At 64.9% G+C, this 52,568-nt stretch carries 46 protein-coding genes and 1 pseudogene; 31 read left to right on the top strand and 16 right to left on the bottom strand.

All coding sequences use genetic code 11. The features are described 5' to 3' along the window. The 11 genes and pseudogenes from GM676_RS31615 to GM676_RS25765 form a co-directional block, all read left to right on the top strand. Positions 1-324: pseudogene (locus GM676_RS31615) on the top strand (hypothetical protein); the annotation flags it as partial. Continuing rightward, the gene (locus tag GM676_RS25810; protein WP_155467069.1) at positions 321-1,940 is read left to right on the top strand and encodes a GMC family oxidoreductase; all 1,620 of its coding nucleotides are present in this window, start codon (positions 321-323) and stop codon (positions 1,938-1,940) included. The pseudogene GM676_RS31615 and the gene GM676_RS25810, both read left to right, overlap by 4 nt. An 18-nt stretch (positions 1,941-1,958) precedes the next feature. After that, on the top strand, positions 1,959-2,906 hold the full coding sequence (locus tag GM676_RS25805; protein ID WP_155467068.1) for an esterase/lipase family protein: 948 nt from the start codon (positions 1,959-1,961) through the stop codon (positions 2,904-2,906). Between the two features lie 60 nt (positions 2,907-2,966). Then, complete coding sequence (locus tag GM676_RS25800; protein ID WP_155467067.1) at positions 2,967-4,451, top strand: PAS domain-containing sensor histidine kinase; 1,485 nt, start codon at positions 2,967-2,969, stop codon at positions 4,449-4,451. A 23-nt stretch (positions 4,452-4,474) separates the two neighbouring features. After that, positions 4,475-8,125 carry an EAL domain-containing protein gene (locus GM676_RS25795; protein WP_371866375.1) on the top strand — a complete coding sequence of 1,217 codons (3,651 nt, stop codon included), beginning with the start codon at positions 4,475-4,477 and terminating at the stop codon, positions 8,123-8,125. A 147-nt stretch (positions 8,126-8,272) separates the two neighbouring features. Next, positions 8,273-10,105, top strand: a complete 1,833-nt coding sequence (locus tag GM676_RS25790; RefSeq protein WP_229262867.1) for an alpha/beta hydrolase family protein — start codon at positions 8,273-8,275, stop codon at positions 10,103-10,105. Positions 10,106-10,128: 23 nt separating this feature from the next. After that, entirely contained in the window at positions 10,129-10,890 is a 762-nt protein-coding gene (locus tag GM676_RS25785) for a substrate-binding periplasmic protein (RefSeq protein WP_229262866.1), read from the top strand. Between the two features lie 64 nt (positions 10,891-10,954). After that, the gene (locus GM676_RS25780; protein ID WP_155467065.1) at positions 10,955-11,308 is read left to right on the top strand and encodes a phasin family protein; all 354 of its coding nucleotides are present in this window, start codon (positions 10,955-10,957) and stop codon (positions 11,306-11,308) included. Between the two features lie 102 nt (positions 11,309-11,410). Next, entirely contained in the window at positions 11,411-12,076 is a 666-nt protein-coding gene (locus tag GM676_RS25775; RefSeq protein ID WP_008446927.1) for a TetR/AcrR family transcriptional regulator, read from the top strand. Positions 12,077-12,089: 13 nt separating this feature from the next. Further along, a complete protein-coding gene (locus GM676_RS25770; protein ID WP_155467064.1) occupies positions 12,090-12,878 on the top strand; it encodes a tetratricopeptide repeat protein in 789 nt (262 codons plus the stop codon). Further along, positions 12,871-13,407 carry an LOG family protein gene (locus GM676_RS25765; RefSeq protein ID WP_371866374.1) on the top strand — a complete coding sequence of 179 codons (537 nt, stop codon included), beginning with the start codon at positions 12,871-12,873 and terminating at the stop codon, positions 13,405-13,407. Before GM676_RS25770 ends, GM676_RS25765 begins: the two co-directional genes overlap by 8 nt. On the opposite strand, the gene GM676_RS25760 is transcribed toward GM676_RS25765, so the two are convergent. Further along, positions 13,404-14,546 (bottom strand): glycoside hydrolase family 88 protein, encoded by a 1,143-nt coding sequence (locus tag GM676_RS25760; RefSeq protein ID WP_155467063.1) that lies wholly within the window; start codon positions 14,544-14,546, stop codon positions 13,404-13,406. The two genes, GM676_RS25765 and GM676_RS25760, sit on opposite strands and share 4 nt — an antisense overlap. 149 nt (positions 14,547-14,695) lie before the next feature. Between GM676_RS25760 and GM676_RS25755 the strand changes: the two genes are divergently transcribed. The 5 genes from GM676_RS25755 to GM676_RS25735 all read left to right on the top strand — a co-directional run bounded on the left by GM676_RS25755 (position 14,696) and on the right by GM676_RS25735 (position 23,453). After that, entirely contained in the window at positions 14,696-16,036 is a 1,341-nt protein-coding gene (locus GM676_RS25755) for a glycoside hydrolase family 88/105 protein (RefSeq protein ID WP_170304362.1), read from the top strand. 12 nt (positions 16,037-16,048) lie between these two features. Beyond that, a complete protein-coding gene (locus GM676_RS25750) occupies positions 16,049-18,478 on the top strand; it encodes a polysaccharide lyase 8 family protein (RefSeq protein ID WP_155467061.1) in 2,430 nt (809 codons plus the stop codon). 39 nt (positions 18,479-18,517) lie between these two features. After that, the gene (locus tag GM676_RS25745) at positions 18,518-19,564 is read left to right on the top strand and encodes a LacI family DNA-binding transcriptional regulator (RefSeq protein ID WP_155467060.1); all 1,047 of its coding nucleotides are present in this window, start codon (positions 18,518-18,520) and stop codon (positions 19,562-19,564) included. A 207-nt stretch (positions 19,565-19,771) separates the two neighbouring features. Next, positions 19,772-22,180: a TonB-dependent receptor gene (locus GM676_RS25740; protein ID WP_155467059.1), complete on the top strand. Its 2,409-nt coding sequence runs from the start codon at positions 19,772-19,774 to the stop codon at positions 22,178-22,180. A 127-nt stretch (positions 22,181-22,307) separates the two neighbouring features. After that, positions 22,308-23,453 carry an MFS transporter gene (locus GM676_RS25735; protein WP_155467058.1) on the top strand — a complete coding sequence of 382 codons (1,146 nt, stop codon included), beginning with the start codon at positions 22,308-22,310 and terminating at the stop codon, positions 23,451-23,453. Here GM676_RS25735 and agaR read toward each other — a convergent pair. Next, complete coding sequence (agaR, locus tag GM676_RS25730) at positions 23,437-24,249, bottom strand: transcriptional repressor AgaR (RefSeq protein ID WP_155467057.1); 813 nt, start codon at positions 24,247-24,249, stop codon at positions 23,437-23,439. The two genes, GM676_RS25735 and agaR, sit on opposite strands and share 17 nt — an antisense overlap. 200 nt (positions 24,250-24,449) lie before the next feature. Between agaR and GM676_RS32410 the strand changes: the two genes are divergently transcribed. Beyond that, complete coding sequence (locus tag GM676_RS32410; protein WP_229262865.1) at positions 24,450-25,097, top strand: PEPxxWA-CTERM sorting domain-containing protein; 648 nt, start codon at positions 24,450-24,452, stop codon at positions 25,095-25,097. Between the two features lies 1 nt (position 25,098). Here GM676_RS32410 and GM676_RS25720 read toward each other — a convergent pair whose 3' ends face one another. After that, positions 25,099-25,608, bottom strand: a complete 510-nt coding sequence (locus GM676_RS25720) for a YgjP-like metallopeptidase domain-containing protein (protein ID WP_155467056.1) — start codon at positions 25,606-25,608, stop codon at positions 25,099-25,101. A gap of 83 nt (positions 25,609-25,691) precedes the next feature. Between GM676_RS25720 and modA the strand changes: the two genes are divergently transcribed. Genes modA through GM676_RS25700 form a run of 4 tightly spaced genes read left to right on the top strand, consistent with a single transcriptional unit; the run spans position 25,692 to position 28,590 of the window. Further along, positions 25,692-26,435 (top strand): molybdate ABC transporter substrate-binding protein, encoded by a 744-nt coding sequence (modA, locus tag GM676_RS25715; RefSeq protein WP_155467055.1) that lies wholly within the window; start codon positions 25,692-25,694, stop codon positions 26,433-26,435. Continuing rightward, positions 26,436-27,116 carry a molybdate ABC transporter permease subunit gene (modB, locus tag GM676_RS25710; RefSeq protein ID WP_371866373.1) on the top strand — a complete coding sequence of 227 codons (681 nt, stop codon included), beginning with the start codon at positions 26,436-26,438 and terminating at the stop codon, positions 27,114-27,116. A 2-nt stretch (positions 27,117-27,118) separates the two neighbouring features. Beyond that, on the top strand, positions 27,119-27,796 hold the full coding sequence (locus tag GM676_RS25705; RefSeq protein WP_155467054.1) for an ABC transporter ATP-binding protein: 678 nt from the start codon (positions 27,119-27,121) through the stop codon (positions 27,794-27,796). Positions 27,797-27,798: 2 nt separating this feature from the next. Further along, complete coding sequence (locus tag GM676_RS25700; protein WP_155467072.1) at positions 27,799-28,590, top strand: TOBE domain-containing protein; 792 nt, start codon at positions 27,799-27,801, stop codon at positions 28,588-28,590. Positions 28,591-28,594: 4 nt separating this feature from the next. On the opposite strand, the gene GM676_RS25695 is transcribed toward GM676_RS25700, so the two are convergent. From GM676_RS25695 to GM676_RS25685, 3 genes are all read right to left on the bottom strand, one after another. After that, on the bottom strand, positions 28,595-28,921 hold the full coding sequence (locus tag GM676_RS25695) for a KGG domain-containing protein (protein WP_155467053.1): 327 nt from the start codon (positions 28,919-28,921) through the stop codon (positions 28,595-28,597). 87 nt (positions 28,922-29,008) lie between these two features. Then, on the bottom strand, positions 29,009-29,266 hold the full coding sequence (locus tag GM676_RS25690) for a phasin family protein (RefSeq protein WP_155467052.1): 258 nt from the start codon (positions 29,264-29,266) through the stop codon (positions 29,009-29,011). Between the two features lie 69 nt (positions 29,267-29,335). Then, a complete protein-coding gene (locus GM676_RS25685) occupies positions 29,336-30,355 on the bottom strand; it encodes an NADP-dependent oxidoreductase (protein ID WP_155467051.1) in 1,020 nt (339 codons plus the stop codon). A gap of 121 nt (positions 30,356-30,476) precedes the next feature. Between GM676_RS25685 and purU the strand changes: the two genes are divergently transcribed. The 3 genes from purU to GM676_RS25670 are packed head-to-tail and all read left to right on the top strand — an operon-like array spanning position 30,477 to position 32,383. Beyond that, positions 30,477-31,346, top strand: coding sequence for a formyltetrahydrofolate deformylase (gene purU / locus GM676_RS25680; RefSeq protein WP_155467050.1), 870 nt, complete (start codon positions 30,477-30,479; stop codon positions 31,344-31,346). Positions 31,347-31,357: 11 nt separating this feature from the next. Beyond that, a complete protein-coding gene (locus GM676_RS25675; protein ID WP_155467049.1) occupies positions 31,358-31,900 on the top strand; it encodes a YaeQ family protein in 543 nt (180 codons plus the stop codon). 15 nt (positions 31,901-31,915) lie between these two features. After that, the gene (locus tag GM676_RS25670) at positions 31,916-32,383 is read left to right on the top strand and encodes a YcnI family copper-binding membrane protein (protein WP_155467048.1); all 468 of its coding nucleotides are present in this window, start codon (positions 31,916-31,918) and stop codon (positions 32,381-32,383) included. A gap of 13 nt (positions 32,384-32,396) precedes the next feature. Here GM676_RS25670 and GM676_RS25665 read toward each other — a convergent pair whose 3' ends face one another. Beyond that, positions 32,397-33,659: a Xaa-Pro dipeptidase gene (locus GM676_RS25665; protein WP_229262864.1), complete on the bottom strand. Its 1,263-nt coding sequence runs from the start codon at positions 33,657-33,659 to the stop codon at positions 32,397-32,399. A gap of 92 nt (positions 33,660-33,751) precedes the next feature. Between GM676_RS25665 and GM676_RS25660 the strand changes: the two genes are divergently transcribed. Continuing rightward, the gene (locus GM676_RS25660; protein ID WP_155467047.1) at positions 33,752-34,777 is read left to right on the top strand and encodes an Rpn family recombination-promoting nuclease/putative transposase; all 1,026 of its coding nucleotides are present in this window, start codon (positions 33,752-33,754) and stop codon (positions 34,775-34,777) included. 7 nt (positions 34,778-34,784) lie between these two features. On the opposite strand, the gene GM676_RS25655 is transcribed toward GM676_RS25660, so the two are convergent. Both GM676_RS25655 and GM676_RS25650 read right to left on the bottom strand, forming a co-directional pair. Beyond that, on the bottom strand, positions 34,785-36,230 hold the full coding sequence (locus GM676_RS25655; RefSeq protein ID WP_155467046.1) for an NAD-dependent succinate-semialdehyde dehydrogenase: 1,446 nt from the start codon (positions 36,228-36,230) through the stop codon (positions 34,785-34,787). A gap of 65 nt (positions 36,231-36,295) precedes the next feature. Then, positions 36,296-37,072, bottom strand: coding sequence for a head GIN domain-containing protein (locus GM676_RS25650; protein ID WP_229262863.1), 777 nt, complete (start codon positions 37,070-37,072; stop codon positions 36,296-36,298). 138 nt (positions 37,073-37,210) lie between these two features. Here GM676_RS25650 and GM676_RS25645 point away from each other — a divergent pair, with 138 nt between their 5' ends. Continuing rightward, a complete protein-coding gene (locus GM676_RS25645) occupies positions 37,211-37,855 on the top strand; it encodes a class I SAM-dependent rRNA methyltransferase (RefSeq protein WP_155467044.1) in 645 nt (214 codons plus the stop codon). Positions 37,856-37,920: 65 nt separating this feature from the next. Further along, entirely contained in the window at positions 37,921-39,039 is a 1,119-nt protein-coding gene (locus tag GM676_RS25640) for a type IV pilus twitching motility protein PilT (RefSeq protein WP_155467043.1), read from the top strand. On the opposite strand, the gene GM676_RS25635 is transcribed toward GM676_RS25640, so the two are convergent. The 4 genes from GM676_RS25635 to GM676_RS25620 all read right to left on the bottom strand — a co-directional run bounded on the left by GM676_RS25635 (position 39,040) and on the right by GM676_RS25620 (position 42,209). After that, a complete protein-coding gene (locus GM676_RS25635; protein ID WP_155467042.1) occupies positions 39,040-40,314 on the bottom strand; it encodes a cytochrome c in 1,275 nt (424 codons plus the stop codon). After that, complete coding sequence (locus tag GM676_RS25630; RefSeq protein ID WP_155467041.1) at positions 40,311-41,021, bottom strand: c-type cytochrome; 711 nt, start codon at positions 41,019-41,021, stop codon at positions 40,311-40,313. Before GM676_RS25630 ends, GM676_RS25635 begins: the two co-directional genes overlap by 4 nt. 38 nt (positions 41,022-41,059) lie before the next feature. Next, complete coding sequence (locus tag GM676_RS25625) at positions 41,060-41,644, bottom strand: 3'-5' exonuclease (protein WP_155467070.1); 585 nt, start codon at positions 41,642-41,644, stop codon at positions 41,060-41,062. Positions 41,645-41,726: 82 nt separating this feature from the next. Next, a complete protein-coding gene (locus GM676_RS25620) occupies positions 41,727-42,209 on the bottom strand; it encodes a ProQ/FINO family protein (protein ID WP_155467040.1) in 483 nt (160 codons plus the stop codon). 333 nt (positions 42,210-42,542) lie between these two features. Between GM676_RS25620 and rpoD the strand changes: the two genes are divergently transcribed. Both rpoD and GM676_RS25610 read left to right on the top strand, forming a co-directional pair. Then, positions 42,543-44,987, top strand: coding sequence for an RNA polymerase sigma factor RpoD (gene rpoD, locus GM676_RS25615; protein ID WP_155467039.1), 2,445 nt, complete (start codon positions 42,543-42,545; stop codon positions 44,985-44,987). 131 nt (positions 44,988-45,118) lie between these two features. Then, positions 45,119-46,312, top strand: a complete 1,194-nt coding sequence (locus GM676_RS25610; protein ID WP_371866377.1) for a family 8 glycosyl hydrolase — start codon at positions 45,119-45,121, stop codon at positions 46,310-46,312. Here the strand turns inward: GM676_RS25610 and GM676_RS25605 are convergent. Further along, positions 46,306-46,998: a DUF899 family protein gene (locus tag GM676_RS25605; RefSeq protein WP_155467037.1), complete on the bottom strand. Its 693-nt coding sequence runs from the start codon at positions 46,996-46,998 to the stop codon at positions 46,306-46,308. The genes GM676_RS25610 and GM676_RS25605 overlap by 7 nt on opposite strands. 85 nt (positions 46,999-47,083) lie before the next feature. Between GM676_RS25605 and GM676_RS25600 the strand changes: the two genes are divergently transcribed. Next, entirely contained in the window at positions 47,084-47,464 is a 381-nt protein-coding gene (locus GM676_RS25600) for a GFA family protein (RefSeq protein WP_170304359.1), read from the top strand. Here the strand turns inward: GM676_RS25600 and GM676_RS25595 are convergent. Continuing rightward, positions 47,448-48,455, bottom strand: a complete 1,008-nt coding sequence (locus tag GM676_RS25595; protein WP_170304358.1) for a PAS domain-containing sensor histidine kinase — start codon at positions 48,453-48,455, stop codon at positions 47,448-47,450. The two genes, GM676_RS25600 and GM676_RS25595, sit on opposite strands and share 17 nt — an antisense overlap. A gap of 90 nt (positions 48,456-48,545) precedes the next feature. Beyond that, positions 48,546-51,356, bottom strand: a complete 2,811-nt coding sequence (ppc, locus tag GM676_RS25590) for a phosphoenolpyruvate carboxylase (protein WP_155467034.1) — start codon at positions 51,354-51,356, stop codon at positions 48,546-48,548. Between the two features lie 162 nt (positions 51,357-51,518). Between ppc and hemC the strand changes: the two genes are divergently transcribed. Then, positions 51,519-52,568 (top strand): hydroxymethylbilane synthase (gene hemC, locus GM676_RS25585; RefSeq protein ID WP_371866376.1); only part of this gene is annotated, 1,050 nt, incomplete at its 3' end.

The raw sequence follows: 52,568 nt of genomic DNA, 5'->3' as shown, positions 1-52,568 counted from the left end.
GCCGCCCTGGCCGCCGCCGGCGAGCGGGTGCGGGCCGCCGTGCGGGCGCTGCCGCTGGCCACGCAACAGCAGGTGCAGGATCTGTTCGGGCTGCTGTCGCTGGGCCCGGCGCGGCGCCTGCTGACCGGTGTCGGCGGCGGCTGGGAGCAGGCCGATCCACGCCAGGTGGCGGCCTTCCTGCAAAGCTGGCGCACGCATAGCCTCCAGACCCTGCAAGTCGCCTACCACGGCTTGCACGGCCTGATCCTGGGCGCCTGGTACGCCGATCCATCCAGCTGGGAGGCAATCGGCTATCCGGGCCCGCTCGGGGAGCTGGCGGCATGAGCGCGGTTGCCGATCCGATCCGGGCCGGGCTGGCGGCCGGCTGGCAAGTCACCGACGGCGCGCTGCTGCCAGCCGACCGGACGCTGGAGGCGGACGTGGTGATTGTCGGCAGCGGCGCCGGCGGCGGCGTCACGGCCGAGATCCTGGCGCTGTCCGGCCTCAAGGTCATCATCGTGGAGGAAGGCCCGCTCAAGTCGTCCAGCGACTTCAGGATGCGCGAGGCCGAGGCCTACCCGTCGCTGTACCAGGAGTCGGCCGCGCGCAAGACCCGGGACCAGGGCGTGACCATCCTGCAAGGCCGCGCGGTGGGCGGCGGCACCACCGTCAACTGGACCAGCAGCTTCCGCACGCCGGACAGCACGCTGCATTACTGGAACCGGCATTTCGGCCTCGGGGAGTACACGCCGGAAGCGCTGGCGCCGTGGTTCGGCCTGATGGAGGAGCGTCTCAACATCATCGACTGGCCGGTGCCGCCCAACCAGAACAACGATGTGCTGCGCCTCGGCGCCAGCAAGCTCCATATCGAGACCGGGCTGATACGGCGCAATGTCAACGGCTGCTGGAATCTCGGCTACTGCGGCATGGGTTGCCCGACCAACGCCAAGCAGTCGATGCTGGTCACCACCATCCCCTCGGCCTTGCGGCACGGCGCCACCCTGCTGACGCGGGTGCGGGCGGAGCGGTTGGTGCTGCGCGGCGAGCGCGTCACCGGGCTGGACTGCGTGGCCCTGGCCGCGGACGGCCTCAGCCCGACCGGCCGCCGCCTGACGCTGCGCGCCAGCCACTTCGTGTTGTCGGGCGGCGCCATCAACACGCCCGGCTTGCTGCTGCGCTCGATGGCGCCCGATCCGCATGGCTTGCTGGGCAAGCGTACTTTCCTGCATCCGTCGCTGGTGTCGGCGGCGGTGTTCGCGCAGCGCGTCGAGGGCTACGCCGGCGCGCCGCAGACCGTGTACTCGGACCACTTCCTGCACACCGAGCGCATCGACGGCCCGATCGGCTACAAGCTGGAGGCGCCGCCGCTGCATCCGCTGCTGGCGGCGGTCACCCTGGCCGGCTTTGGCGCCGAGCACGCGGCGCTGATGCGGCAGTTCCCGCATGTGCAGGTGCTGCTGGCGTTGCTGCGCGACGGCTTCCACCCGGACGCGCCGGGCGGCAGCGTCGGCCTGGTGGATGGCGCGCCGGTGCTGGACTACCCGTTCAGCGATTTCCTCTGGGATGGCGCGCGGCGCGCGCTGCTGAGCATGGCCGAGATCCAGTTTGCCGCCGGCGCCCGGACCGTCACGCCCACGCATGAACGGGCGCGCGCCTACCGCAGCTGGGCCGAGGCCCGGGCCGCCATCCAGGCGCTGCCGTTCAAGCTGCTGCAAACGCGGGTGGTGTCGGCCCATGTGATGGGCGGCTGCGGCATGGCGGACGACGCGCGGCTGGGGGTGACCGGCGCCAACGGCCGCTATCACGGCCTGGCCAATCTCTCGGTGCACGACGGCTCGCTGTTCCCGACCGCGATCGGCGCCAATCCGCAACTGTCGATCTACGCCATGGTGGCGCGCCTGGCCAGCGCGCTGGCGCAGGAGTTGACGGGGCGGCCGGCGGCCCGGCCCACGCCGGCATAAACGCGGTATCATGCGGTCATGATCAAGCGACTGCTGATACTGCTGCTGGTGCTGCAGGCCGTGCTCGTCGGCCTGCTGGCGACCGGACTTTATTACTGGTGGCGGCCGGCGTGGGAAGCCACGCTCAGCCCGCCGGCCACGGCGGCGTTTTATGCCGCTTGCGGGCTGCTGGCGCTGTTGCTGGTGCGCCTGCTGATCTCGGCCAACAACTTCTACCTGAGCTGGCGCGCCGGCAGCATCACGCCGCCCGCTCACGCGCTCAATCCGCTCAGCGCGGCCGGCCTGTTCTGGCACGAGTTCCATTCCTCGATGCTGACCTCGTCCTACTACATGCTGCGCCCGGTCGGCATGCAACTGGTGCCCGGCGCGCAAGGCATGCCGGTGCTGCTGATCCACGGCTACGCCTGCAACAGCGGCTACTGGCTACCGATGAGCAAGCTGCTGAAACAGGCGCGCATCAGCCATTACGGCATCGATCTCGAACCGCCGGGCGCCCCGATCGACGACTTTGTGCCGCAGGTGCGGGCGGCGGTGGAGCGCCTGCGGCGCGAGACCGGCAGCGCCCAAGTCATCCTCCTGGCGCACAGCATGGGCGGGCTGGTGGCGCGTGCCTATCTGCGCCGGCACGGCGATGCCGACATCGCGCGCGTGATCACGCTCGGCACGCCGCATCACGGCACCGCGCTGGCGCACCTGGGGCCGGGCAGCAACGCCGCGCAGATGCGGCGCGACAGCGCGTGGCTGGCCTCGCTGGCGGCATCTGAGGCAAATACGCAACGCACCCTGATCAGCTCCATCTACTCTGTCCATGACAACATCATTGCGCCGCAAGATTCCAGCGACCTGCCCGGCGCCCGCAATCTGGTGTTCGGCGCCATAGGCCACGTGGCGCTGGGCAGGCATCCGGAGGTCATGCGTTGCACCCTGCGCGAGATCGCAGCGGCGGCGCAGTGTGATTTTGTGTGAGGATTCGCGTGCCGCCTTGCTGTATGGTTAGTCCTGTGCGCGTAGCAAAAAGGCGAGGCGATGACCAGCGATTTCGGCACCCTGATCCTGAATGAGAGCCCGGATGCCGTGGTGTTGACCACCACGGATGGTGTCGTCGTCTGCTGGACCAATGGCGCGCAGGCGGTGTTTGGCTACGCCAGCGAGGAGGCCGTGGGCCGCCGCCTGGATGAATTGATCGCGCCGCCGACCGCGGGCGGCGATGGCGCCGGCGTCCTGCGGCGCACCATGGACGAGGGCGTGGCCAGCTACGAATCGATGCGCCGCGCCAAGGATGGCACGCTGGTCTACATCGACAGTTCCAGCAAGCTGGTGCGCGGCCGGGACGGCCAGCCCGACTACATCCTGTGGAGCAAAAAAGACGTCACCGCGCTCAAGGTGCTGCGCGACGCCAAGCTGGTGGAGGCGCGTTACAACGGCATCCTGGAATCCATGCCGGACGCCATCATCCTGGCCAACGCCGCCGGCCGCATCGTGCTGGCCAATTGTCAGGCCGAGCGCTTGTTCGGCTATGCCCGCGGCAGCCTGCGCGGGGTGGCGCTGGAACTGCTGATGCCGCCGCGCTTGCGCGGCGCGCACCTGGCGCACCGCGCCGGTTATGCCGCGCAGCCGCAGGTGCGGCCCATGGGCGGCGGCCGCGATCTGTACGGCCTGCGCAGCGATGGCACGGAATTTCCGGTCGAGATCAGCCTGAGCCCGATCGCGACGGAGGAGGGCACGCTGGTGATGAGCGCCATCCGCGATATCAGCGAGCGCAAGCAGTTTGAACTGACGCTACAGGAGAAAAATGTCGAGCTGGCCAAGGCGGTCGCCGCCAAGGACCGCTTCCTGGCCGGCATGTCGCATGAATTACGCACGCCGTTGAACGCGATCATCGGTTTTACAGGTACTATGTTGATGAAGTTGCCTGGACCCATTAATGACGAGCAGAATAAACAGTTGCGCATGGTCCAGAGCAGCGCGCGCCATCTGCTGTCGCTGATCAACGATTTGCTGGATTTGACCAGCATCGAATCCGGCAAGCTGGAACTGGAGATGGCGCCGCTGACCTGCCGCGCGGTGATCGATGAAGTGCTGACCTCGTTCAAGCCGCAGGCGCGCAGCAAGGGCCTGGCGCTGGAGTTCGAACCGGTGGCGCCCGACCTGACGGTGTCGAGCGACCGCCGCGCGGTGCAGCAGATCCTGATGAACCTGGTCCATAACGCGATCAAGTTCACCAACCACGGCACCGTGCTGGTGCGGCTGGCGCGGGCGGTGGTGGGGGCGCGGCCGTGCGCCACCATCAGCGTCAGCGATACCGGCATCGGCATCGGCGCCGAGCAGCGCGACGGCCTGTTCCAGGCCTTTTCGCAGCTGGACGCGACGGCGCTGCGGCAATTCGAGGGCACCGGCCTGGGCCTGCACCTGAGCCGCAAGCTGGCGTCGCTGCTGCACGGCGAGATTTTATTTGATAGCGAGTACGGCGTGGGCAGCGTGTTCACGCTGGCTCTGCCTCTGGAAGAATAACGATAAAGAAAGGGAGGGCACGCGTGTCGGCACGGATCCTGATTATCGAAGACAACGCCACCAACATGGAATTGATGGTGTACCTGCTGCGCGCGTTCGGCTACTCGCCGCTGTCGGCCAGCGATGGCGAGGCCGGCGTGGCGGCCGCCCAACGCGAGCTGCCGGACCTGATCATCTGCGATGTGCACCTGCCCAAGCTGGACGGCTATGGTGTGGTGGCCGCGCTCAAGGCCGATCCCGCCGTGCGCCACATCCCGGCGCTGGCGGTGACGGCGCTGGCCATGGTGGGCGACCGCGAGAAACTGCTGGAGGCCGGGTTCGACGGCTATATCGGCAAGCCCATCGAGCCCGACACCTTTGTCACCCAAATCGAGTCTTTTTTACAGGGGGCAGTGTCGTCCCCGGGTAAGAACGACATGGCCACGATCCTGATCGTGGACGATCACGTGCTGAACCGTGAATTCCTGATGACGCTGCTGAGCTACGGCGGCCATCGCCTGCTGGAAGCGTCCAACGGCGCCGAGGGCTTGAAAATGGTGCTGGCGGAAAAACCCGATCTGGTGATTTCCGACATCCTGATGCCGAATATGGACGGCTACGAATTCGTCACCCGCATGCACGAGCATGAGGAGACGGCCGACGTGCCGGTGATCTTCTACACCGCCACCTACCGCGAGCGCGAGGCCATGGCGGTGGCGCAGTCGTGCGGCGTGCGCTGGGTGCTGCCCAAGCCGTCCGATCCGGAGGTGATCCTGGCCACGGTGCAGGAGGCGCTGGGCCTGGCCGAGAGTCCGCCGCTGGCCGAGGGCTTGCCGGCCTTCGCGCCGGAACCGCCGCAGGAGGGGCGCTTCCATGACATCGACCACCAGGTGGCCGAGTATCTCGACGAGCTGGAGTCGAGCAGCCAGCTGATCACCCAGCTGGCCGGCGACACCGAGGAGGCGCAGTCGGAAAACCTGTCGCGCATGACGCAGCGGCTGTCGCATTCGCTGTCGAGCTTGCAGGCGGTGAGCCTGCGCCTGACCGCGCTGATCGAGCTGGGCATCGAACTGGGCGCCGAGCGCGACCCGGCCGCGCTGGTGGAGATCGGCTGCCGCGTGGCGCAGAATATCTGCGTCTCCAAGTACGCCTGCATCGGCGTGCTGGAACCGGGCGCGACCGAGCTGAGCTACTTCGCCAGCTGCGGCGCCGGCATGCCGGTGCGGCAGATCGCGCAAACCCCGCGCGCCGGCGTGCTGCGCGGCCTGCTGGACCAGCGCCTGCCGTGCCGCATCAACGACCTGAATGGCGACCCGGCCGGCATCGGCCTGCCGCCGACCCATCCGCCGGTGCATTCCTTCCTTGGCGTGCCCATCATCTCGCGCGAGCGCACCCATGGCTGGCTGTATCTGGTCGACAAGCTGGGCGCGGACGGCTTCTCCGAGGTGGACGAGCGCGTGGCCGGCACGGTGGCGGCGCAAGTGGCGGTGGCGTTTGAAAACCTGCTGCTGTACGAGGAAATCAAGCGCCACCACGCCCAGCTGACGCTGGACATGAACGCCCGCATCCGCCTGGACGAAGACCTGCGCCGCTTCCGCCTGGCGATGGACGCCACCGCCGACGCCATCTTCCTGGTCGACCGCGCCGGCATGTGCTTTGTCGACGTCAACGTCACCGCCTGCCGCATGCTGGGCTTCGAGCGCGACGACTTCCTCAAGGTCGGCCCCAACCGCTCGCTGGAGGGCGACCTGCACAAGCTGGAGGAACTGTACGACAAGCTGCTGGCCGGCGACCAGAGCGGCGCCATGGCCGAGTTGCTGCTGCAATGCAAGGATGGCTCGGCGCTGGCGGTGGAGGTGCAGCGCCGCACCCTGCGCTCCGGCGCCAGCTGGATCCTGGTGGCGGTGGCGCGCGACATCACCGAGCGCAAGGAGGCCGAGCAGCGCCTGCTCAAGCTGGCCCACTTCGATACCCTGACCGGGCTGCCCAACCGCAGCCAGTTCTACGATTCGCTGGCGCACTCGCTGCGCCAGGCGGAGGAACACAAGTGGTCGCTGGCGGTGCTGTTCCTCGACGTCGACCGCTTCAAGAACGTCAACGACACGCTGGGCCACACCATCGGCGACGAGCTGCTGCGCCAGTTCTCCTCGCGCCTGGTCGATTGCCTGCGCGTGCGCGACACCATCGGGCGCTTTGGCGGCGACGAGTTTGCCGCCATCCTGATGCTGCCGGACGGCGCCCAGAACGCGATCGCGGTGGTCGATAAAATCCGCGACGCGCTGCGCCGGCCGTTCGACCTGAAGGGCCACGAGGTGACGGTGACGGCCAGCATCGGCATCGCCGTCTATCCGGACGACGGCGCCGAGCCCGACACCCTGATCCAGTACGCCGACACCGCCATGTACCGCGCCAAGGAGGCCGGGCGCGACGCCTTCCGCTTCTTCACCGCCGAGATGAACGCGCAATCGTTGGCGCGGCTGGACCTGGAAAACGCCCTGCGGCGCGCCATCGAGAACGAGGAATTCGTGCTGCACTTCCAGCCCAAGGTGCACATCGACAGCGGCCGCATCAGCGGCGCCGAGGCGCTGATCCGCTGGCAGCGGCCGGGGCACGGCATGGTGTCGCCGGCGTTGTTCATTCCACTGCTGGAGGAGACCGGGCTGATCGTGCGGGTCGGCACCTGGGTGATCCACGAAGCCTGCCGCAAGATCGCCCACTGGCACAAGACCAACGCCGGCGACGTGCATTTGTCGGTCAACGTCTCGGGCATCCAGTTCTTTGTGGGCGGGCTGGAGGAGGAGGTGCTCAAGGCGATCCGCGAGCACGGCATCGCGCCGGAATTGCTGGAGCTGGAACTGACCGAAAGCTCGCTGATGTCGAACGCGGAAGAAACCATCAGCGTGCTGCAAAACCTGAAGGCGCTGGGGATTCAGATCTCGATCGACGACTTCGGCACCGGCTATTCCTCGCTGGCGTATCTGAAGCGCTTCCCGATCGACAAGCTGAAAATCGACATCGCCTTTGTGCGCGAGGTGACCAGCAATCCGGACGATGCCGCGATCGTGCTGGCCATCATCAACATGGCGCACAGCCTCAAGCTGAACGTGATCGCCGAAGGCGTGGAAAAAGACGCGCAGCTGTCCTACCTGCGGCGCCATGGCTGCGACGAGATGCAGGGCTACTATTTCAGCCGTCCGCTGCCGGAGCAGGACTTCGAGGCCATGCTGCGCGAAGGGCGCCGCATGCAGGCGCCGGTGCACGAAGCGGTGGCCGATCAGCAGACCTTGCTGATCGTCGACGACGACGCCTTCATGCTGGATGTGCTGACCGACTTCCTGTCGCAGGACGGCTACCGCATCCTGACCGCGCAGACCGCGGCCGAAGGCTTCGACATCCTGGCGCGGCACCGGGTGCAGGTGATCCTGTGCGACCAGTGCATGCCGCTGATGAGCGGGACCGAGTTCATGGAGCGGGTGAAAAACCTGTGCCCGGACACCTTCCGCATCATGCTGTCGGCCTATGCCGACCTGACGCCGATCATGGCCGCCATCAACCACGGCGCCATCGACCGCTTCTACACCAAGCCGTGGAAGGGCGCGGTCCTGCGGGAAAACATCCGCGAAGGCTTCCGCCTCCAGGCCCAGCTGCACGGCGGCCCGGCCGCCGCGCGCGAAAGCGCCAAGGTCCCCGGCTGAGGCGCGGCATTTTGCATGGGTGACAAAAGAAGAGTGTAAAGTTTATAATTTCCCTGAGTAAACTATTCTTTTGTGGCTATGCGGTTTCTTCGTTGTGCCAGCGCGATGGCGTTGGCTGTCATTTCTCTTGTTGCGCCAGCTGCGCCCTTGACCATTGAGCAGGCGATTCAGCCGTCGGGCGCGAAAAGCGTCAGCTTATCGCCGGATGGCAAGCACGTCGCCATTGTGTTTTTCAATGGCTATGTTCACGAATTGCAGCTTTACGATACGGCCACGGAAGAAAGCAAGGTGCTGTCATCCAGCCAACATGTTACCGAAGGATTTTGGCGCTTTATCAAGGCTCCGCGCGAAGTCACTTGGGCAGGCAATGATTTGCTTGCGGTTGATTATGGCGTCGAAGCCGAATCAATTAACCTCAACGGCAAGAAGGTGGCAGACCTGGGGGAGGAGGTGATTGGCCGGGCGGAGCGGGACAAGCCTGATTCACCGTGGTTGTTGGTGTACACCGATTTGGAAGACGGTGAAATCGCCAAGGTCAATGCGCGTACCGGTGAACGGAAGACGATCAGCTACCCCAAGGGGAAAGTGATCAGTTGGGCGTTTGACCGCGGCGGCGAATTGCGTGCTGTCTCGCTGGTCAACTCGGCGTTCTGGCGGGACGTCTCCACGGTCAGCAATTGGTATCGTCCCTCAGGCGACGCTGAATGGCAGAAACTTACGCAGTTCGGCATTGGGGACGATTACTGGGTGCCGATGTTTGTGCCGGACGAGCCCCATACACTAGCGATCTCGTCGCGTATAGGCCGCGACACCTATGCTGTCTTCAGTTACGACACCGAGCGCCGTCAGATCGGCGAGATGATGGCCGGCCACCCCACACAGGATATCCTGAGTGTCTCCGGTCTCGACCAATCGGCGTTTGAGCGCGTCAGTACGCGCGGCATGCGTACCGAGCACGTCTGGTTGGATCCAGTGTGGGCAGGCGTGCAGGACTCGGTAAACCAGGTGCTGCCCGATCGCATCAACATCCTGAGCGGCGATCCGCGCGGCAAAGTGCTGGTGTACTCGTACAGTGACGTCGAGCCTGGTGCCTGGCATCTGCTGGATATGGCCAAGGGGCAGATACGTCGACTGGCGTCGCGTGTCAAGTCCGCCGCGGGGGCTGACATGCGGCCGATGGAAATCATGCAGTATGCTGCCGATGACGGTACCAAAGTGCCGGCCTTCCTGACGCGCCCAGCCAGCGGCGCGCTTGGCACGCCGTTGGTGGTACTGATTCATGGCGGCCCGAGGGTACGTGACTATTGGCAATGGAATCCGGAGGTGCAGATTCTTGCGGGGCATGGCTATGCAGTGTTTCAGCCACAGTTTCGCGGCTCCAGCGGGTTCGGCAAGCGCTTTGAGGAGGCTGGCTTTGGGCAGTGGGGATTGGCGATGCAGGACGATATCACGGCCGGCGTGCGGGAGTTGATCCGCCAAGGCATCGCAGACCCCAAGCGCATCTGCATTGTTGGCGCCAGCTATGGCGGCTATGCCGCCTTGTGGGGGCTGGTGAAGACACCGGAACTGTACCAGTGTGGCGTCAGCTTCGCCGGTGTGGTCGACATCGGATACATGCTCAACGATCGTTCGGATGCCGCCGGTGACAAGGTCACGCGCGAATTGCGGCTCACGCGGGTCGGTGACGCGCGGACCAATCCGGAAAAATTTGATCAAGTATCGCCACTCAAGCAAGCCAGCCGCATTATGGCGCCGGTGTTGCTGATGCACGGCGAGGACGGCCGGCGTGTGCCGATTGCGCATGGTGAGAAGATGAAAAAGGCGCTGGAGGCAGCGGGCAAACACGTGGAGTGGCTGGCTTTTGAAAATGAAGGTCACGGCCTGCGCTATATCGTCAATGAAAAAAAGTACTTCCAAACCATGCTGGCCTTCCTCGACAAACATCTCGGCAAAAAGGAAGTCGACGCTACGTCCAAGTAAATACTTGAGGTAATATCGGGCGCATGAACCTGATCCGTCTCGTGTGCGCCTTGAGCTTGCTGCTGGCCGGCGCGGTGCACGCTGCGCCGTTGAAAATCTACGGCATGGAGAGCAAGCCGGTCAGTTTCCAGAACGGCCCGCGGCCCGATGGCTTTGCCGTTGAGCTGGCCCGCGCCATTCAGGAGCGGCTGGGGCAGCACGATCCGATCGAGATCGTTCCCTGGGCGCGCGCCAACACGCTGGCGGTAGCCGGCCCCGGCGTGATGCTGCTGTCCATCGTGCGCACCACCGAGCGCGCCCGCAACATGGAGTTTGTCGGCCCTATTTTTAGCACCCGCGTGACGGCGTTCGCGCTCAAGGGCCAGGCGGCCGAATGGCAGCGGCAAAACGTCGATCCGCGCCAGCTGCGCGCCGGCGCCCGCCGCGGCAGCATTTTCGTCAGCCTGCCGCGCGCGCGGGGCTACAAGGTGCTGGACGAAACCAATACCTCCGAAACCGCGGCCAAGATGCTGATGAACCATCGCTTCGACCTTTGGTTCGATGGCGAGGAGCTGTATGTCGATGCGCTGCGCCGCGCCGGCTATCCGCCCACCGAGGTGGAGGTGGCGTTCCGGCTGGACCAGGTGGAGGTGAGTTTTGCTTTTTCCCGTGGCACGCCGGCCGCCATCATCCAGGCCTGGGACAGCGCGTTGCGCGACATGAAGCGCGACGGCAGTTTCGTCAGGCTGCACCGCAAGTGGATGCAGCCGCACCAGATGCCGGCCGATGTGCTCTTGCCGCATTAGTAACCATTCTCTAGAACGGCTCGGCTAGAATAAAATATCGGCAAACAGCACTCATGGGATGGAAATGGCTAAGAAGTTGAAGAAGAACGACGACCAGCAACTGGATGCGGTGCGCATGTCGTCGCAAGAGATCTGGCAGGCCGGCCTGGCCGCTTTCGCCAAGGCGCAGGAAGATGAGGGCAAGTTCTTTTCCATGCAGCTGTTCGAGGAGCGCGTGCTGCGCGCCCTCAGCTCCATCGGCGTGCCGACCCGGCAGGAGATCGATGCCCTGAACCAGCGCATCGACGTGCTGACCAAGCAGGTGGCCGCGTTGTCCGGCAAGGCGGTTGCCAAAAAGGCAGCGCCCAAGGAGGCCGCGAAGCAGCCCGCCGCCAAGAAGTCCCCCGCCAAAAAGCCGGCCGCGAAAAAGGCTAAATAACGGCATCTCCGCGCTAAGTGCGCGTAAAAGCATGCGTGGGTGTTCCTCTGTGATGAGCATCGGTGTTATGCTTGCACGAGAATAAACAGAGGTCTCCTTGCTATGCTACAAAAAGCCCCCCGCCGTACCCGCGAACGCATATTAGAGCTGTCTTTGCGCTTGTTTAATGAGTTCGGCGAGCCCAATATCACCACCACGGTGATCGCCGAAGAGATGAATATCTCGCCGGGGAATCTGTACTACCATTTCCGTAACAAGGACGATATCGTCAACTCGATCTTCGTCCAGTTCGAGGCCGAGATCGAGCGCATCCTGACCGTGCCGAACGGCCGCCGCTCCAACATCGAGGACGTGTGGCTGTACCTGCACCTGATGTTTGAACTGATCTGGCGCTATCGCTTCTTCTACCGCGATCTGAACGATCTGCTGTCGCGCAACCGCAAGCTGGAACTGCACTTCAAGCAGATCCTCGCGCACAAGATCAAGGTCGCCAAGCAGCTGTGCGAAGACCTGCGCAGCGAGAAGTCGCTGGAAGCCTCCGACACCGCCATCGACGCCATGGCCACCAACATGGTGGTGGTGGCGACCTATTGGCTGTCCTACGAATACGTGCGCAATCCGCGCAAGTACAGCGAGCAGCAGTCGATGGCCGATGCGCTGGCGCGCGGCTGTTATCAGGTGCTGTCGCAGATCGGTCCTTATCTGCGCAATGAAACCAGCCTGCTGTTCCAGAAACTGTCCGAAGAATACCTGAAGAAGTTGAAGTAGAACCGGAGGCCTCATGGCGTGGACCCCTTTCCCGTATCCCGATCCAGCTTATCGCTACACGCCGGAGAGCCTGCAAGCGGCATGGCCGCAACTGCATGCGGGCGACCGTGAGGCTTTCCCCACCCATCCTGCGCTGGTGCAGGCCTGGATCGCCTTCCATGCCGGCGAATTTGAGCGGGCCGCGCGACTGGGGCTGGACGTGGGCGTGAACGGTTACGCGGTGGCGCACAAGGCCATCTGCATGCACACCAATTATCTGGAGCCGAATGACAAGAAGCGCCTGGCCACGTTTGAATGCGTGGCCGAGCGCTGCGAGCGGCAGCAACTGGAGCAGCCGGATAATCCGGCCGGCTACTACTGGCATGCTTATGCGCTGGGCCAGTATTCGCAAGGGATTTCGGTGGTGAAGGCGCTGGCGCAAGGCTTGGGCGCCAAGGTGAAACGCAGTCTCGATATGGCGATCAAGCTGGCGCCGCAGCGCGCTGACGCGCATACGGCCATGGGGGTGTATCACGCCGAGATTCTGGACAAGGTGGGCGCGGTGCTGGCCGGCCTGACCTACGGCGTAAAGAAGGAAGAAGCCTACCGCCAGTTCGAGGAGGCGCTCAGGCTGAATCCCGATTCGGCCATCGTCCGCATCCAGTACGCGCGCGCCTTGCAGATGCTGGACAAGAAGGCCAAGGTGGCGCAAGCCATCGAGTTGTACCGGCAGGCCGCCTGCTGTAACGTGCGCGACGCCACCGAGCGGCTGGACCAGGCGGCGGCGCAAAAAGAACTGGAAGAGGAAAAATCAGGTGGTTAAGTCGATTTGTGTGTACTGCGGCGCCAATCCGGGCGCATCCCCACGCTTTGCGGAAGAAGCACGCGCGCTGGCGCGGGCGCTGGTGGATCGCAATCTGTCGCTGGTCTACGGCGGCGGCAAGGTTGGTTTGATGGGCGTGATCGCCGATGAAGTGCTGCGTCTCGGCGGCGAAGTCACCGGCGTGATTCCGACCGCGCTGGTCGAGCGCGAAGTAGGGCACACCGGCCTGACGCGCCAGTTCATCGTCAAGGATATGCACGAGCGCAAAGCCATGATGGCGCAACTGGCGGATGGTTTCATCGCCATGCCGGGCGGCCTCGGTACGCTGGAAGAATTGTTCGAGATGCTGACCTGGGCGCAACTGGGCATCCATTCCAAGCCGATAGGCCTGTTGAACGTCGACGGTTATTACGATGGCCTGGTGAGCTTTGTGCGCCACGCCACCGAGCAGGAACTGGTGCGTCCGCAGCACGCGGCGCTGATGATGGTGGAAAGCGACGGCGAGGCGCTGCTGCGCCGCATGGCTTAAAGCTGCGCCGGCGTCCAGTGGCCCGCCACGCGGGCCAGCGCCTCCAGATAGTAGTAGTCCCCCCACAGCATGGCTTCATCCACGCCCAGATTGGCGGCGCGGTGATACACGCCATGGCGCAGCAGGCCGCCGCTGGCCGGATATTCGCCGGCGCACTGCTGGCTTAAGGCTTCCAGCAGATCCAGCGCCTGCGCGTGATAGTGCTGGCGCTGCGCGCCTTGCGGCAACTGCGCCGCGATCTCCAGCAAGCCGCAGACGGCGATGGCGACGGCCGAACTGTCGCGCGGCTCGCCGCTATCGTGCGCCAGGCTCAGGTCCCACAAGGCGATGCGGTCCGGCGGCAGGTGGGCCAGGAAGTGGTCGGCCAGCCGCATGGCGTCCGTCAGCAGGTGCATGTCCGGCACATGGCGATGATTGAGCGCGAAGCCATACACGCCCCAGGCTTGCCCGCGCGCCCAGCATGAGTCGTCGGCCAGCCCTTGATGGGTGGAGGGCCGTAGCGGCGCGCCGGTCTCCGCGTCGAAATGATAGGTGTGATACGTGCTGCCGTTCGGCCGCACCAGATGCTCGCGCGTGCGTTGCAGGTGGCTGCGCGCCACTTCGGTGCAGGCCCGGTCGCCGCTGGCGCGCGCGGCCCAGTGCAGCAGCGGCAGATTCATGATGCCGTCGATGATGACGCGGCCGCGCTGCGCCGCATCGCCCATGGTTCCCCACGACTGAATCACGCCGGCGCCCGGCAGAAAGCGTGACAGCAGGCGCTGTGCCGCGCGCAAGGTGGCCGCGTGCGCGCCCGGCTGGCCGGTGAGATGATGGGCGGCGCCGCAACTCAGCATATAGAGAAATCCCAGATCATGGTGTTCAAGGTCCACGCCTTGCTCCACGCGCTCCATGAAACTGTCGGTTTGCCGTTCCGCCGCCGCGCGCCAGTGCTGCTGACCGGTGAGGGCGTGCGCCAGCCATAGCTGCCCGGTCCAGAACCCGGTGGTCCAGCCGACGTTGGCGCCCGGCGGAGCGCCATTCAGCTGGCGTGGCCGATAGTGCTGGCCGATGCTGGTGTCGCCGGGGAAGGCGGCGGGACCGAGCGTATTCAAGGTGTGTTCCAGCTGGTGCAGGGCCAAGTTCAGGGCGCGAGCAGTCATGGGTAGCGTATTTATGATCGATGGGAGTTAACGTTACCATGCAATCGGACCTGTGCGCAACACGCCTGCCGCCCATCCGTCCAAAAACGCTTCACAATCTGAAAAATTGTGTGGTATCGTTAACCTATCAACTCATGAAGGAGACGGTTTTGAAAACGACGATTTCGATCCTGGCCGCCATCTGCGCCGGTTTTTCCTTGCTGATGCCGGCCGTGGCGGCGCAAGCGCCGGCACCCGCACCGGCCGCCGTGCTGGCCGTGATGGAGAAAGCCGCCAACTGGCAGCTGGCGCATCCCACCGGCTATCCCGCCGATGACTGGACCGAGGCGGTGGGCGATGCCGGCTTCATGGCGCTGGCCGGCGTCTCCGGCAATCCGGTGTACCGCGACGCCATGCTGGCCATGGGGCGCGGCAACCGCTGGCGCCTTGGTCCCAGCCTGTATCACGCGGACGATCAGGCGGTGGGCCAGACTTACGCCGAGCTGTATCAGCAGCTGCGCGACCCGGCCATGATCGCGCCGATGCGCGTGCAGTTCGATGGCATCATCGCGGAGCCGCGCGATGGCACGCTGGATTTCCTGAAGCCTGGCGTGTTGATGCGCTGGTCGTGGTGCGATTCATTGTTCATGGGCCCACCGGCGTGGGCACGCCTCACATCCGTGACTGGCGATGCGCGCTATCTTGAATTCGCGATTGAGCGCTGGTGGAAGACCTCGGACTATTTGTACGACCAGCAGGAGCACTTGTATTACCGCGACAGCCGTTACTTCAAGCAGCGCGAAGCCAATGGCAGGAAGGTATTCTGGGGACGCGGCAACGGCTGGGTGCTGGGCGGCCTGGCGCGCATGATGCAGTATGTGCCGGCCAATCATCCCGCGTATCCGCGCTTTGTACAGCAGTACCGCGAGATGTCGGAGCGCCTGCTGGCCTTGCAGCAGCCGGATGGCTTATGGCGCGCCAGCCTGCTCGATCCGGCCAGCTATCCGTCCAAGGACACCAGCGGCACTGGCTTGTACACCTACGGCCTGGTGTGGGGCGTGAACCAGGGCCTGCTGCCGAAGGATAAATATGGGCCGGCCGTCAAGCGCGCGTGGCAGGCGCTGGCCGCCAGTGTCACGGCCGAGGGCAAGCTGACCCACGTGCAACCTATCGGCGCCGATCCCAAACACTTCGATCCTGAGTCGACCGATGTATTCGCGGTGGGCGCGTTCCTGATGGCGGGCAGCGAAATGTACCGCATGGGATTGGAGGAGGCTAGTGCGCCGCGCGTGGTCACGGCGGTCAACAGCGCCGCCTCCTATCATCTGGAGAAGGTGGTGGACGCGGAAGGCGGCGAGGTGGCGGTGATGGATGCGCTGACATCGCGCGTGCTACCATCGCAAGCCACTGCCCAAGGCGTGCGGTTCCACGCCGACTTCGCACCGAACGAGACGCGCCGCTTCCTGCTGTTCCCGCGCAAGGCGCTGCCGGCCACGCCGCCGGTTCACTAAGGAGAATCGAGCATGCGCCTGATACGCAAGTCCTTGCTGGCTGCCGCCGTGGCCAGCGTGCTGCTGGCCGCTCCCGCCGGCGCCGCCGACGCATTCGATGCGCTGCGCGCGCGCTGGCAGGAGCAACTGGTCGGCGCATCCACGCTGGACCGCGGCGACCCTGATGTAACGGCGCAGTTGCAAGCGCGCGCACAATCGGTACAAGGCTGGCTGGCGCGCATGCATGCCGCGCCGGACACGGACCGTTTGTGGGACGACGCTGCCGGCTTCAGCGATCCCAAAGGCTTGCTGGCTTCCGCCGCCGTCACAGCCAATGCCTTGCGCTTGCGGCAGATGGCGCTGGCGTATGCCACGCCGGGATCTTCGCTGTATCGCGATGCGGCGCTGGGCAAGGCCACGCTGGCCGGGCTGGACTGGCTGGTACAGCATCACTACCGCGCCGGCAAGCCGCCCATCGGCAATTGGTGGGACTGGCAAATCGGCACGCCGCTGTATGTGTTGGATGTGTTAAGCCTGATGCATGCGGAAACCTCGGACGCGCTGCGTGCGCGCACGCTGGCTGTGGTGAATTACTATGTGCCCGATCCGCGTTATCGCACGCGCGGCGATGGCAGCCTGGGTGAAGCGGAAACCGGCGCCAATCTGCTGGACAAGGCGCTGGCCGGCATCCTCAGCGGCATGCTGGCGCGCGATGAAAAGCGCGTGGCGGCGAGCCGCGACGCCATCAGTCCCGCGCTGGCGTTGACGGAGCAGGGCGACGGTTTCTATCGCGACGGTTCCTTTGTGCAGCACACTTATGTGCCTTACACCGGCAGCTACGGCGCTGTGGCGCTGGCCGATTTCTCGCGGCTGGTGCGGCTGTTGTCCGGCTCCGCGTGGCCGATCACCGATCCGCATCTGACCAATGTCTTCCTGTGGGCGCGCGACAGTTATGCGCCGTGGTTTATCGACGGCGCCATGCCGGACGCGGTACGCGGCCGCAAGATCGCTACGCCGACGCAAACCGAACACTCGGTGGGACGCAGCATGATCGCGTATCTGGCGGTGTTGGCGGAATCCGCGCCGCCGGCCGATGCGGCCGCGCTGCGCTCGACGATCAAGGGGCAGATGGCGCGTGACCGCAGTTTCGGTGCGCGCTATCTGGCTGCGCCGAGCGGCGTCGGTACGTCTGGCTTGTCGCTGTACGAACTTGGTTTGTTGAAGAAGATTGCCGGCGATCCGGCCATCATCGCGGCGCCCGAGCCGCAAGGCGCGCGTCTGTACGCGGCCATGGATCGTGCCATCCTGCGCGGGCAGGGCTATGCGGCTGTGCTGAACATGGCGTCGCCGCGCATGTCGTCCTTTGAGTCGGGCAATGGCGAGAATCTGCGCGCGTGGTGGACGGGCATGGGCATGCTGTCCTTGTACACCGCCGACCAGACACAGTTTGGCGGCGAGTTCTGGGCCACGGTCGACAGCCTGCGCCTGCCCGGCACCACCACGGACCGCAGCGATGGCGGCCGTCCGGTGGCGTGGAAAATGTATCCGAATACCGAGAGCTGGGTCGGCGGCGCCACGCAAGGCAGCTATGCGGCGCTGGGCATGGCGTTCAGCCTGCGCGAGGTGACCGGCTCGCCGCTGCAAGGCAAGAAGTCGTGGTTCCTGCTGGGCGACCGCATTCTGGCGCTGGGCGCGGAGATCAGCGACGGCCAGGGCGCGGTGGAGACGGTGGTGGAGAACCGCAAGCTTGGTGATGTGCGGGCGCGGTTGGTGGTGGACGGCGCGCCGCTGGAGAATGGCCGCAAGGCCACGGCGCGCTGGGCCCATCTGCGCGACGCGCTTGCTGGCAGCAGCGTCGGCTACGTTTTCCCGCAAGGTGCGGACATCGTCACGGAGCGCGCGGAACGCGGTGGCGCCTGGCGTGCGCTGAATGACCAGCAGAGCGACAAGGAGGTTCGCGCATCGTTCCAGACGCTGTCGATACCGAACGGGGCGTCGCGCAGCTATGCTTACATGCTGTTGCCCGCCGCCAGCGAAGCGGCGACCGCGCAAGCCGCGCGTGATCCAGGTCTGCGCATTGAGGCCAATGATGGCCGTGCCGCCGCCGTGACGGATACGCGCGCCAGGGTTTACGCGGCCAATCTGTGGCAGGCGGGCAGCGCGCCACGCGGCGGCCAGCCGTACGTCAGCGCGACCGGGCCGCTGGCGGTTGTCGTGGCCGAAGCAGGCGCCGATGCGTGGGCGGGCGGGCAGTTGCGCATCTCTGCCGCCGATCCGACGCAAAAGCAGCAGGCGGTGGAACTGACGGTCGCCCGTCCGGTTGGCGCGCTGCTGTCGGCATCGCCCGGTGTGACGGTGCTGGCGACCGCGCCGCGGCTACGTTTGCGCATCGATACCGCGCGCGCGGCGGGCAGCGGCCACAGCGCCACGTTCGCCCTGCCACTTGCTCCCGGAGGCAAGTGACGGTATCGTTATCACCGTAATCAAATACGGGATAACAGCATGAAGAAGCAGTCGGTGACGTTGGTGCAGGTGGCGAAGAAGGCTGGGGTGTCGGTGATGACGGCCTCGCGCGCCATGTCGGGCGAGGGCTATGTATCGGAGGACACCAAAGCCAGAGTCCAGGAAGCCGCCAAGGCGCTCGGCTACGCGCCCAACGCGCTGGCGCGCGTGATGAAGGGCGGCCGCACCAATGTCATCGGCGTGGTGGTCAACGACCTCAGTTCGGTGGTGGTGAACGCCTTCGTCTCCGCGCTGACGGAGGAAGTCCGCAAGTACGAGATGGACCTCTTCATCTACAACTCCATCGGCCAGTTGGACGAACAGACGCAGCGCCGCCACAGCCAGTTGCTGCATGGCCTGTGGGATGGCCTGATCTACGTCCTGCCGCGCATGACCGACGAATACCTGCACGAACTGGAAAAGAGCGCGAGCCCGATCGTGCTGGTCAACTTCTGCCGCCGCGATACCACGTTGCCGGTGGTCCAGGGCGATAACTTCAACGCGGCGCGCGATGCGGTGGCGGGCCTGATCGCGCAAGGCCACCAGCGCATCGCCTTCATCAAAGGCACCCACTGGACCGGCCAGAGCGCCGAGCGTGAACGCGGCTACCGCCAGGCCATGGCCGACGCCGGCCTGCATATCGATAAACAGTGGATCGAGCAGGGCACCTACAGCGAACAATCCGGTCAGGAAGCCGCGCAGCGCCTGCTGGCGTTGGCCGAACGTCCCACCGCCATCTTCTGCGCCAACGATGAAATGGCGATCGGCTGCATGAACGCCGCGCGCGCGCTCAATCTGCAAGTGCCGGACGATCTGTCGCTGATCGGCTTCGACGATGTCACCGCCGCCAGCATCGTGCGTCCGCAGCTGACCACCATGCGCCACCCGCTGCCGCTGATGGCGCAAGCGGCGGTGCAGGAACTGATGCGCCGCATTCTGGGCCAGCCCGGCACGCGCCAGCGCGTCGAGTTCCCGGCCGAGATGGTGGTGCGCGAATCGACCGCGCCCATCGCCGGCATCACCAAACGCCGCACGCGCAAGGCATAAGCTTAGTCGCAAACTGTCGCATTTCTGCCCCACTGATGTAAAAAGGCTTGTCAATGAAAAGGTGGGCTGATAACGTTAACTCATCTTCATTTCAGAGACGTTGCCGGCTGATTTTTTTTAATGCGGTGTGATAACGTTCACATGACAAGCCGGCGAGATTGGTAACACAGGCATACAAGGTGTACATTCCATTGAGGAGGAGTCGCAGTGAGCAAGCATAATCAACATCCGGCCAGCCTGGCCGTTCGCCCCCTGGCAGCATCGGTTGCCCTGGCGCTGGCCAGTCTGTCGCACGGCGCCATGGCGCAGGACAGCAAGCCGGAGGACATCAAGATCGAGCAAGTGGTGGTGACCGCCAACAAGCGCGCCCAGAATTTGCAGGACGTGCCGGCCGCCATCACGGTGCTCAGCGACGCGACTCTCCAGCGTAACAACGTCCGTGACATCAACGACCTGCCCAACCTGTCGCCGGCGCTGACCGTCACATATTCCACCCAGCCGGGCAACTTCAGCATCAACATGCGCGGCATCGGTACTTACTCGCTGGGCATCGGCGTGGAGTCGGATGTGGCGGTGGTGATCGACGATATCCCGTTCGCGATGCAGGCCAACGCCTTCAAGGATCTGGCCGACGTGTTCCGCGTCGAGGTGCTGAAAGGCCCGCAATCCACGCTGCTCGGCAAGAGCTCCATCGCCGGTGCGGTCAACATCACCACCAAGCCGATCGACAATGAGTGGAAAGAGAAGGTCACCACCTACATGAGCAGCGACGGTGAATGGCGCGCCATGGGCTCCCTCTCCGGCGCCTTGAGCGACACGCTGCGCATGCGTGTGGCGGTCAACAAGTCCTCGTTTGGCGGCGTGGTGAAGAACCTGTACAACGGCGACCGCCTGAATGGCTCGCGCAGCACCAACTTTGTCGGCAAACTGGAATGGCGCCCGGACGATCAGTGGAACATCACCTTCAGTCCGCGCGCCAGCGAATCCACCGTCAACTGCTGCGTCCAGCCTTTCTCCAGCATGACGCCGGGCGGCCGTTACCAGAATGTGGCGCAACTGCCGGCATCGACGCTGCTGGCCGGGATCAACCCAGGTCCGGGCAATGTCAGCGTGCGCAACGACTACGGCGCCGGCGGCAAGGCCAGGGACAAGGGGGCGGGCCTGAAGGTGAACTACGCCTTTGACGAAAACGGCCCGCTGTCCGGCTATAACCTGAGCGCCATCAGCTCGTGGTCCAACTACCGCATGAACGACTATCAGGACGGCGACGCCACCGATAGCGACATTCTGGCCTACCTGCCGGTGAGTGGCGCGGTGACCGGCCTGCATGGCGGCCTGTATCAATATGGCTTGTTCGACGTGACGGCGCGTACCTTTGAACTGCGCCTGACTTCTCCGGACAAAGGCCCGCTGAAATACGTGGCCGGCCTGTGGTACGGCGATAACAAGCTGGCGCGCGAACTGACCCGCGCGCCGGTGTCGACCTATGTGACCGATTACGCGGCCACCGCCTACAACACCAGCTACGCCGCCTTCGGCCAGGCCAGCTATGACCTCACGCCAACCACCAGCGTGATCGCCGGCCTGCGGTTGAACAAGGAAGACACAGGCTACACCTTCACCCGCTACACGCCGCCGCCGGCCACCTCGCGCACCGTGACCGAGTATCTGAAAGGTGACGACAGCAATAACGACAAGACCGGCCGTCTCGGTCTGGAACATCGCTTCAACCAGAACGCCATGGGTTATGCGACTTATTCCACCGGCCACAAAGGCGTGGCGTACGACCTGACGTCGAGCTTCACCGGCGCCATCGCCAAGAGCCAGCCGGTTCCGGGCGAATCGGCGCACAGCATCGAAGCCGGTTTGAAACTGGGCCTGCTCAACGGCCGCATGACGCTGGACCTGGCCGCCTTCCGCACCAACTTCACCGGCTTCCAGCAGTCGGCCGGCTTCTACGACAGCGACGGTGTATTCCGCACCACGCTGCATTCGATCGGTGGCCTGCGCACCAGCGGCTTCGAAGCGGACATGGGCTGGCGCGTCGACAGCCGCCTGCAACTGAACGGCGCCTTTGCCTACACCCGCGCCATCGTGACCGATTTTGAAAACGGCCCATGCTATAGCGTGCTGAATGCGGCGGGCACCGGCACCACGCCGGGCGGCAATTGCGCGGTGAGTGCGAAGTACAACAACACCAGCGTCGCCAACCTGAAAGGCGCCACGCTGCCGAACGCGCCGAAGTTCAAGTTCAACCTCGGTGGTCAGTACGATATCCCGACCGACAACTCGTACAACGGCTTTATCACTGGCGCGTATCGCTTCCAGAGCCGTACGCAGTTCAATCTGAATCAGGACCCGATGACGATTCAGGGCGCGTATGGCATCTTCAATCTGGGCCTGGGCATCAAGGAGAAGAAGGACAAATACAAGTTCACCTTCCTGATCAACAACCTGTTCGATAAATCCTATGCCACCGGCCTGGCCAACAACTGGGCCAACGGCACCTGGAGTTCGAAAGCGCCTAATCCGGTGGTGGTCGTGAACACCACGCAGTGGACGCCGGCGCGCGACTACCAGCGCTACTTCGCCGTACGTGCCGACTTCACCTTCTAAGATCGCTACATCCCGCACCGGGATTCCTTTATAGTAGAGGCAGAAAACATAAAGGAGACCGAGGGTGCGGGATGGAACGGCAAGCGTCCGGGCAGGGCGCACAGGACTGCTGGTCCTGTGCGCCCTGTTGTTGATTGGCGATCTGGGATGGTCGCTGCGCGAGCGCTCGGTGCAGGAGTTATTCAAAGTGCATCTGATGCGCTTTAGCCAGGATGCCACGCTGCTCAATATTCTGATCGGCGCCATGCCGGCCCTGATCGCGCTGACACTCGGGCCGCTGATCGGCGCGTGGAGCGACCGTACCCGTTCGCGCTACGGCCGGCGCATCCCCTTCATCTTCGGCACCGCCGTGGTGACCGCCACCGGCATGCTGGGCATGGCCTTCAGCAGCACCCTGGCCGCACTGGCGGTCTGCTGGACCATCTTCGAGATGGCGACCATCGTCGGCAATCCTCTTTTCATCGCGCTGATTAACGACACCGTGCCGCGCCACATACTGGGGCGTTTCTTTGGCCTGTTCCGCATCGTCAGCCTGGCGACGGGGGCGGGCTTCTTCGCGCTGTTCTTCCGTAACGAACTGGTGTCGGTGTTTCAGCCGCTGCTGGTGGCCATCACCGGCGTCTACCTGTGCTGCATGCTGCTGGTGTGCTGGCGCGTGCGCGAGCCGGTTTGCGAAACGCCGGCGCAACGCGGCGGCTGGCTGCCGGTGCAGCCGGGCGATGCGCAGTGGGGCCGTCTGTTCGCGGCGGTATCGGTGGGCGCGCTGGCGGTCCTGCCGATCAATATCAACGCGCTCAACGCCTGCGCGCAGTTCGGCGCCGATGCCGGCGATTTCGGCAGCGCGATTGCGCTGACTTATGCGATCTCGATCCTGCTGGCGTGGCCGGTGGGATGGCTGGCCGACCGCTATCATCCTTTGCGGGTGGGAGCGGTGGTGCTGTCGGCGTATGCGGTGTGCATGCTGGTGGCGTGGCGGCTGGTGGACGAGCGTACCGGCTTCCTGCTGGCGCTATTGGTGCATGGCGTGCTGGCGGGCTGCTACCTGACCGGCACCGTGTCCTTGCTGCCTGCCTTGCTGCCGCGCGAACGCTTCTCGCAACTGGCGGCACTGTCGGCCTCCCTGACGGCGCTGCTGGTGGTGGTGTCGACCGTGGGTCTGGGCGCGCTGCTGGATGCGACCGGACGCGATTACCGCTTGCTGTATCTGGCCGGCGCGCTGACCGCGGGCTGCGGCGTGTTGCTATGGCGCGGCCTGCTCAAGCGTTATCTGTAGCTTCTGCGATCAGCACCTCGACGCCGCGCTGCGACAGCGCCTCACGCATGTCGGATGGCAGGGCGGCGTCGCTTACCACGATATCGACGCGGTTCACGTCACAGATGCGGTGCAGGCAGATGCGGCCGAACTTCGAACTGTCGGCCAGCACGATCACCTGGCGCGCCTGCGCCGCCATGCGGGCGTTGAGACGCGCTTCCGCTTCGTCATGGGTGGACAGCCCGAATGCGGGATCGCAGCCATCCACGCCTAAGAATAATTTGTCGAACACGTAGTCCTCCAGTCCCGCCTCGGCCTGTGGGCCTTGCAGCGACTGGGATGCTTTGCGCAGCGTGCCGCCGGAGAGCAGCAGTTCGATGTCCTGCACCGAGCCCAGTTCATTGGCGATCGGCAGGCTATTGGTGAACACGCTGAGCGGCAATGGCGCATCCGGCAACGCCGCCGTGCGCGCAAGCAGGATCGCCAGTTGCAGGGTGGTGCTGCCGGCGTCCAGTATCAGCTTGTCGCCGGGACGCACCAGTTGCATGGCGCGGGCGGCGATGCTGTGTTTGCGCTCGCGGTACTGACTGCGCTTTTCGTCCAGTGGAAGCCCGGATGGCGCGCCGCGCGTGGTGGTGGCGCCGCCATGCTGGCGCTGTACCAGGCCGGCTTGCTCCAGCACGCGCAGATCGCCGCGGATGGTGACGGGAGAAACGCCGAAGCGCTGCGCCAGACGGCTGACGTGTACCCGTTGCTGCATCTCCAGTGCGCGCAGGATTTCTTCGCGACGGCCGTCGCGGTGATTAAGCTGGTTCATGGTATTTCCACCGAAAGTTTTGATCAGGTTAATGGTAACGTTAACCTATCCGCTTGGCCACTGTCTTTTTTGCTGCACTGAAACGTGTGGCGCTGGAGCGACGCAATTTCCGTGGGGTATGTCAAATTAAAAACTATTGTGTCAAAAATGCATTTATTATGATTTACTGACAACACACAACCACAACGGGAGATACTGCCTTGAAAACCTCAAAAATGTTGCAGGCATCCGTTGCCGCAGCTTTGCTGTCCGCTGCGGCCGCCAACGCCGCCGTGATCGACTTCGATACGGCCTCGGTCGGCAGCCTGGCCTACGGCAGCCTGCCATTCCCGCTGAGTCTGGTGAATGTTTACCACGGCACCAGCTACACGGAGGAAGGCTTCACGCTGACCAGCTCGCATGGCGCGCTGGTGCATTCGCTGTTCGTGCCCGACGCGAACAATATCTTGTATCGCCCGGCTGCCGACAGCCTGGCCATGTCGGCCACCGCCCGTGACACCATCACGTTGACCGCCAACGATCATAGCGCCTTCAGCGCCACCTCGATCGACCTGTCCAAGTTGCTGCTGCTGGGTGGCTCGGTGACTTTCTACGGCGCCAAGGCCGACCATTCGGCCACCGTGCAGCAGACTTTCAACTACACCGGCACCTGGACCACCTTCAACTTCAACGCCTCGTTCTCCGGCCTGTCGTCGCTGACCTGGCAGCAGGGCCCGGCGCTGGGCGGCAAGTTTGAGTTTGATAATATCAATGTGACGGCCGTGCCGGAACCGGAGACCTACGCCATGCTGCTGGCCGGTCTGGGCCTGGTTGGCGTGGCCGCGCGCCGCCGCAAGCAAGCGCGGTGATCTAGCTCCACAACTTGCGGCCTTCGGTCTCCAGCTGGGTCAGGTAGAGACGGAGGTCGAATTCGTACTGGTGGTAGTTGGGCTCCATGTAGGTGCACAGCTTGTAGAAGGCCTTGTCGTGCTGTTTTTCCTTGATGTGCGCCAGCTCGTGCACGGCGATCATGCGCAGGAATTCCAGCGGCACTTCCTTGAAGATGGTCGCCACCCGGATCTCATGCTTGGCCTTGAGCTTGCCGCCCTGTACCCGTGAGATCGACGTGTGCAAGCCCAGCGCGTGGTTGATCACATGGATCTTGCTGTCATATTCCACCTTGTTGATCGGCTCGGCATTGCGCAGGAACTCCGTCTTCAACTCCTGGACGTACTGGTACAGCGCGCGGTCGGTGCGCAGGTCGTGCGGCTTGCTGTAGCGCTTGAGCAGGATTTCGCCCAGCCGGTTCTGGGCGATCAGCTGCGACACTTGCTGCCGGGTTTGTTCGTTGTAGGCGCTGAGATACTTCAGGTGAGACATGGGAGAGCGGCAAAAAATAGCGAGCCGCAACTTTAACACGCCAACCGCTATATAATTGAGTTTATTGCGACTCGGGAGGACCCATGGTGAAAGCAGGTGCGGCGATGGCGCTGATGGCGCTGAGCGGCGTGGCGGGCGCGGCGGAGATCACGGTATCGGCGGCAGCCAGCCTGACCAATGCCTTCAAGGAGATCGGCGCGGCGTACGAAAAAGAGCACGCCGGCGACAAGGTGCAGTTCAACTTTGCCGCCTCCGATCCGCTGGTGCAGCAGATCGCCAAGGGCGCGCCGGTGGACGTCTTCGCCTCGGCCGACCAGGACGCCATGGACAAGGCCGACGGCCTCAAACTGCTGGCCGCCGGCACCCGCAAGAACTTCGCCAGCAACAGTCTGGTGCTGATCGCACCGCAGGGCGGCAAGGCGCCAGTGAAGAGCTTGGTCGACGTGGCGCTGGCCGGCGTGGCGCGCGTCACCATCGGCAATCCCGCCAGCGTGCCGGTGGGCCGCTACACCAAGGCCGCGCTGGAGCAGGCCAAACTGTGGGCGGCGGTCGAGCCCAAGCTGATCCTCGGCAGCTCGGTGCGCCAGTGCCTGGACTACGTGGCGCGCGGCGAGGTGGACGCCGGTTTCGTCTACGCCACCGACGCCGCCATCGTCAAGGACAAGGTGACCGTGGTGGCCACGGTGCCGACCGAAACCCCGGTGACGTACCCGATCGCCGTCATCGCCGCCGGTCCGCAGGCGGCAACCGGCCGCAAGTTTGCCGACTACGTGCGGTCGCCGGCCGGTCAGGCCGTCCTGGCCAGGTACGGTTTCGGCCGCCCGTAAGTGGACGCCTTCGATCCAGCCTGGGTAGCGCTGCGGCTGTCGCTGAAAGTGGCTTTGTGGGCCACGCTGATCGACCTGGTGCTGGGCGTGGCGCTGGGCTATCTGCTGGCGCGCCAGCGCTTCCCCGGCCGCGAGCTGCTGGACGCGCTGCTGACCCTGCCAATGGTGATGCCGCCCACCGTGCTGGGCTACTACCTGCTGGTGGTGATCGGCCGCAACGGCGTGGTGGGCGCGTGGCTGCAACAGCATTTCGGCATCAACCTGATTTTCACCTGGCAGGCGGCGGTGATCGCGGCCGCCGTGGTGGCGTTTCCGCTGGTGCTGAAAGGCGCGCGCGCCGCGTTTGAAAGTATCGATACGCAACTGGAGCAGGCGGCACAGGCGCTGGGCCTGTCGCCGCTTGGCGTGTTCCTGCGCGTGACCTTGCCGCTGGCGTGGCGCGGCGTCTTGGGCGGCACCTTGCTGGCCTTCGCGCGCTCCATGGGCGAGTTCGGCGCCACGCTGATGGTGGCCGGCAGCATCCCCGGCAAGACGCAGACGCTGTCGATTGCCGTCTACGAAGCGGTGCAGGCTGGGCAGGACGACCACGCCAACCTGCTGGTGATCATCACCTCGGTGGTGTGCATCGCCGTGCTGGTGGCGGCCAACAAGCTGACGCCCAACCGCAACCCGCTGGTGTGATCATGCAAATTTCCCTCGACATCAGCAAGACCCTGCGCTCCGGCGAGCGCACCTTCCAGCTGGAGGCGTGCTTCGCCTCGGCCGGTCAGCGCGTGGTGGTGTACGGCCCGTCCGGCGCCGGCAAGAGCCAGATGATGAAGGCGCTGGCCGGACTGGTCACACCCGACCGCGGCCGCATCGAGCTGGCCGGCCGCTGCCTGTACGACGGCCTGGGCGGCATCAATGTGCCGGCGCGCGAGCGCAATGTGGCCTATCTGTTCCAGGACTACGCGCTGTTTCCGCATCTGAACGTGCGGCAGAACATCGGCTTCGGCTTGCAGCGCGGCTGGCGCAATCCGCGCGCCGCCGTCGAGGGCGAGGCGATACGCTACTGGCTGCAAGCCTTTGAGCTGGAGCCTGTAGCGCACCAGTTCCCACATCAGCTGTCCGGCGGCCAGCGGCAACGGGTGGCGCTGGCGCGCGCGTTGGCACCGCAGCCCGCGGCGCTGCTGCTGGACGAGCCGTTTGCCGCGCTCGATCCCGGCTTGCGCGAGCGTATGCGCGCCGAACTGGACGCCTTGCAGCGCCGCCTCGCCATTCCCATGCTGCTCATCACGCACGACCCGGAGGATGTGCGCGTGTTCGGCGAGCATGTGCTGCGCATGGAAGGCGGCCGCATCGTGGAGGAGAAGTGGGCATGAGCATGGAATTGCAAGGCAATGTGTGGCTGACCATCGATGGCCAGAAGCTGGGCGGGCAAGACCGCGTGGCGCTGCTGGCGGCGGTGGCGGCAACCGGGTCGATCACGGCGGCCGCCAAGACGGTCGGCATGAGCTACAAGGGCGCGTGGGACGCCATCGAAGCGATGAATAATCTGGCTGGCGAACCGCTGGTGGAGCGCGCCGCCGGCGGCAAGGGCGGCGGCGGCACGCGCTTGACGGGGCGCGGCGCGCAGCTGGTGGAAAACTTCCGCAAGGTCGATGCGGCGCACCGCGAGTTTGTCGCGCACCTGAGCGCGCAGTCGCATGCGCTGGCCGACGATTTTTTACTGCTGCAAAGGATGAAAATGAAAACCAGTGCACGCAACCAGTTCAGCGGCAAGGTGGTGTCCTTGAAACGCGGCGCGGTCAATGATGAGGTGGTGCTGGAAATCGTTGGCGGTCAGCATATTGTCGCCACCATCACGCGCGACAGCAGCCACAGCCTCGGGCTGGATGTGGGCGTGGAGGCATTCGCCTTGATCAAGGCCTCGTCGATCGTCGTTGCCACCGAGCTGGGCGACGTCAAGCTGTCGGCGCGCAACCGTCTGTCGGGCAAGGTCAGCCGCGTGCTGCCGGGCGCGGTCAATACCGAGGTGAGTATCGAATTGCCGGGCGGCGGCACGATCGCCGCCATCGTTACGCGCGACAGCGGCGAGGCGCTGGCGCTCGCGGTGGGCGCCGAAACCAGCGCCATCTTCAAAGCCTCCAGCGTGATTATCGGCACACCGGCGTAAGCGCCTATTGCTTGTTGCCTCCCTTTGACGATTGCTCGGAGCCGGCGCTGCGGCTGCCGTTCTTTTCCGCGGCGGCGCGCGCGGCCGACTGGCGGCTTTCGCCCCCCTTGCGGCCGATGGCGGCCATGTGCTCGCGGTCGCGGCTGACGGCCTCGCCGCCTTTCTGGCCGGCGCGGCGCGCCTCTTCCGAATCGAATTCGTGCGCCGTGCCTTTCTGGTGCGCGGCCTGGCCGCCCTTGCTGGCGATGGCGCGCTGGGTGGCTTCGTCCATGGCGGCAAAGCCGCGCTTGGCCGTGCCCTTGGGTTTGTCGCTTGCTGAATTACTGGCCATATCAACCTCCGTCTGTAGTGGAAAGAAGGCAGCGGACTGGCCCGCTGCTCTGTGTGGTTAGAGCGGCAACGTTGACGGAAGTTCCAGTTAATGACGCAGCTGGCTGCCGGGCTGCGCGCGGCTGAACTGTGCGACGAGAGGGGCGTTGGATTGCTGCGCGTTTTTGCTGGCCATCAGCTGCTGCACGTTGACGCCGCTGTCGGCCAGCAGGTCGCGCCCGAGTTGCAGATTGAGTTCGCTCAGCCGCTGCATGGTTTGCAGCATGCGCAGGGAGACGTCGATGTAAAAGTCCAGCAGGACTTCGGCGTGGGGACGAAAGACGGGGGAAGGCAGTTGTGGGAACATGATGGTGGGTCCTCGGCGTGTTGGCGGTATCCGGATAGACGCCGAGGACGATGGATGGTTCCCGGGTTTTTACGGTGTGGCCACCTGCAATACCAGCTTGCCGAAGTTCTTCCCTTCAAACAGCATGTTCAGCGCCGATGGGAAGTTGTCCAGACCCTGCACGATGTCTTCCTTGCTCTTGACCTTGCCTTCCTTCATCCAGCCGGCCAGCGCGGCCACGCCCACGTGGTAGCGGTCGGCGTAGTCGAACACCACGATGCCTTCCATGCGCGCGCGGTTGACCAGCAGCGACAGGTAGTTCGACGGTCCCTGCACCGGCGTGGTGTTGTTGTACTGCGAGATGGCGCCGCAGATGACGATGCGCGCTTTCAGGTTGATGCGGGTGAGCACGGTGTCGAGGATCTCGCCGCCGACGTTGTCGAAGTAGACGTCCACACCCTGCGGGCAGTGCTGCTTGAGGCCGTCCTTGACCGAGTCGTTCTTGTAGTCGATGCAGGCGTCGAAGCCCAGCTGGCCGACCACGAAGTCGCATTTGTCCTTGCCGCCGGCGATGCCGACCACGCGGCAGCCCAGCTGTTTGGCGACCTGGCCCACGGTCTGGCCGACCGCGCCGGCCGCGCCCGACACCACCACGGTCTCGCCGGCCTTGGGCTGGCCCGATTCGAGCAGGCCGAAGTAGGCGGTCATGCCGGGCATGCCGAGGGTGTTCAGCCAGGTGGTCAGCGGCGCCAGGCTGGCATCGATTTTATAAAAGGCGCCGCTCTTGTCGTCGGCCGCGCCGGTCCAGTAGCGCTGCACGCCGGTGCCGCCGGAGACGTGGTCGCCGACGGCAAATTTGGGCGACTTCGACGCCACCACCACGCCGACGCCGCCAGCGCGCATCACCTCGCCGATGGCCACCGGGCGGATGTAGGATTTGCCTTCGTTCATCCAGCCGCGCATGGCCGGATCGAGCGACAGGTACAGCACTTTGACGCGGATTTCGCCATCGGCCAGCGGGCGCAGCGGCTCTTCGGCCCGTTGCCAGTCGCCGTCCTTGACCATGCCGACCGGACGCGCGGCCAGGCGGAATTGCAGATTTGTCTCCATTGTGTTCCTCCAAGTGTGGGGTGGGATGACTATATCTCAAATTGCACGATCGTGCTATTTTTGTCGTCGCGGGCAAGGCATGCGACAATAGATATCTTTTTGTCCAACCTACCACGGTTTTATGAGCAATCCCGAATACATTTTGACACTGTCTTGCCTGGACCAGCGCGGAATCGTGCATCGCGTTTCGGGCTTCCTGGCTGAGCACGGCTGCAACATCATCGATTCCGCCCAGTTTGGCGACAGCGAATCGAAGCTGTTCTTCATGCGCGTGCACTTCTCGCTCGAAGACCGCGATATCGACGACGAACTGTTGCGCGCCGACTTCGGCCTGCTGGCGGCCGACATGCAGCTGGACTGGGAACTGCGCGATGCGCACTACAAGCCGCGCGTGATGCTGATGGTGTCGAAGATCGGCCATTGCCTCAACGACCTGCTGTTCCGCTACAAGAGTGGCCTGCTGCCGGTGGAGATTCCGGCCATCGTGTCGAATCACATGGACTTCTACCAGCTGGCGGCCAGCTACAACATCCCGTTCCACCACCTGCCGCTGGCCACCGGCGCGCCGCTGGAAGACAAGCTGGCGCAGGAAGCCAGGATCATCGAGCTGATCAACAATCACAAGATCGACCTGGTGGTGCTGGCGCGCTACATGCAGATCCTGTCGCCGGGCCTGTGCGCGGCGCTGAAAGGCAAGGCGATCAATATTCACCATTCCTTCCTGCCGAGCTTCAAGGGCGCCAAGCCGTATGCGCAGGCGCATCACCGCGGCGTCAAGCTGATCGGCGCCACCGCCCACTTTGTCACCGGCGATCTGGACGAAGGCCCGATCATCGAGCAGGACGTCGAGCGCGTCGATCACTCGATGGATGCCGAGACCCTGTCGGCCATCGGCCGCGACGTCGAGTGCGTGGTGCTGGCGCGCGCGGTGAAGTGGTTCGTCGAACACCGCGTTTTGCAGAACGGCGCCAAAACCGTCGTATTCAAGTAAGAGATTTTTAGATGGCCCTCAAAGCAACAATTTACAAAGCAGAACTGTCGATTGCGGACATGGACCGCAATTACTACGAGACGCACCAGCTGACGCTGGCGCGCCATCCGTCCGAGACCGACGAGCGCATGATGGTGCGTTTGCTGGCCTTCGCCATCCACGCCAACGAGGCGCTGACCTTCACCAAGGGCCTGTTCGACGTCGAGGAGCCGGACCTGTGGCACAAAGACCTGACCGGCGCCATCGAGCTGTCGATCCAGGTCGGCCAGCCGGATGAGAAAATCATCCTCAAGGCTTGCGGCCGTTCGGAGCACGTCTACGTGTACAGCTATGCGGCCACCAGCCACATCTGGTGGAAAGGCCTGGCCAACAAGGTCGAGCGCTGCAAGAACCTGACCGTGGTCGACTTCAACGCCGACGCCACTGAGCAATTGGGTAAAATGGCGCAGCGTACCATGCAGCTGCAATGCACCATCCAGGACGGCCAGATCTGGCTGACCGACGGCGCCACCACGGTGGAAATCGCGCGCGAGGTGTTGAAGTCCGAGCGCTAAGCAAAGGAGTTCGTGATGAAGAAGTGCTTCACCTTGCTGGCGCTGATGGGCGCCACCGCCGCGCAGGCGCACGTCACGCTCGATCCATCGACCGCGACGGCCGGCGCCTATCAGAAGCTGGCCTTCCGCGTCGGCCACGGTTGCGACGGCAAGGCCACCACCGGCCTGACCGTCACGCTGCCGGACGGCGCCACGCACGCCAAGCCCATGCCCAAGCCCGGCTGGAAAATCGCCGTGACCGACAGCGGCGCGCTGCATGAAATCAGCTGGAGGGGCGGTTCGCTGCCGGATGCCTATTTCGATGAGTTCGTGGTGCAGGTCAAGCTGTCTGGCGAGCCGGGCAAGCTGTACTTCCGCGTGGTGCAGGAGTGCGGCAAGGTCAGCGTGGCGTGGGACGAGATTGCCGGTGAAAAGATGAAGGCGCCCGCGCCGGTGCTGGACGTCTTGCCGGCGCCGGCCGGCGCGCAGGCGCACGCGCACTAAGCACGCGCACCGATCACTTCACCACCGCGCCGCCTTTCATCACCCACTGGACTTGCTCCAGTGTCTTCACATCCTTCAGCGGCTCGCCATCCACGGCGATGAGGTCGGCGTACTTGCCGGCCTCGATGCTGCCCACCTTGTCGCTCCAGCCCAGCAGATCGGCCGCGTTGACCGTCGCCGTGCGGATCGCCTGCGCCGGCGTCATGCCCAGCTTGACCAGCACGCCGAATTCGCGCGCGTTCAGGCCGTGCGGGTAGACGGCGGCGTCGGTGCCGAAGGCGATCGGCACGCCGGCCTTGATGGCCCTGGCGATATTGCCGCGCGCGGCCGGCAGCACCACCCTGGCTTTTTCCAGCAGCGGCTTGGGCAGCTTGATGGCTTCGGCGTTTTCGATCAACCAGTCGCCGAGGTAGAGCGTCGGCACCAGGTACGTCTTGTGCTCCTTCATCAGCTTGATGCCTTCGTCGTCGATGTAGGAACCGTGTTCGACCGAGTCGATGCCGGCCAGCACCGACAGCTTGATGCCGTCGCCGCCGTGCGCGTGGGCGGCGGTTTTGCGGCCGAGGCGGTGGGCCTCGCTGATGATGGCTTTCAATTCCTCCAGCGTGTATTGCGAGGTGCGCGGGTCGTCGCCGAAGGACAGCACGCCGCCGGTGGCGCAGATCTTGATGACGTCGGCGCCGTACTTGATGTTGCGGCGCGTGACCTTCAGCGCCTCATCATGGCCGTCGGCCACGCCCAGCGCGGTGAGCTTGTATTCCGGCGCGTGCATGGTTTCATCGCAGTGGCCGCCGGTGATGCTCAGTGGCGGGCCGGAGGCGAGGATGCGCGGGCCGGGCACATCGCCGTCGTTGATGGCGTCGCGCAGGCCGATGTCGGTGTAAGCGTCGGCGCCGACGTCGCGGATGGTGGTGAAGCCGGCGCGCAGCGTGACCAGGGCATTGCGCGCGCCGCTGAGCGTGATGCGCGGCACCGACTTGGCGATCAGGCTATAGCCGGCGTCTTCCGGATTGCCGGTGATGTGGGTGTGGGCGTCGATCAGGCCGGGCAGCAGGGTCTTGTTGCCGAGGTCGATAACCTGGGCGCCGGCCGGGATGGCCAGCTCGCTGCCGGCGGCGGTGATGCGGTCGCCGCTGATCAGCACCACGGCGTGGTCGACCAGCGTGCCGTTGCGCACATCGACCATATGGGCGGCTTTGACGGCGACGGTGGCGGGCTCCGCTGCGCAAGCGGCCGCGCAGGCCAGCATCAGAATAGACGAGGTGATCGCTTTCAAGTCATTCTCCCAGAAGTTTTATTGAGGAGAGCCAAACCCAGCTCGCCGCCTAGCGTACTCGGCAATGAAGGCGAAGGCTAGAATATTCTTTCATGACCTCCGCCACCGACGCCCTCTACAAGCAACTATTCTCCCACCCGGAAATCGTGCGCGACCTGGTGGCGGGTTTCCTGCCGGCCGCTTGGGCGCGGCAACTGGAAGTGGGCGCGTTCGAGCGCGTCAACGCCAGCTATGCAAGCGAGCAGGGCAAGACGCGGCATGAGGATGTGGTGTGGCGCGCGCGGATAGGCGGCGAGTGGGTGTACGTCTACATCCTGTTGGAATTCCAGTCGCGGCCGGACAAATGGATGGCGCTGCGCATGCAGGTCTACATTGGTTTGCTGTACCAGGATCTGGTGGCGCAGCACAAACTGAGCAAGCACGGCAAGCTGCCGCCCGTGCTGCCGATCGTGCTGTACCACGGCCGCCGTCCCTGGCGCGCCGCCACCGAGCTGGCGCAACTGATGCTGCCTGCTCCCGATGGCCTGGAATGCTTCCAGGCGCGTCAGCGCTACTTGCTGATTGACCAATGCCACGATGGCGCGCATGGAGACATTGTTGGCTTGCTATTCCGTGTTATGAGTGCAGTCACGGAGAGCGAGGTGCGTAGTGCCGCCACCGCGTTTGCGCAGCGGGTACAACGATTTGATCTGGCCTCAGCGCGCGCCAGCTTGATGCGTTGGCTGCGGCTCACCTTGCAAGACGATTGCGGCGATTCTATGATGGATCGTGAGGAGGATACGCTGATGCCACCGAACAGAAAATACAGATTCGAAGACGTGTTTACTGACGAGTTCTTCGATCGCCTGCTGACCGGACCGGACGAGAGTCGGGAGCAAGGCAGGCAGCAAGGGATGCAGGAAGGGATGCGGGAAGGGAGGCAACAAGGGATGCAGGAAGGCATGCAATTAGGCGAGCGTCGAGCACTTCGCCAGGTGCTGAAAGACTTGATGCGCGGCGTGGATTTACCGATCGGGGCAGTCGATGAAATCACGAGCGCGGACTGCGTTCAGTTGCGTGCTTGGATCAACGCCTTGATCGGTGGCGCCAGCCCCCGGCAGTTGTTTGCCGGAGGCTGAACAGGGCTTACACGCCCAGCAGCGATACCGCTTTGGTGTTGAGGTAGGCTTCCAGCGCCTCCGGGCCACCTTCCGAACCGTAGCCCGAATCCTTGACGCCGCCAAACGGCATCTCGGCGCTCGGCGTGGCCGGCTGGTTCAGCCACAGCATGCCCACTTCCACGTTGTGCATCAGCTGATGCGCGTTCTTGATCGAACGGGTAAAGGCATAACCCGCCAGACCAAACGGCAGACGGTTGGCCTCGGCAATCGCCTCATCCAGCGAATCGAAACCGCGGATCGCCGCCACCGGGCCGAACGGCTCGTCATTGAACACGCTGGCATTCAGCGGCACGTCGGCCAGAATGGTCGGCGCGAAGAAGTTGCCCTCGCTGCCCACGCGCTCGCCGCCGGTCGCCACCTTGGCGCCCTTGGCGCGCGCATCGGCCACCACACTGCTCATGGCCGCCACGCGGCGTTCGTTGGCCAGCGGGCCCAGCGTCGTGCCCTCCACCAGACCGTTGCCCAGTTGCAGACGCTCGGCATGCGCCACCAGCGCCCGGGTGAACTCATCCTTGATGCTGTTGTGGACCAGGAAGCGGGTCGGCGAGATGCACACCTGGCCGGCGTTGCGGAACTTGGCGCCGCCGGTGGCTTCCACGGCCAGCGCCACGTCGGCGTCATCGGCCACGATCACCGGCGCATGGCCGCCCAGCTCCATGGTCACGCGCTTCATGTGCGCGCCGGCCAGCGCGGCCAGCTGCTTGCCCACCGGCGTGGAGCCGGTGAAGGTCACCTTGCGGATCACCGGATGCGGAATCAGGTAATTGGAAATCTCGGCCGGATCGCCGAACACCAGGCCAACCGCGCCCGCCGGCACGCCGGCGTCGACGAAGCACTGGAACAGCGCCGCCGGCGAGGCCGGGGTTTCTTCCGGCGCCTTGCACAGGAAGGAGCAACCGGTGGCCAGCGCGGCGGCCAGCTTGCGCACCACCTGGTTGATCGGGAAGTTCCACGGCGTGAACGCCGCCACCGGGCCGACCGGCTCCTTCAGCACCAGCTGCTGCGCCGCCGGATTACGCGACGGCACGATGCGGCCGTACACGCGCATGCCTTCGGCCGCGAACCAGTCGATGATATCGGCGCCGGCCAGCGCCTCGCCGCGCGCCTGCACCAGCGGCTTGCCTTGTTCCTGGGTCAGCAGGCGGCCGATTTCGTCGGCGCGCTCGCGCAGCAGGCTGGCGGCGCGGCGCATGATGGCGGCGCGCTCGAAGGCCGGCACCTTGCGCCAGGCGTCAAAGCCGCGCTGCGCCGCCGCCAGCGCGCGGTCGAGGTCGGCGATGCTGGCGTGCGCCACCGTGCCGATGGGCTTGCCGGTGGCCGGATTCAGCACCGGAATGGTCTTGCCGCCGGTGGCATCGGTCCATTCGTTGGCGATCAGCAGGCGGGTATCTGGGTAGGTGGGGGTAGTCATGGTGGGTCTCCGTTCATCAACACCCGCTACTTTGCCAGAAATTCGCCCGGCGCGTATGGCCGGGCTCAGTTTTGCGGCGCCGCGCCCAGCCGTTTGATGGTGCCGGAACCCATGATGCTTTTGCTAATTTGCGGATCGCCGTAGTAGTTGATGTCGCCCGAGCCGGCCACGCTCAGGTTGAGCGATTTTTTGGCCCATACCGTGGCCTGGCCGGAACCGCCGATGCTGACCACCGCGTCGCGCGCTTGCAGCTGGCCCAGTTGCACCCGGCCGGAGCCGCCGATCGACACTTGCAGGCGCTCGGTGTTGCCGGCCGCTTTCAGGCTGCCGCTGCCGCCCAGCGCGATGGCCGCCGATTCGCTTTCCAGCTGGCCGACATGGATCGAGCCGGAGCCGCCGACGTCGATGGTCAGGTTTTCGCCCTTCAGCCTGTCGGCGCTGACGTTGCCCGAGCCGCCGATCGACAGCCGCTCCAGCGTGCGCGCCTGCACAATGATTTTCATGGTGCGGGTATCGAGCTTGAGGCTGTTCTTGACCGGGCGCACCCGCAGGGTGCCGTTTTCCACCACGGTTTCGATCAGCGGCTGGAGATTGTCGTCGGTTTCCACGCTGATGCCTTCGGTGCTGCCGAGGCGGATCTCAACGTCGCCATTGACGCCGACCGACAGCGCGCTGAAATGCCCGATCTCGCGGGTTTGCCTGACGATCTTGCCGCTGCCTTGCACCCGCTCGCCGCCGCCCAGCCAGCTCAGGGGGCCGGCCTGGGCCAGCATGACGGGAGCGCTGGCGGCCGCCAGGCCGGCGCTCAGGAACAGGGCGGTAACGATGCGACGAGTGGTCATGGTGCTCTCCTTGGTTATCTTGAGGAGCATGGTACGGATTCCGGCCGCCGCCCGGAACCGCGCTGCGACGGATTGCAGCTTGCGCGGCGCAGAATGCGTTCCGCCGGGAATGGGCGGCGCATGAGGTATGATGCGTCCATGCTGACTATAACCATCAAACAGGGCAAGGAAAAACGCCTGCTGGCGGGCGATATCCTGATTTACGCCACCGCCATCGAGCGCGTCGACGGCCGCCCGCAAGAAAAGAACAAGCCCGGCGCCACCGCCATTGTGCAAACCTCCGCGCGCCAGTTCCTGGCGCGGGCGGCCTGGAACCCGCATTCCGAGGTGCGCGCCCGCGTCTGGAGCTACAAGGAAAACGAGCCGGTCGACCACGCCATGATAAAGCGGCGCGTGCGCGAGGCCATCGCCAGGCGCGCCGCCGCCGTGCGCGCCGCCGCGCCGACCGATCTGGTGCCGGTGATCCGCGGCGATGCCGACGGCTTGCCCGGCCTGCTGGTCGACAGCTATGGCGGCACCGCCGGCTACCTGATCTGCCAGTTCCAGTCGGCCGGCGTCGATGCCTGGAAAGTGCCGATTGTGCAAGCGCTGCTGGCCGATACCGGTTGCCCGAATGTGTATGAGCGCTGCGACGAATTGGTGCGCAAGTCCGAGGGCCTGCCGGTGTTTTATCGCGCGCTGGCCGGCGAGGAACCCCCGGAACATGTGCTGGTGACGGAAAACGGCACCCGCTACAGCATGGATTTGCGCACCGGCTTCAAATACCCCAAGCTGCGCAGCTAAAAAGTTTCGACTCTGCAAGTTTTTCTCTTATAATCGTTCGCGACCCACCGGAGACCTGAACAGAGATGGAACACTACCAGTCGTCGCAAATCCGCACCCTGAGCTACATCGAGAACGAAGACCATCCGGTCTTCGGCACCCTCGTCGAGCAGATCCTGCACCTGCTGAATTCCAGGCTGATTTTCAGCGATATCCTCATCCATCAAAACAGTCCCCTGATGCTGCGCCAGCCGAAAGGGCTGGTGGCGGTCACCGACTCGCCCATCACGCGCGAGGAATTGCAGGAGTTCTTCGAGGTGGTCGAGCCGAACTGGGCCGAGCGCATCCAGGACCGGGCGTTCGACCGCGCGGTCGATTTGCACACGGCGCGCATCCGCGCCAACTGCTTCAGTTTCCAAGGGCGCAAGCGCCTCGGTTGCGTGATCCGCCGCTTCCCGAAAGAGCCGATGCCGCTGGCGAACCTGGGCCTGGGCAAGCACGAACAAAACTTCGCCCGGCTGACCAGCGGGCTGGTGCTGATCATCGGCGACACGTGCCAGGGCAAGTCGACCACCATCGCCTCCATGCTGGACGAGATCAACAAGCACCGTTCCGGCCACATCATCACGATCGAAGACCCGGTGGAGACGCTGATTCCGCAGCGCCAGTGCGTCATCACGCAGCGCGAGGTGGGCTTCGACGGCGACGTCGAGAGTTTCTACCTTGGCGCGCTGGATGCGCTGCGCGAGCGCCCGGACGTGATCTGCATCGGCGAGATCCGCGATGCGCAAACCGCGCAGGAGGCGCTGGCGCTGTCCGAGGCCGGCCCGCTGGTGTTGGCCTCGCTGCACGCGCGCTCGACCGAGCTGGGCCTGCAAAAGATGCTGCGCCTGCTGGGCAATACCGAGCCGCAGGCGCAGGCCTTGGCGCACGCCTTGCGCGGCGTGCTGTGCCAGGCGCTGCTGCCGGCCGTGAAGGGCGAGCGCTACTACCTCGCCACCGAGTGCCTGACCAATAATCCGGAAGTCACCGAGATGATCGCGGACGGCCAGATTTCCAACCTGCGCATCTGGATGGAGGACAAGCCGGGCGAGGGCTGCCACACCATGAACAGCTCGCTGCGCGCGCTGCTGGCCGAGGGCAAGATCTCGGTGCAGGATGCGCGCAACGCCACCACCGACCGCATCGGCTTCGTCGAGCCCTGATCACTCCAGCGGAATGGCGCGGTAGCGATTGACGTCGGTGCCGTTGAGCGGCGGCGCGTTATTGCCCCAGGCGCTGCGCAGGTAGGACACCACCTGCGCCACTTCCGTATCGTTCAAGGCGTGGCCGAACGGCGGCATGCTGTACGGACGCGGATTGCCCGCCGTGCCCGGCGCGAAGCCGCCGTTCAGCACGATGCGGATCGGATTCACCGCACTTTCCATGGTCAGCGCACGGTTGCCCGCCAGCGGCGGGTAGGCTGGCGGCTGGCCCGCGCCATTGGCGCCGTGACAGTCCACACAATGCTTTTCGTATAGCTTGGCGCCGGCCGCGAGGAAGGCGCTGGCTTCCGCTCCCTGGTCGCGTTCGAAGGCGGGCGGCGCCGCATCGGCCGGCAGCGCTTTCAGGTAGACCGCGATGGCCTTGATGTCGCTGTCGTTCAGGTATTGCAGGCTTTCGCGGACCACTTCGGCCATCGGCCCGAATACGGTGGCGCGCGGCGATACGCCGGTTTTTAACAGCGCTTCGATGTGTTCCTGCCGCCAGTCGCCGCGCGCGTTCAGCGATGGCGCGTACCAGCCTTGGGCCGGGATCATGCCGCCGGACAGGCTTTCGCCTTCCTGCGCGCCCAGCGGATTGCGCGCGCTGTGGCAGGCGCTGCAATGGCCCAGGCCTTGCACCAGATAGGCGCCGCGATTCCATTCCACTGATTGTTTGATGTCCGGGGCGTAGGCCTCGGGTTTGAAGTACAGCGCGCGCCATGCGGCCAGGGCGATTTGCAGCTTGTAGGGGAAGCGCAGCTGATGCTGCTGGCTGGGCTGGTTCACGGCCGGCACGGTCTGGAAGTAGGCGTACAGGGCGTCGGCATCGTCGCGCGTGACGCGGGTGTAGTTGGTGTAGGGGAAGGCCGGGTAGAGCAGGCGGCCGTCGCGGGATTTGCCGTGGTGCAGGGCGCGCCAGAAATCCTCGGCGGTCCAGGCGCCGATGCCGGTGTTGCGGTCGGAGGTGATGTTGGGTGAGATCACGTTGCCGAACGGCGTTTGCAGGGCGCGCCCGCCGGCGTAGGGTTGTCCGCCGCGCGTGGTGTGGCAGGCCATGCAGTCGCCGGCCCTGGCCAGGTAGGCGCCACGGGCGATGCGCTCGGATGGCGCCAGCGCGGCGGCGAGGGCGCCTGGCGGGCCGGCGTCGCTGGCCAGGAATTGTTGCGCCAGCAGCGCGCCGGCGACCAGAACGGCGGCCAGCAGGAGGGCGATAACGGTATAAACGATTTTCCTCATTGCGCGCTCCCCGTTGTGCTGGACGGGACGCTGCCGCAGGCGAGCGGCAGGGGCGCGGGCAGGCTGGTGGCCGGGCGGGCGGCGGCGTCGGGGGCTTGCTTGCTCAGCCAGGCGGAGACGGCGGCGACGTCGGCTTCGCTCAGGCGGGCGGCGATGTCGGCCATGCAGTCGGGCGCGGCGGCCCGGCGCGTCTGGTTTTTCCAGTTGCCGAACTGGGCGTTGATGTAGTCGCTCGGCAGGCCGAGCAGCCCGGGCGTGGCCGGCTCCACGCCGGTCAGCGCAGCGCCATGACAGGCCACGCAGGCCGGGATCTGCTTGCCGGCGTCGCCTTGCCGCACCAGCGTCTCGCCGCGCGCCAGTTGGGCGGCGCTGGCGCTGCCGCCGCTGCCCGCCGCCGCCGCCGCGTAGGGCGGATGCCGGGCCGCGAAGTAATCGGCAATCTCGCGCAGATAGGCATCCGGCAGCTGCGTCACCATGTAAGTCATCATCGGATAATGGCGGCGGCCATCGCGGAAATTGCGCAGCTGGTTGTACAGGTAGCCGAACGGCTTGCCGGCGATGCGGGGGAAGTAAGCGTCGCCGCGCTCTTTCACGCTATGACAGGCGAGGCAGGCGGCAACACGCTGTTCCAGCGTATCCGGCGCGGTCGCGGCGGCTGGCGCTGCGCTCAACGCGGCGGCAAGACTGAATGCGGCAAAAATCGGCATACGACTCCTCGTTCAGGCGGCGCATGTCGGCCGCCTGACTAGGATAACCCGGTTTTCGCCGGTTTCGGCAGTTTGAACGGCTTGATCGGCGGCAGCTTGTTCCCCAGCCCGATCCAGTGGCGGTAGACGCGCAGCGCCACCTGGGCATCATCGGCCGCATACAGAATCTGCTTTTCGTTCAGACGCGGCAAGGCCCAGTTGGTGGTGGAAATCTTCTTGGACTTTTGCAGCTTGAGGCCGAAGAACTTGGCCACCGCCGTCCTGGCGCCGAGATCGTTGCGCTGGCCCGGCGTGCGCAGCACCACCGACATGTCGACCACGCCGGCGCAGCGGATATCCAGCTTGGCATGCATGCGCTTGACGTCGTCCGACAGCCCAAAGCCAATCTTGAGCGGCAGCGGCGACTCCAGGACGGCCAGCAGCATGGCGCGGAGATGCGGCTCGGTGCTGTCGCCGATCTGGAGCAGGTAAGCCTTGTTATCGGTGGAGAATTGAATCAGGTGCGGACCGGTCGAGGTCTCGCCCTTGGTGAAGGTGGGCTTGGATTCGGTATCGAAACCAATGGCGTCGCAGATCCGCAGCGCATCGCGCGCCGCCAGCGCCTGTTCCGGCGTGACCACCATCTGCACATCGGCCAGGCTGATGCCGATGTAGGGCGGCAGATCGTCCTCCGCCGCCACGCCGGCCACGACTGGGCGGTCCAACTCAGCCCTTTTTGGAGAACTTGGCGGCCAGCTGGTTCAGCTTGTCGGCGCGCACGCGCGCGGCTTCCTCGGCGGCCTTGGCTTCGCGCTCGGCCTTCTTGCGCTCGGCTTCCTTCTTGTAACGCTCTTGCAGCACCTGGGTGGCGTGGGCGCGGTGGGTGTCGGTCACTTCGGCGCCCGGCTTGCCGTCGAGGTCATGGCGCACCTTGGCTTTTTCCATGACTTTCAGATAACGCAGCGATCCGGTGTGGATGCCCAGCGCGGTACGCATGGTTTTGCGGTCCAGGTCCGGCATGACGGCCAGCAGCTGTTTGTCGATGCCGATCGACAGCGGCAGGAAATCACGGAAGGCCGGGAATTGGGTTTGCAATTGTTTCAGCAGGCTGCGCGGGGATTGGGCGGCAGCAGGCGCCGGGGTGGAGGCAGCGGTGTCTGGCTCGGTGACCGGTGGCTGTGGGGTAAGACTAGTGTTCATCGACTTCATAGGTTAAGCAACAGCCGTCAGCATATCATGCGGGCCAGCGGAATGCAGTGCCTTTTAGGCCATTGTGTTCAATTGATCATGCTTAGGAAGGACTTAGGAGCGCGCAAAGACGTGCGTTGGCGGCCCAAAACGTGTATAATGCTCGACGCACTAACGCAACACCGTGCGATCTTCCCTGAAAAGAGAAACAAGCCCGTGGCTGGAAGCGGGCTTTTTTTATTCCGCAGATAATCGTCAGCTAAATTACAACATTTCCACCCAGGCGCACCTCCATGGTCGGCGCGGGGCTAGCTTTTTTGCAATTTTTGGCGTGTACGCATTGAGAGATTTTTAATGACAAAACCGAAAACTTTAACGTTGTCCGTCAAGAAGCCTACCCGTGCCAGCGCCGCTCCGCTGGTGGTGCCGAAGACGACTCTATCTTATGTGATCGATAATGAAGAGGCAGCGAGCAAAGTGACGGTTGTCAAAAAGAAAACCCGTCTGAGCGCGGCTGTCGAGATGGAAGAGCCGGTGCTGGCCGAGGCCGACGAGCCGGTCAAGGCCGTCAAAGTGCCGCGCAAGAGCGCCGCCGCCGAAGGCGAGGCGCCGGCCGTGGTGGTCAAGGCCACGCCGAAGTCCAAGCTGGTCAAGGCCAAGGTGGAGGCGGCGCCGGTGGCCGGTTCCAACGCCGCCCCGGCCGTCAACCAGGTGACCGACGCCGCCACCCTGGCCTCGATCGACACCTCCGGCTACCAGTTGCCGGGCGTGAAAGTGCCGGGCCGGCGCGGCCGCAAGCCATCCGAATTCACCCCGGAAAACGACGAGATCGCCGCGCTGAACGCGGTGGAGCGCGCCGAACTGAAGGCCGTGTCCAAGGCCCGCGAACGCAAGGCCAAGGGCGGCGCCGACCTGCTGGGCCTGGACCCGAAAGCCTCGGCCGAGGAGCTGGAAAAACGCCGCACCCAGATCAAGAACCTGATCAACAAGGGCCGCGAGCGCGGCTTCCTGACCTACGCGGAAATCAACGACCAGCTGCCGGAAAACATCATCGATCCGGAAGCGATCGAAGGCATCATCGCCACCTTCAACGACATGGGCATCGCCATCTACGAGCGCGCCCCGGACGCGGAAGCGCTGCTGCTGAGCGATAACGTCGCCACCGTGACCTCGGACGACGAAGTGGAGGCCGCCGCTGCCACCGCGCTGTCGACCGTGGATTCCGACTTCGGCCGCACCACCGACCCGGTCCGCATGTACATGCGTGAAATGGGCGCCGTGGCGCTGCTGACGCGCGAAGGCGAGATCGAGATCGCCAAGCGCATCGAAGAAGGCCTGAAGGACATGATCCAGGCGATTTCCGCCTGCCCGACCACCATCGCCGAAATCATCGCGCTGGCCGGCAAGATCGAGTCCGATGAAATGAAGGTGGACGACGTGGTCGACGGCTTTGTCGATCCGAACGAAAGCGCGCCGGCGCCAGCCGTGGTCAGCGCCGCCTCGGACGACGAGGACGAGGACGAGGAAGAAGTCGAGGAAGAAGACGGCGACGTCGGCGGCGGCGCGGCCGGCTACTCGACCGAACAACTGGCGCAGCTGAAGACCGCCGCGCTGGAAAAATTCGCCTTCATCTCGGCCCAGTACGACAAAATGCGCAAGGCCAGCGGCGGCTACGGCTCCAAGGCCTACGTGACGGCACAGGAAGCCATTTCGGCCGAGCTGCTGGGCATCCGCTTCACCGCCAAAGTGGTCGAGAAGCTGTGCGACACCCTGCGCGGCCAGATGGAGGAAGTACGTTCGATCGAGCGCGCCGTGCTGGACCTGTGCGTGAACCGCTGCGGCATGCCGCGCGCCCACTTCATCAAGGTGTTCCCGGGCAACGAGACGGATCTGGACTGGGTGGATGGCGAAGTCGATGCCGGCTACCCGTACAGCACCGTGCTGGGGCGTAACGTGCCGGCCGTGAAAGAGCTGCAACGCAAGATGATCGACCTGCAAGCGCGCGTGGCGCTGCCGCTGGCCGACCTGCGCAAGATTAACAAGCAGATGGCGGCCGGTGAAAAACGTGCCCGCCAGGCCAAGCGCGAAATGACCGTGGCCAACTTGCGTCTGGTGATCTCGATCGCCAAGAAGTACATCAACCGCGGCCTGCAATTCCTGGATCTGATCCAGGAAGGCAATATCGGCCTGCTGAAGGCGGTGGACAAGTTCGAATACCGTCGCGGCTACAAGTTCTCGACCTATGCGACGTGGTGGATTCGTCAGGCCATCACCCGTTCGATCGCCGACATGGCCCGTACCATCCGCGTGCCGGTGCACATGATCGAGACCATCAACAAGATGAACCGCATCTCGCGCCAGATCATGCAGGAAACCGGCAGCGAGCCGGACCTGGCCACGCTGGCGGTGAAGATGGAAATGCCGGAGAACAAAGTCCGCGAAATCATGAAGATCGCCAAGGAGCCGATTTCCATGGAAACGCCGATGGGCGAGGATGGCGATTCGCAGCTGGGCGACTTCATCGAAGACAACACCACGCTGGCGCCGCTGGATGCCGCGCTGCACGCCTCGATGCGCAACGTCATCAAGGAAGTGCTGGATTCGCTGACCCCGCGCGAAGCCAAGGTGCTGCGCATGCGCTACGGCGTGGAAATGTCGAACGACCACACGCTGGAAGAGGTGGGCAAGCAGTTCGACGTGACCCGCGAGCGCATCCGCCAGATCGAGGCCAAGGCGATGAGCAAGCTGCGCCAGCCATCGCGTTCGGACAAGCTGAAAACTTTCCTGACCCAGAACTGATCCCGGGCGGGAACGAGGCAAGGGAGGCTGCGCGCCTCCCTTTTTTTGCACTAGAATATTAGTTCATTGGTTTAACTAATCGTGTGCGGGGCATGAAACGCTATCGGGACCGGTGGTTGGTGTGTTGGTTGGTGTGGTTGTTGGGCGTGGCCGGCGGGGCGCAGGCGGCGAGCGCCGTCACCGGGCAATACCGCAACGTGTTCCGGGAGTGGCGGCCGGCCCTGACCGAGAGAATGATCGACGCCAAGATCGACGGCTATTGGCGGTCGCTGTTCGAGGGCGACGCCGACAGCCGCATTTATTATCCCGCCGCGCCCACGGCCGACGGCCCGTCGGCCTACATCAAGGATATCGGCAACGACGACGTGCGCAGCGAGGGCATGTCCTATGGCTTGATGATCGCCGTGCAGATGAACCGCCAGCGCGAGTTCGATGCGTTGTGGAACTGGATGCGCACCCATATGCGCTACCAGGACGGGCCGCGCCGCGGCTACTTCCGCTGGCAATGCCGCCCGCCGGGATGCGCGGGCGACGCGGCGCCGGCTTCCGACGGCGAGGAATACACCGCCACCGCCTTGCTGATGGCCTCGGCCCGCTGGGGCGACGGCGAGGGGATTTACGACTACGGCCGCCAGGCCGACGAGCTGCTGGCCGCCATGCTGCACAAGGAAGCGATGAACGGCGGCGTGGTCGGCGAGGTGCGGTCGATCTTCCCGGTCGGCGCCGACCAGGTGGTGTTTGTGCCGATCGGCGGCGCGGCGGAATTTACCGATCCTTCCTACCATCTGCCGGCGTTCTACGAACTGTGGGCGCGGCGCGGCGGCGCGGCGGACCGCGCGCGATGGCGCAAGATCGCGGAAACCAGCCGCCATTACTTCCAGCTGGCGGCCCATCCGCAGACCGGTCTCACGCCGGAATACGCCGAGTTCGACGGTCGGCCGCGCCGCCAGGAAGGCCATGGCGATTTCCGTTTCGATGCCTTCCGCACGGCGGTGAACTGGTCGGTGGACCAGGCGTGGTGGGGCCGCAATCCGTGGGCGGCCGAACTGAGCGCCCGCCTGCTGGGCTTTTTCCAGCGGCAGGGCGACGGCCCGTATCCGGCCCAGTACGCCATCGACGGCACCGTGCTGGACCGTGCAAGCTCCAGCGGCCTGATCGCCTGCAACGCCGTCGCCACGCTGGCGCTGGACGGCCCGCCGCCGGCGCGCTTCGTCGCGGATCTGTGGAACCTGGCGCCGCCCAGGGGCAAGTGGCGCTACTACGACGGGCTGCTGCAGTTCATGGCCATGCTGCACCTGTCCGGCCGTTTTGTCGCCTATCAGTAAGACAGCTTGGGATACCAGTCCGTGCCGCGCCCGCCGGGCGTCAGGTCGAGGATATTCCACAGCGGCGTGGGGTCGGGCGCGCCGCGCGGGTCCTGTCCCGGATCTTGCGTGCCGCCCAGTTCGCTTGCCCAGAAGTGATGGACCTTGCCGTCCGGCTTGATCCACACATCGAGCGCCGGCCACTCGCTGCCGTCCGGCGCCAGGCCGCGATAGTCGTGCGGGAAGGCGTCACCGACGCATTGATAGAACGTGAGGTTGCGCCAGCCGCGCTCGCGTGCAAAGGCCAGCTGGCGCGACACCGGCGAACGGCCGATGACGGCAAACGCGATGCGCTGCGTCAGGTCGCGCGAGGGCGTGTCGAGCGCGCCGAGAAAGGCCGTGCACATCGGGCAGGGCCGTTCGCGCTGCGGGCCGTACATCCAGAAATACGTGACCAGCGTGTCGTGCCGGCCGAACATATCGGCCAGCTTGACGGTCTTGCCGTTGGCGTCGACGAAATCGTAGTCTGGCGCCGCGCCGCCCGGCGGCAGCTTGCGGCGCTGCTCGGCCACGCGTTCAATATGGCGGCGCAGTTCGATTTCTTCGGTCAGCAAGGCGACGCGGGCCGCGCGGTATTCCGCGCTATCATTGGGATAAGGATGGCTGTTGCTTGCGGCCAGTTCGGCCGCCGGGATCAGCGTGCTCATGATGTCCTCGCACAGAAGTGAGTCTGCGATTAGAGTCTTGCCGTGCCAGCCCGTCTATGCGCTGGCGCACATAAAGGAGAACGAGATGGACTATCTGCACGGCGGTTGCCTGTGCGGCGGCGTGCGCTATCGCGCGGCGCTGCCGGTGTCGCACGCCAGCCATTGCTACTGCACCATGTGCCAGAAGCAGCACGGCGCGGCGGCAGGGACTTACGCCAACGTCGCCAGCGCCGGCCTCACGGTTGAGCAGGGCGGGGATCTGATTACCGAATACGCCTCGTCCGATCACGGCCGCCGCGGCTTCTGCCGCGTGTGCGGCTCGACGCTGTTCTGGCGCAGCACTGAAACGCCGGACCGGATCGCCATCACCCTCGGCACCATGGAGCCGGAATACGCCGGTGCAGTGGCGCGTGAACTGTTTGTTGAAAACAAGCCGGCCTGGCTGCCGGTCAGGTCGCCACGCTGATGTGCAGGCTGCGCGGCGTGATGTGCAGCACGCCGCCAAGGGCACCCAGGCGCTCCTGCATGGCTTGCAGCGTCAAGGCTTCTTCAGCGCTGGGCGTGCGCGGCGGACGGTCGCTCTGCACGACGATGGCCAGATGTTCGCTTTGCAAATTGAGTTCAACCTGCACGCAACTGGCGGCGGCGCAGACATAATTCAGGCCCGTGCGCACCACATGGAACAGCGCCGAGGCATATTCCGTGCTGAGCACCGCGCCGTCGCGCCGTACCAGCAGGCGGCAGTCCAGCCCGTGGCGTTTTTCCAACTGCTGCAACTGCCACTCGATCGCGGCCGACAAGCCCAGCTCCAGCGTGGCCGGATGCAGTTGGTTGATGATCTCGCGCACCGCGTCGATGCTGTCGTCGAGCGTGGCCAAGGCCTGTGCCGCCCGCTCGTGCAGCAGCGGCTGCCGGCTGGCGGTGCGCGCATGCAGCATGGTGATGTCCAGCTTGAGCGCGGCCAGGTTTTGCGCCAGATGGTCCTGTGCCTCCAGTGCCAGCCGGCGGCGATGGCCTTCCATGGCGCTGAGCTGGTGTCCGGCAATCTCGCGCGTCTGCCGCAAGGTGGTCTCCAGCGCCGCTTCCTTGCGCTTGCGTTCGGTGATGTCGATGCAGCTGCCGATCAGCAGATAGGGTTTGCCCTCGGCGTCGTAGAGTGCCCGCTTGTGAGTCAGCAGCCAGCGCGTCTCGTTCAGCCCGGTGGGCGACAAGGGTTCTTCCACCACCACCACTTCGCCGGTATCGAAGGCGCGGCGGTCGCGCGCCTGATAGGCGCTCAGTTCTTCGGGCCGTACCTGGCCGCCGCCGTCGGTGCCGGCCACGTCTTCAAAGCGCACCCCCCACAGCGCCTCGCAGGCCGCGTTCATCATGACGATGCGGGAATGCGCATCCTTGACGAACACCGCCTGCGGCATCGACGGCAGTATGCTGCTGAGATGGGCATAGGCATGGGTCATGGCCCATTTTAATACCAATCTTGATTGTTTTGCCATAAAAATAACAACGCCCCGGCGAGCGGGGCGTTGCGGGGCTGAGCGGAGGGGCGCTTAGCCGGTGTTGCGCAGGCCGGCCGCGACACCGTTGATCGACAGGTGGATGCCGCGGTGGACGCGCTCGTCCGCCTTGCTTTCGCTCGACAGCGCGCGGTGGCGCTTGATCAGCTCAACCTGCAAGTGGTTGAGCGGGTCGAGGTAGGCGAAGCGGTTCTGGATCGAACGCGCCAGCAGCGGGTTGCCAGCCAGGCGCTCGGTGGCGCCGGTGATGCTTTGCAGGATCGCCAGCGTGTTCGCGTGCTCTTCGGTGATGCGCTTGAAGATGCGCTCGCGCAGCTCCTTGTCCTGCACCAGCTCGGCGTAGCGCGAGGCGATCGCCAGGTCGGTCTTGGCCAGCACCATGTCCATGTTGGACAGCAGGGTGGCGAACAGCGGCCAGTGCTGGAACATGGCTTGCAGCTGCGCCAGGCGCTCGGCCTTGTCGCCGTCGGCGATCCAGCCGCCGATGGCGCTGGCGAAACCGTACCAGCCCGGCAGCAGCAGGCGGCACTGGCCCCACGAGAAGCCCCATGGAATCGCGCGCAAGTCCTCGATGCGCTTGGTCGACTTGCGCGAGGCCGGGCGCGAACCGAGGTTCAGCTCGGCGATCTCGGCGATCGGCGTGGCGGCAAAGAAGTAGTCGGTGAAGCCCGGGGTTTCATAGACCAGGTTGCGGTAGGCCTTGTAGGCGCGGTCGGAAATCTCGGCCATCACAGCCTCGAAGCCGCGCAGCTGCTTCTGGTGCGCCTGGTCTTCCGACTGCGGCATCAGGCTGGCTTCCAGCGTGGCGGCCACCAGCAGTTCCAGGTTGCGGCGGCCGATGTCCTTGTTGGAGAACTTCGACGCGATGATCTCGCCCTGCTCGGTCAGGCGGATCTGGCCGTTCACGGTGCCGTGCGGTTGCGCCAGAATCGCTTCGTACGACGGGCCGCCGCCGCGGCCGACCGTGCCGCCGCGGCCGTGGAACAGGCGCAGCTTGACGCCGGCTTTCTCGAACACTTTGACCAGATGGGTCTCGGCCTTGTACAGCTCCCAGTTGGAGGTCAGGAAGCCGCCGTCCTTGTTGGAGTCCGAGTAGCCCAGCATGACTTCCTGGATCTGGCCCTGCTTGGCGATCAGTTCCTTCACCAGCGGGATCGCCATCACGGCTTCCATGATGCCGGCCGCGCGTTGCAGGTCGGGGATGGTCTCGAACAGCGGGATCACCATCAGGTCCAGCTCTTTTTCAGCGATGCGCAGCAGGCCCAGCTCTTTTTGCAGCAGCAGCACCTCCAGCAGGTCGGACACGGTCTCGGTGTGCGAAATGATGTAGTTGCGGATGGCGCGGGCGCCGTAGCGGGCGCGGATCTCGCGCGCCGCGCGCAGCACGCCCAGTTCCGACACGGTCTCGGCCGAGTACTGGATGTACGGCGAATTCAGCAGGCGTGGCTGGGCCAGTTCGTTCAGCAGCAGCTTGACCTTGGCGTCCTCGTCCAGCGCGGCGTAATCGGCCAGCACGCCGGACTTGGCGAACAGTTCGGCCAGCACGCGCTCGTGGATGTCGGACGACTGGCGCATGTCCAGCGAGGCCAGGTGGAAGCCGAAGATGTCGGCCGCGCGTTTCAGCGTGGCCAGGCGCGGCTGCACCAGCACGCCGCCGTGGTGGGCGTTGAGCGAGTCGATCAGCACTTGCAGGTCGGCCGAGAAGGCGGCCGCGTCGGCGTACGGCTCGGCGTGGCCGACTTCCTTGCGCAGGATGTTGGTGGCGCCCAGGGCGCGCGCGGTCGAGGCCAGGCGGGCGTAGATGCCGATCAGGGCGCGGCGGTACGGCTCGTCGGCGCGGTGGTCGGAGGTGTCCGGCGACTGGTCGGCCAGCGCTTGCAGCGCGGGCGAGCAGGCGATCATCAGGGTCGAGATCGACAGTTCGGCGCCCAGCGTGTGCGCTTCCTCCAGGTAAAAGTCGAGGATGGTGGTGGCCTGGCGGGTCAGCGCGTGCGACATGGTGTTGCCGTTCACGTTCGGATTGCCGTCGCGGTCGCCGCCGATCCAGCTGCCCATCTGCACGTAGGGCGCATTGATCTGGGTGCTTTCGCCGTAGTGGTGGGCGATGTCCTGTTCGATGTCATCGTACAACCCCGGCAGTTCGCGCAGGAAGGTGATGCGGTAGTAGGACAGGGCGTTCTCGATCTCGTCGGCCACGGTCAGCTTGGAGTAGCGCAGCATGCGGGTCTGCCACAGGGTGGCGATGCGCGCGCGCAACAGGTGCAGGTTGGCGGCGCGTTCCTTCGGCGTCAGCGGCAGGTCGCGCTCGGCCAGCAGGCGCGCGATATCGTGCTCGGCATCGAGGATGGATTTGCGCTGCACCTCGGTCGGGTGGGCGGTCAGCACCGGCGAAATCAGGGCTTCCTGGAAGAAGGTCGAGACCGTGTCTTGCTTGACGCCGGCTTCCTTGAGCTTGCACAGCGCGAAGTTGACGCTGCCTTGCTGCGGATTCGAGCCGGCCAGCAGGTGGGCGCGGCGGCGGCGAATGTGGTGCTGGTCCTCGGCGATATTGGCCAGGTGCGAGAAGTAGGAAAATGCGCGCACCACGGAAATGGTCTGTTCCTTGGTGAGGATTTTCAGCATGCCGTCCAATTCCTTGGCGGCGCCGGCGTCGGCTTCGCGGCGGAAGCGCACGGCGGTTTGCCGGATGGTCTCGACCACGGCGTACACTTCCTCGCCTTCCTGGTCGCGCAGTACGTCGCCCAGCAGGCGACCTAATAAGCGAATGTCTTCTTTGAGTGGTGCGTCCTTGTCTACGCCCGGTTGTTCAGCAGTGAGATGCGTTGCACTAGATTGGTTTGCCATGTGTTAAGCCACAAAGAGATAAATGTCGGTGCATGGGCTTGTGACCCGGTTCTGCGAGAAGGTGAGCGTGCTAAAATTTGTGATCTTAAACACGCGCGTGGTACTGGCTTGCGCCGGTTAGCGTCAGCTACAGCGAAAGAACTGGTTTTGAAAACATCCGAAGTGGTACAGAATCCCCCGTCCAGATTGGTCATCGCCTCGCGCGAGTCGCGGCTGGCCATGTGGCAAGCCGAGCACGTGCGCGATCGCTTGGCAATATTATATCCTCAGTGCGATGTCAAAATTGTCGGAATGACGACCCGAGGCGATCAAATTCTGGATCGCACACTGTCCAAGGTGGGTGGAAAAGGCCTGTTTGTTAAAGAACTTGAAGTGGCCATGGCCGAGGGCCGCGCCGATCTGGCGGTGCATTCGCTCAAGGATGTGCCGATGGAATTGCCCGAGGGGTTTGCCCTGGCGGCTGTACTGGAGCGGGAAGATCCGCGCGACGCCTTTGTGTCCAATGATTATGCTTCGCTGGCCGAGTTGCCGGCGGGGGCGGTGGTGGGGACCAGCAGCCTGCGCCGTCAGGCCCTGATCGCGGCGCGCTACCCGCATCTGATTATCAAGCCGCTGCGTGGTAATCTGGATACACGTTTGGGCAAACTGGACCGTGGCGATTATGCCGCCATCATCCTGGCGGCCGCCGGCCTGAAACGATTGGGCCTGCCGCAGCGCATTCGCGCCTTGCTGGACCCGGCCGACAGCCTGCCGGCCGCGGGGCAGGGCGCGATGGCGATCGAGATCGCCGAGCGCAATGACGGCATCGACCTGATGGCCATCCTGGCGCCGCTGAACGACCTGCCGACCGCGCAGGCGGTGACGGCGGAGCGCAAAGTCTCCAAGGTGTTTGGCGGCAGCTGCCAGGTGCCGCTGGCGGCGTTTGCCACCGTGGACGGCGCCGACATGCACCTGCGCGCCATGGTCGCCACGCCGGACGGCCAGCGCATTGCCAGCGCCGAAGTACGCGGCGCGGCCGCCGACGCCGAAGCGCTGGGCGCGCAAGTGGCCGAACTGCTGCGCGCGCAGGACGCGGAAGACATCCTGTCCTCCTGCCTGAGCGAAGCCGCCCAGGCCGAAGCCGACGCCCGCTCCGCCACGCTGGCCGCCGACGCCAACGCCGCCGCCACCGCTGGCGCCGCCGCCGCCGCTTCGCCTGCCGCTGGCGTCGCC

Origin of the sequence: Duganella radicis, assembly GCF_009720825.1 — a bacterium.
Taxonomy (GTDB): Bacteria; Pseudomonadota; Gammaproteobacteria; order Burkholderiales; family Burkholderiaceae_D; genus Rugamonas; species Rugamonas radicis.
This window is presented reverse-complemented; position numbering and strand designations above follow the sequence as displayed.

What these genes read in the sequence shown, in the direction of transcription:
- GM676_RS25645 (WP_155467044.1), top strand. Translation starts at nt 37,211, where the DNA reads ATGCTGACTATAACCATCAAACAGGGCAAGGAAAAACGCCTGCTGGCG.
- GM676_RS25700 (WP_155467072.1), top strand. Translation starts at nt 27,799, where the DNA reads ATGGAATTGCAAGGCAATGTGTGGCTGACCATCGATGGCCAGAAGCTG.
- GM676_RS25695 (WP_155467053.1), bottom strand. Translation starts at nt 28,921, where the DNA reads ATGGCCAGTAATTCAGCAAGCGACAAACCCAAGGGCACGGCCAAGCGC.
- GM676_RS25655 (WP_155467046.1), bottom strand. Translation starts at nt 36,230, where the DNA reads ATGACTACCCCCACCTACCCAGATACCCGCCTGCTGATCGCCAACGAA.
- rpoD (WP_155467039.1), top strand. Translation starts at nt 42,543, where the DNA reads ATGACAAAACCGAAAACTTTAACGTTGTCCGTCAAGAAGCCTACCCGT.
- GM676_RS25640 (WP_155467043.1), top strand. Translation starts at nt 37,921, where the DNA reads ATGGAACACTACCAGTCGTCGCAAATCCGCACCCTGAGCTACATCGAG.
- GM676_RS25810 (WP_155467069.1), top strand. Translation starts at nt 321, where the DNA reads ATGAGCGCGGTTGCCGATCCGATCCGGGCCGGGCTGGCGGCCGGCTGG.
- GM676_RS25745 (WP_155467060.1), top strand. Translation starts at nt 18,518, where the DNA reads ATGAAGAAGCAGTCGGTGACGTTGGTGCAGGTGGCGAAGAAGGCTGGG.
- modA (WP_155467055.1), top strand. Translation starts at nt 25,692, where the DNA reads ATGGTGAAAGCAGGTGCGGCGATGGCGCTGATGGCGCTGAGCGGCGTG.
- GM676_RS25805 (WP_155467068.1), top strand. Translation starts at nt 1,959, where the DNA reads ATGATCAAGCGACTGCTGATACTGCTGCTGGTGCTGCAGGCCGTGCTC.
- GM676_RS25760 (WP_155467063.1), bottom strand. Translation starts at nt 14,546, where the DNA reads ATGACTGCTCGCGCCCTGAACTTGGCCCTGCACCAGCTGGAACACACC.
- agaR (WP_155467057.1), bottom strand. Translation starts at nt 24,249, where the DNA reads ATGAACCAGCTTAATCACCGCGACGGCCGTCGCGAAGAAATCCTGCGC.
- GM676_RS25770 (WP_155467064.1), top strand. Translation starts at nt 12,090, where the DNA reads ATGGCGTGGACCCCTTTCCCGTATCCCGATCCAGCTTATCGCTACACG.
- GM676_RS25750 (WP_155467061.1), top strand. Translation starts at nt 16,049, where the DNA reads ATGCGCCTGATACGCAAGTCCTTGCTGGCTGCCGCCGTGGCCAGCGTG.
- GM676_RS25800 (WP_155467067.1), top strand. Translation starts at nt 2,967, where the DNA reads ATGACCAGCGATTTCGGCACCCTGATCCTGAATGAGAGCCCGGATGCC.
- GM676_RS25635 (WP_155467042.1), bottom strand. Translation starts at nt 40,314, where the DNA reads ATGAGGAAAATCGTTTATACCGTTATCGCCCTCCTGCTGGCCGCCGTT.
- GM676_RS25630 (WP_155467041.1), bottom strand. Translation starts at nt 41,021, where the DNA reads ATGCCGATTTTTGCCGCATTCAGTCTTGCCGCCGCGTTGAGCGCAGCG.
- GM676_RS25600 (WP_170304359.1), top strand. Translation starts at nt 47,084, where the DNA reads ATGGACTATCTGCACGGCGGTTGCCTGTGCGGCGGCGTGCGCTATCGC.
- ppc (WP_155467034.1), bottom strand. Translation starts at nt 51,356, where the DNA reads ATGGCAAACCAATCTAGTGCAACGCATCTCACTGCTGAACAACCGGGC.
- GM676_RS25775 (WP_008446927.1), top strand. Translation starts at nt 11,411, where the DNA reads ATGCTACAAAAAGCCCCCCGCCGTACCCGCGAACGCATATTAGAGCTG.
- GM676_RS25785 (WP_229262866.1), top strand. Translation starts at nt 10,129, where the DNA reads ATGAACCTGATCCGTCTCGTGTGCGCCTTGAGCTTGCTGCTGGCCGGC.
- GM676_RS25595 (WP_170304358.1), bottom strand. Translation starts at nt 48,455, where the DNA reads ATGACCCATGCCTATGCCCATCTCAGCAGCATACTGCCGTCGATGCCG.
- GM676_RS25780 (WP_155467065.1), top strand. Translation starts at nt 10,955, where the DNA reads ATGGCTAAGAAGTTGAAGAAGAACGACGACCAGCAACTGGATGCGGTG.
- GM676_RS25685 (WP_155467051.1), bottom strand. Translation starts at nt 30,355, where the DNA reads ATGGAGACAAATCTGCAATTCCGCCTGGCCGCGCGTCCGGTCGGCATG.
- GM676_RS25670 (WP_155467048.1), top strand. Translation starts at nt 31,916, where the DNA reads ATGAAGAAGTGCTTCACCTTGCTGGCGCTGATGGGCGCCACCGCCGCG.
- GM676_RS25620 (WP_155467040.1), bottom strand. Translation starts at nt 42,209, where the DNA reads ATGAAGTCGATGAACACTAGTCTTACCCCACAGCCACCGGTCACCGAG.
- GM676_RS25705 (WP_155467054.1), top strand. Translation starts at nt 27,119, where the DNA reads ATGCAAATTTCCCTCGACATCAGCAAGACCCTGCGCTCCGGCGAGCGC.
- GM676_RS25690 (WP_155467052.1), bottom strand. Translation starts at nt 29,266, where the DNA reads ATGTTCCCACAACTGCCTTCCCCCGTCTTTCGTCCCCACGCCGAAGTC.
- GM676_RS25650 (WP_229262863.1), bottom strand. Translation starts at nt 37,072, where the DNA reads ATGACCACTCGTCGCATCGTTACCGCCCTGTTCCTGAGCGCCGGCCTG.
- GM676_RS25660 (WP_155467047.1), top strand. Translation starts at nt 33,752, where the DNA reads ATGACCTCCGCCACCGACGCCCTCTACAAGCAACTATTCTCCCACCCG.
- GM676_RS25720 (WP_155467056.1), bottom strand. Translation starts at nt 25,608, where the DNA reads ATGTCTCACCTGAAGTATCTCAGCGCCTACAACGAACAAACCCGGCAG.
- purU (WP_155467050.1), top strand. Translation starts at nt 30,477, where the DNA reads ATGAGCAATCCCGAATACATTTTGACACTGTCTTGCCTGGACCAGCGC.
- GM676_RS25675 (WP_155467049.1), top strand. Translation starts at nt 31,358, where the DNA reads ATGGCCCTCAAAGCAACAATTTACAAAGCAGAACTGTCGATTGCGGAC.
- GM676_RS25605 (WP_155467037.1), bottom strand. Translation starts at nt 46,998, where the DNA reads ATGAGCACGCTGATCCCGGCGGCCGAACTGGCCGCAAGCAACAGCCAT.
- GM676_RS25625 (WP_155467070.1), bottom strand. Translation starts at nt 41,644, where the DNA reads ATGGTGGTCACGCCGGAACAGGCGCTGGCGGCGCGCGATGCGCTGCGG.